Below are 55,484 nucleotides of genomic sequence, written 5' to 3' on the forward strand. Positions count from 1 at the left end.
CGGGCGAGGTCGGCGGGCGTGATGAGCATCTCGCGCGCTTTCGTGACGAGGAGCCACGCCGGCAGCACGATGATGCACAGCATCGGCAGCACGGTCACGTCGTCCACCAGGGCCACGGCGACGAACAGCGCGACCCAGCCGTCGCGGGCGATCGCGAGCACCACGCCGAGGATGCCGCACGCGACCGCCAGCGAGAGCGGCAGCCCGGGCAGCAGCGCGCCGCCGAGCAGACCGGCCGCCACGCCGAGGAACACCGCGGGGAAGATGCGACCGCCGCGGAACCCCGCCGATGCCGCGACGACGAGCGCCGCGAGCTTCACGAGCAGGATCACGGTGAGCTCGCCGGGTGCGTAGTCGCCGGGGTCGGCGAGGAGCTGCTCGCTCTGCTCGAGCCCCTTGAAGAGGGTGATCGGGCCGCCGATCGCGCCGAGCGCGCCGAGCACGACGCCGCCGAGGGCGGTGAAGAGGAGCGGATGCCGCAACGCGTGGAACGCGCGGTGCACGAGCGGGAAGAGATAGATGCCGATCAGGCCGAAGGCCGCGGCGGCGCACGCGACCACGGCGCCCAGCAGGAGGTCGAACGGCTGCGGCGCGCCGTAGGGATCGAACGGCGCGTCCGCTCCGAAGCCGCCGCCGACGAGGAACGTCGTCACCGAGCCGGCACCCGCCGCGACGAGCGGAAGGAACAGCTTGTCCCAGAGCGAGCCGCCCATCTTGAACTCGCCCACCATGCCGGTGAAGACCAGCGCCGCCGCCACGGGCGTTCCGAACAGGGCGCCGATCGTGGCAGAGATCGCCAGCGCGCCGATCAGCTGGGCGGGCACCGCCTTCGACAGGCGGGCGACGAGCGCCACGGCCAGCGAGACGTTGATCGCGATGATGGGGTTCTCCGGCCCGAGGCTGACACCGCCGGCGAGGCCGAGGATCAGGACGATCGCGAGACCGGGCAGCACCGACAGCGGCAGCGGCGTGGACGCGAGCTCCGTCGTCGCCGAGTCGGGGCCGGCGTGGCCCGGAACCAGCCACACCACGAGACCGACCGCGATGCCGGTGACCGTGAGCACCGCGAAGATCCACCACGGCGAGTCGGAGGCGATGCCGAGGGAACCGGGAAGGCTGGTCCAGAGCACGCCGTCGAGCTGATCGGCGATGAGGTCGAGCAGCCGCAGCGACAGCGCCGACAGCACGCCGATCAGGATCGCCGGGATCGACAGGAGCAGCAGCGTGCGGACGGTGAGCTGCGGACCCGGGGGAGTGGCGGGCTCGGGCGAGGCGGCGGAAGGGCCGGGCATGGCCACACGATAGCGGTGCGGACGCCCAGCCGGCGAGGATGCGCGTCGCGACCGTCACACGCCGCCCGCGTCCGCGCCCAGGGCGATGCGATCGCCGCGCGCGGGCGCGCCCCGCCGGTCGCGGCGGTGCGGATGCGCCATGATTCGCCTGTGGACGAGCACACGTGGCACAAGCGCACCGAGACGCCGCTGGTCGTCGCCGGCCTGGCGTACCTGGTGGCGTACTCGTGGCGCGTGATCGCCGATCTCGCGGGACCGGCGCGCACCGTGGCGACGATCGTGATCGCCGTGACCTGGGCGATGTTCATCGTCGACTACCTCGTGCGTCTCTTCCTCGCCCACGACCGGCGGCGCTGGTTCCGCACCCACCTGCCCGCGCTGGCCTTCGCGCTCGTGCCGGTGCTGCGACTGGTGCGCCTGCTGCGGGTGCTGACCAAGGTGCCCGGCATGAAGACGACTGCCGGCGGCGTGCTGCGCACGCAGATCCTGGTCTACGGCGTCGGCGCCTCGCTCATCCTGATCTACCTCGCATCGCTCGCCGTTCTCGAGGCGGAACGGCACGCGTCCGACGCGACGATCACGACGTTCGGCATCGCGATCTGGTGGTCGTGCGTGACGGTCACGACGACCGGATTCGGCGATTACACGCCGGTGACGGATGCCGGACGCTGGGTCGGCGTCGGCCTCATGTTCGGCGGGGTCGCACTGGCGGGCGTGATCACGGCGACGCTGGCGTCGTGGGTGCTCGAGCGCGCGGCGCGTGACCACGACGACGAGGAGCCCGCGACGCGCGCGCAGATGCGCCTGCTCATGGAAAGAGTCGATGAGCTCACGCGCGTGGCCGACGCGGCCTCTGCGGGTGCTGCTCCGGCCGGCGCGGGCGACTCCGGCGGCTCCGGGGAAACGGTGGGCTCGGGCGGCATGGCGGCCACGGGCGGTGCGAAGGGAACGGGCGATCCGCACGAGCCGGAGGCGACGACCGGTGCGTGGACCGTCGATGCGGAGGAGGTGGAAGACCTCGCGGGCGGGGAAGCGGATGCGCCCGAGCCTGAACCAAAGGGCATCCCGTCCGGGTACGAGACCGAGCACCCCCACTGGCCTGTCGGCGACGGCGGTGACGATCGACCCGGCGGCTGACTCTGCGCGGAACGCACGAACAGAGCAAGGCCGCACCCGACGGGTGCGGCCTTGCTCGTGAGGATCGCTCAGGAGAGCAGCTTGGCCTTCGCGGCGGCGAACTCGTCGTCTGACAGGATGCCCTGCGCGTGCAGCTGAGCCAGCTGGCTGAGCTTGGCCATCATGTCGTCACCTGCCGCAGGCGCCGCCGGCGCAGCCTGCGGCTGAGCGGCCTGGGCGTTGGCAACGGCCTGCGCCGCGGCCTGGTCCATGGCCGCCTGCTGCGCCTGGGCCTCGTAGGCCTGCTGCTGCGACTGGTCGTAGTACTTCTGCTGCTGGTGCCGCGCGACGCTGCCCGAGACGGCCGTCGCCGTGCCGGCGACGACAGCGGTGCGTGCGGCCATGCCGATCAGGCCGGGGCGTCCCATTCTTCCCAGTGGCATGTCTTCCTCCTTCAGTCGGCGTTCTCGGCGAGGAACGCGTTGACGATCGGTGCGGGGATGCCCTCGCGTGCGATGACGGCGCCGCCGGCGTCGTACAGCGCGGCCGCGAAGGACTTCGCCCACAGCAGCTCGACCACGAGGATCGCCGCCGAACGGCCGGGCTCGAGGTTCTCGGCGAGGAAGAGGATGTCCTCCTGGCCGGCGAGGCCCGCCAGGTCGAGCGCCGGAGCGCCGTCGTCGACGGTGTCCGACAGTTCGAGCACCTCGATCTCGCCCTCCGGCGAGCGTCGGGCGAAGACCAGGTCGAGCAGGTTGACGGTGCCCGAGGCGACGAGGTCGTCGATCGCCTGCAGCACGGCGGGACCGGGCCGGTCGCCGTCGAACGCGATCGCGTAGAACTCGATCGGACCGTAGTCGAAGGTCGTCATGTCTTCTCCTGTTCCGGTGCCGGCTTACGCCGCCAGCGCCTTGGCCTTGAGGGCGTCGAACTCGGCCTGGGTGATGGCACCCGAGTCGAGCAGCGACTTCGCCTTCGCGATGTCGTCCGCCGCGCTCGCTCCACCGGTGCCCGCCGTCTGACGGATGTACGCGTCCTGTGCGGCGCGGAGCTCCTGCGCCTGCTCGATCGACCGCTTCTGCATGCTGTTCCCGCGAGCGATGAGGTACACCAGCGCGGTGAGGAACGGGACGAAGATCAGGAACAGGATCCACACGGCCTTGAGCCAGCCGTTGAGCTCGTGGTCGCGGAAGATGTCGCCGATGATCGAGAACAGCACCATCAGGTACGCGACGAAGACGAAGATCCAGAAGAACCACAGGATGAAGTCCCAGAAGCCGCCACCCATGTCACACCAGCTTTCTCGACGGAGCAAGCCGTCGGATATCGATTTGCCGAGACCGGACGAGCAGCTCTCCCGCCCGCGGTCTTGGCAAAACCGTATCGCGTAAACACGTCGGCGCCTACGTAAAAGTCGGGCCGCGTCGGACCTTTGGTCCGGTGTTCAGAGGCTCCATTATTGGGACATGACCGACGCCGTGGAATCCTCGCCCTCCGCCGCACCCGCCGAGCAGGTCGAGGTGATCGAGCACGAGCGCCCCCGGCGCCTCGGAAGATTCGTGGCGGGGCTCGATCACCCGCTCGCGACGGGCTTCCTGGCGACGATCGGGGTGCTCGGGGCGCTGGTGCTCGGCTCGGCCATCGGGTCGATCTCGACGATCCTCGTGTACATCATCCTGGCCATGTTCCTGGCGGTGGGTCTCGACCCGATCGTGCGGATGCTCGAGCGCCATCGTGTCAAGCGCGGCGCCGGCATCGCCATCGTCTTCTGCGGGTTCGCACTCGTGATGATCGCGTTCTTCGTGTTCGTCCTGCCTCCGGTCATCGCGCAGGTCGTGCAGCTCGTGCAGGCGATCCCCGCGCTGGTCGAGGACATCCCGCAGTCCGACTGGTTCAACCAGCTGGCGCCCGACGCGCAGGCGGCCGTGCTGGCGGCGCTGGAGCAGATCGCCGAGTGGATCTCGGCTCCCTCCACCCTCGCCACCCTCGGCGGCGGCGTGCTCGCTGTCGGCGTCGGCTTCATCGCTGCGATCTCGGCGAGCTTCATCGTGATCGCTCTGACGCTCTACTTCCTCGCCGCGCTCACTGCGGCCAAGCGCGCGCTCTACGCCCTCGCTCCCGCCCGCAACCGCCCGCGGCTGGAGGATCTGACCGAGCGGATCACCGACTCGGTCGGCAGTGCGCTCATCGGCTCGGTCATCCTGTCATCGATCAACGCTGCCGTGGTCTTCGTCCTTCACGTGGTGATCCAGTTGCCGTTCCCGGCCCTCATGGCGGTGATCGCGTTCGTGGTGACGCTCATCCCGCTGTTCGGCTCGGTGATCTTCTGGATCTTCGCGTCGATCATCGCGCTGTTCACGAGTCCCACCCAGGCGCTCATCTTCTTCATCGCGTATCTGGTCTACATCCAGATCGAGTCGTACGTCGTCAGCCCGCGCGTCATGAACAAGGCGATCGAGATCCCCGCGGCCCTCGTGCTCATCGGCGCGCTCGCCGGCGGCGCGCTCGCCGGGATCGTCGGCGTCCTGGTCGCCCTGCCCGTGATGGCCTCGATCCTGCTGATCATCCGCGAGGTCGTTGTCCCCCGCCAGGACCTCAAGGTCTGACCCCCGGCCGCACGTGCTGCCCTTTCCTGCACCTGCCGCGTCGGCCGACGCAGCGGGCGCAGGAAACTGCAGCAGTCGTCCGGGATCGAGAACGAGAAGGGGACGGATGCCGGGGCCCGCGGCATCCGTCGCCGAAGGCCTCAGTTGAGGGCGGAGGTGAGCCGCATCAGGCCGTCGAGGAAGGTGGCCTTGCCGGGCTCGCGCCGCCACTCCTCGAGCGTGAGCTCGCGGCCGGCGTCGCGGTAGGCCTGCTCGACCTCGCGCATGCCGGCGACGAACGACTCGCCGCGGACCATGAGCGAGACCTCGCTGTTGAGGCTGAACGAGCGGATGTCCATGTTGCTCGAGCCGATGACGGCGATGTCGTCGTCGATCGAGAAGTGCTTCGAGTGCAGGATGAACGGCGCGGGGTAGAGGAAGATGCGTACGCCCGCCTCGAGCAGCGCGGAGTAGTACGAGCGCTGCGCGTGCCACACCATGAACTGGTCGCCGATCTCGGAGACGAACAGCTGCACCTCGAGGCCGCGCTGGCAGGCGCTCGTGATGGCGTAGACCATCGCCTCGTCGGGCACGAAGTACGGGCTCGTCAGGATGACCTTCTCGGTCGCGCCGTAGATGAGCGACAGGAACAGCCGCAGGTTGTTCTCGGTGTCGTACCCCGGTCCCGACGGCACCACCTGGCACAGCAGCGCGTCAGGCGAACTCGACACCGGCAGCTGCGCGGGGGGCACCTGAGCGATCTGCGACAGGTCCTCGCCCGTCTCGATGAGCCAGTCCGACAGGAAGACCGAGTTGACGGATGCCACGACCGGCCCGGTCAGCCGCGTCATGAGCTCCTGCCACTTGAGGCCGCGCTTGATGTTCTTGGGCGATTCGTAGTCGCGGGCGATGAGATTCTGCGAGCCCATGAAGCCCACGCGCCCGTCGACCACGACGATCTTGCGGTGGTTGCGCAGGTCGGGGCGCTGGTACTTGCCCCTGAACGGCTCGACGGGCAGCATCCACGCCCAGGTCACCCCGATGCGGTCGAGCTCGGCCAGCATCGCCTTGCACCCCGGGACCTTCTTGGTTGCGACGTAGTCGGCGAGCAGGCGCACCGTGACGCCGCGCGCGACCGCGCGCTCCATCGCGGCGAAGAACCCGCGCGTGGTGTCATCCCACCCGACGATGAAGAACTCGATGTGCACGAAGTCCTTCGCGGTGTCGAGCTCGGCGGCCATCGCGTCGATCGACTCCTGATAATGCGGCAGGAGCGTGGCCTCGTTGCCGGAAGACGCGGGCAGGGCGGTGAGCGTTTGGTTCTGCTGCACGACGCGCTGGAACCACCGCGGCCACGCGGCATCCGTCTCGGAGAGCCCTCTCTCGGAGACTCTGCTGCGGATGATCCCGTCGATCCGAGCCTGCTCCGCTCGTCGCCGCTGCGGCAGCCGGACGTTGCCGATGACGAGGTACAGCACGACGCCGACGCCCGGCAGCACGACGATGAGCAGGATCCACGCCATCGCGGCCGTGGGCTTTCGTCCGCGGGGGATCACGATGAGCGCGGTGATCACGATCGCGGCGTGCACGAGCGCCGCGAGCGACCAGGTCAGGTTGGCGAGAAAACCGGAGTCCACGGGGCAAGTGTGGCACCGTTGCGCCGTCGACACGGTGATCGCCGCCGACACGGCGATCCGCCGACACTGCGACGTATCGGCACGGCCCTGCGCCGACACGGCGACGTATCGACACGGCGATCCGCCGACACTGCGACGTATCGGCACGGCCCTGCGCCGACACGGCGACGTATCGACGCGGCGAGCCGGCGCCGACGCGGCGATCCGGTGTCGACACGGCGAGTCACCGACACGGCGATCCGCCGTCGGCCGGCCGTCGCCGGGGTGAGCCCCCGGCGACTCGAGACGAAGCGGTCAGGCGTCGGCGGCGCAGCGGAAGCCGATGTGCGACATGCCGGTGTCCTCGGCCTGGGGGGAGCGGGCGGCGGGCCGGAAGCGCAGGCAGTAGTCCGGCGAGCAGAGGTGCGACCCGCCCTTCAGCACCCGGCGCGGGATCGCGGGGAAGCCCTCCTGCGCGCTCGCCGCTGCGAGCAGGTTGGCGCGCTTGCCGGCGTCGACGGGCTTGTCCGACAGGCGCAGATGGCGGGGCGTGTAGTAGTCGGTCGTCCACTCCCACACGTTGCCGGTCATGTCGTAGAGGCCGTACCCGTTGGGGGCGTACGAGCCGACGGGTGCGGCATCCCCCACCCCCTGGTTGTCGTACGGAAAGCGCCCGAGCCACGAGTTCGCCTGCGCCGTCCCGCCCGGGTAGGGCTCGTCGCCCCACGCGAAACGCCGGCCCTCGAGGCCGCCGCGGGCCGCGTACTCGTGCTCGGTCTCGGTCGGCAGGCGCAGCCCTGCCCACTCGGCATACGCGGTCGCGTCTTCGAAGGCGATGTGGACGACCGGATGCCGCAGCCGCTCGTCGATCGACGACTCCGGTCCGAACGGCCGACGCCACGACGCCCCGGGCTGCCAGCGCCACCAGTTGCGCCAGTCGCGGAGGTCGACGGGGCCCGCCGTCGGAGTGAACACCATCGCGCCCGGCACGAGGTCGGCGGGGTCGGCGCCGGGGAAGTTCGCCGGATCGAGCTCCCGCTCGGCGACGGTCACGTACCCGGTGTCGTCGACGAACGCGGCGTACTGCTCGTTCGTCACGGCGTACCGGTCGATGCGGAACGGCGCGACCTCCCGTTCGTGCACCGGCTGCTCGTCGGGGTAGAACTCGTCCGACCCCATGCGGAACACGCCGCCCTCGAGGAGCACCAGGTCGTGGGTCGCGGCAGTCACCGATCCACCGTAGCCCGGCCTCGCCGGGGGCGCTTGGGTGAGGTCTGCGACCGGGGGTGAGCTCGGCGGCGGGGGGTGAGCTCGGCGGCCGGGAGTGGGCTCGGCGACCGGGGGGTGAGCTCAGCGGCCGGTGATCAGAACGAGCCGATGCCCTTGCCGATGAGCGAGACGCCGATCACGAGCAGCAGCACGGCCATGATGACCGCGTTCTCCTTCGCGAGCCACACGCGCAACGCCTCGAGCGGGCCGCGGAGCTTCTCGGCGGCGATGAGGTACCCGACGACCGGAACGAGGACGGTGGATGCCGCGATCAGCGTGAAGATCGCGATCACCAGCACGATCGAGCCCACGTCGAGACCTGCCGACCCGATGTCGACGCCCGCGCCGGCGGCCATGAGCAGGTTCTTCGGGTTGATGGCGGAGAGGAGGAAGCCGAGGCCGAACGCCACCGGGAAGGTGACCTTGTCGATCGCCTGCATCCACTTCGGCATCGAGGGCTCCTCGCCCGCCTTCGGGCGACCGCGCCACTGGCGGACGGCGAGGAGCAGCAGCAGCGCGCCGAGGACCAGCTGGATCACGCCCTGGACCGGCTTCGATGCGTCGGGGTCGCTCGCGGGCAGCACCGACGACAGGAGCGTGAACACCGCCACGGCGACGACGATCCCGACGACCCAGCCCAGGAGGAACCCGACGCTCGTCACCCGTGCCTTCGGCGAGAGCAGCATGAGGATCGCCGCGATGATCGGGATCGGGCTGATCGCCACGCCCAGGGCGAGGGGAAGGATCTCTCCGATGACGGCGCCCATGGGCGTGCCTCCTGGGGTTCGAGCGATACCGGCCCGGCTACCGTACCGGTCGTCGGCGGGCCGGCGGGCTCGACGCGCTCGTCGCAGACGTTGAGCTCCACAGTCGCTTTCGGTGCCCGTGCGGCGGCTCGACCCGCCGCCTCGGATGGGCGAGCGCGCGGGTCAGCCGGCGTTGATCCGGTCGCGCCACTCGAGCAGCGGCTTCAGCGGCGACAGGTCGTAGTCGGGGCCGTCGATCGCCGGGATGATGAGACGGAATCCGAGGTCGTACAGGCGGGAGGCGGCATCCGTCCCCTCCAGCAGCGGGCCGAAGCCGCGCACGGTGTAGCCCGTCGACAGCTCGATGCTCGACGGTTCGCGGCCCTCGCGCGCGCACCACTCGTGCAGCACGCCGATCTTGCGGCCGACATCGGCGAGCGGCGTGAAGGTGTGCCAGATGTCGGCATGCTGGGCGACGAGGCGGAGCGTCTTGCGCTCGCCCTGGCCCCCGATGAGGATCGGGATCCGCCGGGTCGGCGCGGGGTTGAGACGGTCCCAGCGCGCACGCACGCGGGGGAGATCCTCGGCAAGGGCGTCGAGCCGCGAGCCGACCGTGCCGAACTCGTAGCCGTAACCGTCGTAGTCGCGCTCGGCCCACCCCGAGCCGGTGCCGAAGATGAACCGGCCCGTCCCCGTCGCGCGGGCGCTGATGTGGTCGACGGTCCGGGCCATGTCGGCCTGCAGGTCGGGGTTGCGGTACGAGCTGCAGTTGACGAGCGGACCGAACTCGACCCGCTCGGTCTGCTCGGCCATCGCCGCGAGCACGGTCCACGCCTCGAAGTGCTCGGCCTCGAACGGCTCGGTGAGCGGGAAGAAGTGGTCCCAGTTGAAGATCACGTCGACGCCGAGGTCCTCGGCGCGCAGCACCGCGTCGCGGTACCGCGCGTACGACCCGTGCTGCGGCGCGAGCTGCACGCCGATTCGCAAGCGGCGATGGGCGGCGGGATGGGCGGACGGATGCCTCGAATCGGTCACGTCCGGAGTCTTTCAGTTCCGCGGCTCGATGCGGAGGACCTCGGGCGACTCGCCGACGCTGAGGTCGTCCACGACCCGGAGCGTGCGGGCGAGGTCGTCGACGCTGCCGATGACGGTGCCGAAGCGGCCGCGGTCGGAGCACACGGCGGTCACGGTGACGAAGTGCGTGCCCGTGTCCCACGTGTAGGTCGCGAACGGCGGCGTGCGCGGGTCGGCGGGGAGCGACATCTCGAGTTTCTCGCCGACGCCCAGGTAGGGGTTCCGGAACGACTCGGTGTCGTCGTACTCCATCGGCATCATGGCCCGCGCGGCGCGGAGGTCGTTCGTCGCCTGCTGGATCTGCGCCATCACGACGACGAGCTCGGCGTCGGCCTTCCACACCCACACCAGCACGCGGCCGGCGGCCTTGCGCATCAGGAGCGGTGCGGCCTGGCTCATCGCCCACGCGGCGAACGCGCTGCCACGGCGCGGCTCGGCGCCGGCGGCGCCGGTGGCGCCGGTCACGGCCGGCGTCGTCGATCCGGCCAGACCGCCCATGGCGGATCCGGCCTGGCCGAGCAGCATCCGGATCGCCGCCTTGCGGTGGCGGCGGCCGCGGAAGCCGAGCGACTCGGTCACGGGCACCCAGAGGTTGGGGTCGGCGTCGGCCTGCAGTCGGGGCATGCGACCAGCGTACGTGCCGCGTCCCGCGCGTTCCTGAGGAGGGCCCGGAAACCGCTCCGGTACAGTGGATGCCGCGCGGCGACCAGCCGCTGCCGCGCGCCCGCCGCACAGACAGGCCCCAACCCCGTGACCGATCCTGCGACGCCCGACGACACCCACGCCGACGCCGCGAGTCCTGCTCCGCTGAAGATCCTGATCGGCGCAGACACGTTCCTCCCCCATGTGAACGGCGCCGCCCGCTTCGCCGAGCGCCTCGCCGCGGGACTGGTCTCGCGCGGCCACGACGTCCATGTGATGGCTCCGAGCAAGACGCACCGCGAGCACGGCACCTTCACCGAGGTGATCGAGGGGCAGCCGATGACCATGCACCGGCTCCCGTCGTGGCGCTGGTACCCGCACGACTGGCTCACCTTCGTGATGCCGTTCCGCTCGAAGCACTACGCCCGCCGCGTGCTCGACGAGGTGAAGCCCGACGTCGTGCACATCCAGTCCCACATCGTGATCGGACGCGGACTGTCGCGCGAGGCCGCGAAGCGCGGCATCCCGATCGTCGCCACCAATCACGTCATGGCCGAGAACATCCTCGACTTCACGACGCTGCCCGAGGTTTTGAACAAGCGGTTCGTGAAGATCGCGTGGGCCGACGCCAAGCGCACGTTCGACCTCACTCGCGCCGTCACCACGCCGACGCGCAAGGCCGCGGACTTCCTCGAGGCGACCATCGACATCGAGAACGTGATCCCGGTCAGCTGCGGCATCGACGCGGCGAACTACGCGGCCGATCTCACGCCGCGCGACGCGCACCGCATCGTGTTCGTCGGTCGCCTGACGACCGAGAAGCAGATCGACGTCATCCTGCGGGCGATCGCGAAGCTCGACCCGGCGCTCGACGTGCGCTTCGACATCGTGGGCAGCGGCGATCAGCGCCGCAACCTTGAGCAGGTGACGTCCGAGCTGGGCCTGAAGGATCGCGTGCACTTCCACGGGCACACCACCGACGACGAGCTGCGGTCGTTCCTCACGAACGCGAGCGTGTTCGCGATCGCGTCGATCGCCGAGCTGCAGTCGATCGCGACGATGGAGGCGATGGCCTCGGGACTCCCGATCGTCGCCGCCGACGCCGTCGCCCTGCCGCACCTCGTGCACGACGGCGAGAACGGCTATCTGTTCCGTCCGGGCGACGTCGACGATCTGGTCGACAAGCTCACGACCGTGCTGACGCAGTCGCCCGAGGAGCGCGCCCGCATGCAGCGGGCATCGCTGGAGGGCGTCAAGGTGCACGACATGCGCCGCACGCTCGACACCTTCGAGGCGCTGTACCGCGACGAGCCGCTGCCGGTGTAGCCCGTGCACGTCGTGATGTTCGGCGACCAGCACGCCGAGTCGCTCGGCGGGGCCCAGGTCTCGATGCGGCTGCAGCGTCGGTTCCTCGAGAAGGCCGGGCACACCGTCACGATGGTCGCGCCGGCGCTGCACGGCCGTCGCGCGCGGGCCGTCGCGCCCGACGCGGCGTACGTCGACCTTCCGTCCGTGCCGGTCACGGCCGATCGCGAATACTCCATGACCTGGCCGGGACGCCGGACCGATCGACGGCTGGATGCCGCGATGGCGGCGCGCGGCCGCGTGGACGTGGTCCACATCCAGGCGGACTTCTGGGGCGCCTTCATCGGCTACCGGTTCGCTCGTCGCCACGGCATCCCGGTCGTCCACACCATGCACAACCGGCTCGATGTCGGAATCGAGGCGACCACTCCGTTCCCCAAGCTCGTGCTGCGCGCGCTGAACGCGTGGCAGCGCCGCGCGCTCGGCCGTTCGCCGCACGCGCCGGAGGAGCGGGGCCATGACGGCTGGGCGTATCAGCGCCGGTTCGCCGCGCGCGCGGCGGCCGTCACCGCCCCTTCGACCCACTTCGCCCGCCGGCTTGAGGAGCACGGGGTTCGCCCCGGCGCGGCGGCCCTCGGCGCGGCGGCTCCGGGCCGTGAGACCGGGGTCGACGTGATCTGGAACGGCATCGACGACGATGTCCTCGCCGAGGTGCTGTCGACTCTCCCCGCGGACCCCGCCGACGCCACGGCACCGAGGCGGCCCCGGTTCGTCTGGCTCGGGCGTATGAGCCCCGAGAAGCGCCTGCTGCCCTTCCTCGAGGCGCTCGCGGCGTCGGGCGTCGACGCCCACGTCGAGGTGATCGGCGGCGGGGGACAGCTCCGCGCGGCCCGACGCCTCGTCGAGAAGCTGCGGCCGCGCGCCGACGTGCACTTCGTGGGACGGATGCCGTACGCAGAGACGCTGAGGAGGATCGCGGCGTCCGACGCCGTGGTGCAGACGTCGATCGGCTTCGAGACGCAGGGCATGACCATCTTCGAGGCGGCGTCGCTCGGCACCCCCTCGATCGTCAGCGACCCCGACCTCGCCGCCGAGCTGGGCTCGGGATACTGGGCGGTCGGCGACGGCTCGACCGCTGATCCGTCGACCGCGGCGCTCGCCGCAGCGCTGCGGGCCGCGGCATCCGATATCGCCACCGGCACGCCCCGCGTGCCCGACCCGACCATCCGCGAGCGCTTCCGCCAGTCGTCACGAACCGCGGCGATGATCGAGGTCTACGGGCGCGTCACCGCCTGACGCGCTCGCGCTTTCCGTTTCGAATCGCGCACTTCGCAGTATTCGAGGGTGCCCGGCTGCAAAGTGCGCGATTCGAAAAGCGGTAGGGAAGTGGGAAGTCTCACCGGGGTCGCGACCGGCGGTGGGGTCAGGAGACCGAGGCGGTTCCCGGGTCAGAGGAGGCGGCTGCGGTCGAAGGGGATCCGACGGTAACCGTCGGAGCGGAGAGCGGCGATCGTCGAGGCGAGCGCCACGCTGGACAGTGCTGCGAGAAGAATCACCATGAACATGGCAGAAAAGCTACGCTTGCGTCAGCACTGCCACGAGTGGCAGAATAGCCACACGTCGCAGGAAAACTGCCACAACGTGCCGGTGGAGGAGAAATGATGAAGACGGTTGCGTGCATCGTGACGGACGGCTTCGCGCCGTTCGAGTTCGGCGTCGCCTGCGAGGCCTTCGGTCTCGACCGCTCGAACGACGGCATCCCGAACTTCGACTTCCGCGTGGTCACGCCCGACCCCGGCGTCGTGGAGTCCAAGATGGGCTTCTCCATCAACGTCGACGCCGACCTCTCCTTCGCGTACGAGGCAGACCTCGTGGTCGTGTCGCCGGTTCCGCACCAGTACTGGGGCCGCGTCGACGAGCGCGTGCTGGCCGTCATCCGCGACGCCGTCGCGCGCGGCGCGTGGGTGCTGAGCGTGTGCAGCGGCTCGTTCGTCGTCGCCGCGTCGGGCGTGCTCGACGGCCGCCGCGCGACGACCCATTGGATGTACGCGCAGAAGATGAAGGAGATGTACCCGTCGATCGACGTCGACCCCGACGTGCTGTACGTGCAGGACGGGCGCATCATCACGAGCGCGGGCACGGCCGCCGGCCTCGACGCCTGCCTGCACCTGCTCCGCCAGGAGCTCGGTGCCGAGCTCACCAACATCATCGCCCGCCGCATGGTCGTGCCCCCGCAGCGCGACGGCGGGCAGGCACAGTTCATCGCGAACCCGCTGCCGGCGACGACGTCGCTGTCGCTGGCGCCGGTCACCGACTGGATGCTCGACAACCTGCGCCTCGACCTCACCGTCGACCAGCTCGCGTCCAAGGCGCACATGTCGCCGCGCACCTTCGCCCGTCGATTCAAGGCCGACTACGGCGCGACGCCTGCGGCCTGGCTCGCGCGGCAGCGGATCATCCACGCCCAGCGGCTGCTCGAGAAGACCGACCTGGGCCTCGACCGCGTCGCCTACGAGAGCGGCTTCGGCTCGGCGGCGGTGCTGCGGCAGAACTTCGCGCGCGTGCTCGGCACCACGCCGACGGCGTATCGCGCGCGGTTCGCGTGCAACGTCGATGAGATGACGGATGCCTCGGCCGCCGCCGAAGCGAGGGCCGAGGCATCCGTCCTCGAATCCGTGGCGTGAGGGCCGCGACGATCGCGACCCTCTGACGGGATCAGGCGCGCTTGGCGTCGATCTCGCGGCCGTGGACGGTGAGGGCGTAGATCACGACGACGTCGATCGCGAGCAGCGCGAGCGACAGCCACGGCTGCACGGAGATCAGCGTGAGCTGACCGATCGCGTTGATCGCGACGAGGACGATCGCGGTGACGCGCGCCCAGGTCGCACCCAGCAGCAGGAAGATGCCGACCAGGATCAGCAGGGCGCCGATGATCAGGTGCCACCAGCCCCAGCCCTGCACGTCGATCGAGAAGAGCGCCTCCTGTCCGAGGAAGTAGGCGGTGTCGGGGCCGATGATGGCCTGGAGACCGTGGAAGGCGTCGATGGTGCCGCCCACGATGAGGACGACGGCGGCGAAGACGCCCCAGCCGGCCCAGCCGGAGGTGTTGACGTCGGAGTTGGTCATGGGATGGATCCCCTTCCATTCGGCGAGGTGTCGGTGCGGCCCAGACGGGTCTGCTCCGCTCCTTTCGGTGATGCTCTGCGCATCTGCGGCACACACTAGCGAACCTGGGAGAATCCTGAATAGAGGAAGTCATGCAGAGTTTCGCGACGTCACACGCGGCCTTCGCCCGGGCGTCGCCTCGCAGGCAGAGCGGCACGGCCCGCAGTGCGCTCCGTGGCCGCGGCATCCGTCCCCTTCATCGCGTCGGGTCGGCAGTGCGCCGAGGCACCCGCCTTCGTTAGCGTGTGAGCGTGGGGTGGAATCCGCGGACCTGGTTCTCGCGCAAGACGCTGCGCAAGGACGCCGTCGCGGGCCTGATCCTCGGCGTCGAGGCGGTGCCCGACGGGCTCGCGGCCGGCCTGCTCGCCGGGGTCAACCCGCTCGCGGGGCTGTACGGCTACCTGTTCGGCATGGTCGGCGCAGCGGTGCTGACCAGCAGCGCTTTCATGGCGGTGCAGGCGACGAGCGCGATGGCGCTCGTGGTGTCGGATGCCGGGCTCGACACGCTTCCCGACCCCGACCGCGGGCTCTTCACGCTCGCGATCCTCACGGGCATCATCATGGTGATCGCCGGACTGCTGCGCGGCGGGCGGTTGATCAGCTTCGTGCCGACACCCGTGATGACGGGGTTCGTCACCGCGATCGGCGTCAACATCATCCTCGGCCAGCTGTCGAACTTCACGGGCTACCAGGCCCAGGGCGCGAACCGCCTGCTCAAGACGATCGACGTGCTGGTCCACATCGGCGAGTGGAACGTCCCGTCACTGGTCGTCGGCGCCATCGCGGTGCTCATCATCGTGGTGCTCCTGCCTACCCGGGTCGCGAGCATGGGGCTGGTGATCGCCGTCGCCGTCGGCTCGGTATGCGCCGTGGCTCTCAACCTGTGGGTGCGCGATCCGGTGGTCCTCCTGCGCGACATCGTCGACGTGCCGCGAGGGCTTCCGGCGCCGGTGCTGCCGAGCATCGCCGATGCGCCGACGCTGCTCATCCCGGCGCTGTCGCTGGCCTTCATCGGCCTCGTCCAGGGCGCGGCGGTGTCGGCGGGCATCCCCACCGCCGACGGCCGGCGGGCCGATGCCAACCGCGACTTCATGGGCCAGGGGCTCGGCAACGTCGTGTCGGGGCTGTTCCAGGGCATGCCCGTGGGCGGCTCGATGTCGGGCTCGTCCCTCATCGTCCAGGCGGGCGCGAAGTCGCGACTCTCGCTGTTCATCGCCGGCGCGGTGATGGCGGTCGTCGTCTTCGTCGCTGCCGACCTCGTCGCGTTCGTCGCGATGCCGGCGCTCGCGGGCCTGCTCATCGTGGTGGGCTGGCGCGCGATCAAGCCAAGCCGCGTGTACTCCGTCGTGAAGTCTGGCCTGCTGCCGACGACCATCATGGCCGTCACCTTCGGGCTCACCCTGATCATCCCCCTGCAGTTCGCCGTGCTCGTCGGCGTGGGCCTTGGGGTCATCCTGTATGTCGCCGAGCAGTCGAACCGCGTGCGCGTGCGCGCGGTGGAGTTGGCCGACGACGGCCGCATGCGCGAGGCGGATCCTCCGGCCGTCGTGCCGCCCGGTGAGGTGCTCGTGCTGCAGCCCTACGGCAGCCTCTTCTTCGCGAGCGCACCGGTCTTCGAGCGGCAGCTGCCCGACGTCAGTCGCGAGTCCAGCGGTTCGGTCGTCATCGTGCGCCTGCGCGGCACCGACGAGATCGGTCTGTCGCACGTGGAGGTGCTGCGCCGCTTCGCGCACCAGCTGCGCGACGCGGATTCCACACTGAAGGTCGTCGCCACCGAGGATCGCGTCATCTCGCAGCTCGAAGCCGGCGGTCTCACGGCCGACATCGGCGCGGAAAACGTCTATCGCGGTTCGGAGTGGGTCGGCGAGGGCCTGCGCCGCGCGTACGCCGATGCCCGGGATGAGATCGATCGATAGGCGGCGTTGATCAGAAGCCAGGTGCGCTGGTAAACTTGAGCCAGAACGACTCAACTTTGCGAGAAGGTTGAGTTCCACAGATTTCAGGAGACACATGAACGCCACCCAGCAGCCCGGGCAGGAGGACGCGCAGAGCGCCCTCGAGCAGTTCGGGATCAACCTCACCGACCGCGCCCGACAGGGCAAGCTCGACCCCGTCATCGGGCGAGACGGCGAGATCCGCCGCGTCAGCCAGGTGCTGACCCGCCGCACCAAGAACAATCCCGTCCTCATCGGCGAACCCGGCGTCGGCAAGACCGCCGTCGTCGAGGGGCTCGCGCAGCGCATCGTCGCGGGCGACGTCGCCGAGTCGCTCAAGAACAAGGAGCTCGTCACCCTCGACATCTCCGCGCTCGTGGCCGGCGCCATGTACCGCGGCCAGTTCGAGGAGCGCCTGAAGAGCGTGCTCAAGGAGATCACCGAGTCCGACGGGCGCATCATCACGTTCATCGACGAGCTGCACGTGCTCATGGGCGCGGGCGGCGGCGAGGGGTCGGTCGCGGCCTCCAACATGCTGAAGCCCATGCTCGCCCGCGGCGAGCTGCGCCTCATCGGCGCGACCACGCTCAACGAGTACCGCGAGTTCATCGAGAAGGATGCCGCTCTCGAGCGCCGCTTCCAGCAGGTCTACGTGGGCGAACCCAGCGTCGAAGACACGGTGGCGATCCTGCGCGGGCTCAAGGAGCGGTACGAGGCCCACCACAAGGTGGCCATCGCCGACGCGGCGCTCGTGGCCGCGGCATCCCTCTCCCACCGCTACATCCCGTCGCGACAGCTGCCCGACAAGGCCATCGACCTCATCGACGAGGCCGCGTCGCGCCTGCGCATGGAGATCGACTCGGCGCCGCTCGAGATCGACGAGCTGCGTCGCCACGTCGATCGCCTCAAGCTCGAGGAGCTCGCGCTCAAGAAGGAGAAGGACGACGCCTCGAAGGAGCGCCTCGCCACGCTGCGCGAGACCCTCGCCGGCGAGCAGGCGCGACTGAGCGAGCTGCAGGCGCGATGGGAGCACGAGCGCGCGTCGCTGAACCGCGTCGGCGACCTCAAGACCAAGCTCGACGCCGCCCGCATGGAGGCCGAGCGCGCGCAGCGCGAGGGCAACCTCGAGAAGGCGTCGCGCCTGCTCTACGCCGACATCCCCGCGCTCGAGCGCCAGCTCGTCGAGGCCGAGAGGGAGGAGCCCGCGGGCGACCGCATGGTCAACGACCAGGTCACCGACGAAGACATCGCCGCGGTCATCGCGGCGTGGACCGGCATCCCGGTCGGCCGGCTGCTGCAGGGCGAGACCGAGAAGCTGCTGCACCTCGAGTCCGAGCTGGGCAAGCGCCTGATCGGGCAGAAGGACGCCGTCAAGGCGGTGTCGGATGCCGTGCGCCGATCGCGCGCGGGCATCAGCGACCCCGGTCGCCCCACCGGGTCGTTCCTGTTCCTCGGCCCCACCGGCGTCGGCAAGACCGAGCTGGCCAAGGCGCTCGCCGAGTTCCTCTTCGACGACCAGCACGCCATGGTGCGCATCGACATGTCGGAGTACGGCGAGAAGCACTCGGTCTCGCGACTGGTCGGCGCGCCTCCGGGCTACATCGGCTACGAGCAGGGCGGCCAGCTCACCGAGGCCGTGCGCCGTCGGCCCTACTCGGTCGTGCTGCTCGACGAGGTCGAGAAGGCGCACCCCGAGGTGTTCGACGTGCTGCTGCAGGTCATGGACGACGGCCGGCTCACCGACGGCCAGGGACGGACGGTCGACTTCTCGAACGTCATCCTGATCCTGACGTCCAACCTGGGCTCGCCGATCCTCATCGACCCGACCCTGTCGACGGAGCAGAAGCGCGACGCCGTCATGGGCATCGTGCGGCAGGCGTTCAAGCCCGAGTTCCTCAACCGTCTGGACGACATCGTGATGTTCGCGGCCCTGAGCGAGGACGACCTTGCGCAGATCGTCGAGCTCGCCGTCGACGCGCTGCAGCGGCGCCTCAAGGACCGGCGGCTCACGCTGGCTGTCACGCCCGACGCGCGGGCGTGGCTCGCCGAGCGCGGCTACGACCCGGTGTTCGGCGCCCGGCCGCTGCGCCGCCTCATCCAGTCCGAGATCCAGGACCGCCTCGCGATGGCGCTCCTCTCGGGACGCGTGCGCGACGGCGACGTCGTGCGGGTGGATGTCGCGGCCGACGGCTCGCAGCTCGTGCTGACGAGCGACGGCCCGGCGGCCACCGAGCCGCTCGCGGATGACGACGACGTGATCGAGGCCGAGCTCCTCGACGACTGACCCGGCGCCGGGCCACGCGGCGCGAGACCGCACGAATGCGTCGACTTCCGGCCCGCGGCGGTGCAATCGTGCGGTCTCGGCACGTAGGCGGGGTGAAACCCGAACGACGGAATGACGGATGCCTCGGCCCGCGGCGGCGGGTCGAGGCATCCGTCTCTTGCGATCGAGGCTGGATCAGTCGTTCACGAGCACCGAGTCGAGGGCGGGGCGGCGCACGCGCGGGGCGTTCTCGCGCGCCTGAAGCTCGTCGGACGCGGCGCGGATGTCGCCGAGCTCGCCGATCGCCATGACGGTGACCGGGGTGAGATCGGCGCCGAGGCCGAAGGCGGCGGTGAGGACGTCGCGGTCGAAGCCGCCCATCTGGTGAGTGGACAGGCCGTCGGCGTGGGCCTGCACGGTGAAGTGCGCGGCGACCTGACCGGTGTCGTACTCAGCCCAGCGCATGGGCTGGCCGTCGCGCGTCGTCTCGGCGACGAACACGACGAGCGCGGCGGCGTCGCCGGCCCAGGCGCTGTTGAAGCCGGCAAGTGACGAGAGCACCTTCTCGTGCGTCGCGGAGCCACGGCGTGCGACGATGACGCGCCACGCCTGCGTGTTCGCGGCGGTGGGCGTCCAGCGGGCGGCCTCGAGCGCGCTCGCGAGAGCGGCCTCGTCGAGCCTGGCGTCACGGTCGAAGATGCGCGTGCTCCAGCGCTCCGCGAGCACGTCGATGATCGGCGCGTCGGTCTCGGCGGTGCGGTCGATGAGGGTGGACATGGGGCGTCTCCTTGCGGGTCGTTCGATGAGCCGGGACGCCGTCGGCCCAGGTCCATGCAACGACATGCATCTGGGAGGCATTCCCGCGTCAACCCCCGATCGCCGGTGAGACGCCTATGAGAGCATCGAGCGTGCGCACCGTCCGTGCCCTGTGGGGTTCCTCGCATCCCGGGCCGACGCTCGTCGTGACCGCCCTCGCGTTCGCCCTGGGGATCGCGACCGGGCTCGAGCCGTGGCGCCTCGCGCTGCTGACGGCCTCGGTGTTCGTGGGGCAGCTGTCGATCGGCATCTCGAACGACGCGCTCGACGCAGAGCGCGACCGCGCGGTCGGACGCACCGACAAGCCGATCGCGCGGGGCGACGTCTCGGTTCGCGTCGCGTGGGCGGCGGCGCTGGGCCTGCTGGCCGGTGCTCTCGTGCTCTCGGCGCCGCTCGGATGGCGGATGCTGGGGGCCCACGCGCTCATGCTCGGCTCGGCGTGGTCGTACAACGCGGGGCTCAAGTCGACGCCGTGGTCGATCGTGCCGTTCCTCGTCAGCTTCGGCATCTTCCCCTCGCTCGCCACGCTGTCGGCGCCCGAGCCGGCCTTCACCGCGTGGTGGGGATGGGTCGCCGGTGCGGCGCTGGGCGCCGCGGTGCACCTGACGAACGTGCTGCCCGACCTCGACGACGACGCGCGCACCGGCGTGCGCGGGCTGCCCCACCGGCTCGGTGCACGCGTCTCCGCGATCATCGCGGCGGCCGGCGTGCTGGGCGGCGCGGTCGCGGTGCTGGTCGGAGCGGCGGGCGGCGACCTGGCGGCCGTGTCGATGGTGTCGTGGATCTTCTTCGTCGCGGTGGCGGCGGTGGCCGTGGCCACCGCGTGGCTGGCCATCGCACGCCCGCCCACTCGCACGCTCTTCCGTCTCGTGATGCTCGCCGCGCTGCTGCTGGCGGCGCAGATGGTGGTCTCGGGCAGCGCCATCGCCGCCTGACCGCGGGTCTGGCGTCGCCTGACCGCGGGTCAGGCGTCGGCGTCGAAGCCCATCGAGTACGCCCGGGCGAGCGTGCGCACGGCGGTGGTCGACAGTGCTGCCCGCACAGCCGTCCGCCGCAGCGCGTCCGAGCGGCCGAGCGGACGGCCGAGGCCGGTGTTGAGCGACGCGAGCGCCGCGGCCCGCCGTGCCGACCTGAGACGGCGCTCCTCCCACGAGCGCAGCTCTCGCTCTGGCGGCGCACCGGTCCGCACCCAGTCGGCCAGCAGCGGTGCGAGGGTCACCGCGTCGAGCAGACCCAGGTTCATCCCCTGCCCGCCGATCGGGCTCACCTCGTGCGCGGTGTCGCCGATCGCGAAGACGCGGCCGTTGCGCAGACGGGGGGCGATCACGCGGCGCACCCCGAACGACGTCGCCTCCGTCACGGCGGCCGCCGCGTGTTCCTCGCCGCGCCGGGCGAGCGCCTCGCGCAGGCGCCCGGCGCGCGCGTCGGCGGCGTCGGTCGCGCGGCCTCCGTCGTCGACGGCGTCGGCCGCGTTCGTCGTGTCGGCCGGCCTGTCCGCCCCGACGGCTCCGCCGTGGACGGTGCCCGCCGGGTCCCAGGCGACGAAGCGGCGCCGTCCGCCGGGCAGCGGGAACGACTCCAGCACGCCGTCGGGATCGAGATGGATCACCGCGACCTCGTCGTCGGCGCGGGCGGGGGTGGCGGCATCCGTCATCAGGTAGCGGTCGGGGTACCCGCGCACCTTCAAGGCGCCGTCGCGGTAGACGAGCTCGCGCCCGGCCGCGCCCCCGGCGACGACGACGATCCGGCTCTCGAACTCGATCGGGCGACCCAGGTGACCGGCACGGACGACGACGCCGCTCGGCCGGGGGATCACCGCGAGCACGCGGGCGCCGCGGAGCGGCTCGGGGGCGTCGGAGCCGAGGACCGCTTCCGTCATCGCCTGCGGCAGCGTCGCGACGAACGGGAAGCGCCGCGCGAGCACGTCGAAGTGCAGCGTGCCCAGCAGCCGCCCGCGCGAGCGCGCTTCGCCGCTGCGCACCCGGACCGCCTCGGCGAGCAGGCGATCCGTGACCCCCGGCTTCTCGAGGGCGGTGAGGACGGGGGAGTGGATGCCGATGGCCCGGGTGCCGCCGCCGGCAGCGGGCCGGCGCTCCAGCAGCTCGACGTCGACGCCGCGGCGCCCGAGCTCGCCGGCGAGCAGCAGCCCCACCGGACCGGCGCCCACGATCGTGACGTCACGCACGGCCGCGCGCCGCCGCGACGATCCGGAAGGGCACGGGCATCCGCACCGCCCAGGTTCCGGGGGCCGCGGCGTCGAGCGCGGCGGCCAGTTCCGCGCGGGTGTAGCTGCGCCGGATGGAGCGGAGGCCGTCGGTGCGCAGGAACGTGCCGGCGGCGAACGGCGTGATGGCCACCGCGTAGAGCCCGTAGGCCAGGCGCGAGCGGGCGATGTCGCTGTGCAGGACGATCCCGCGCGAGAGCGCCAGCGACTCGTCGGCGAAGGCCGCGAGGTCGTCGCCGAGGTGATGGAGGACGTGGTTCGACAGCACCGCGTCGTACGTGCGCCCCTCGTCGGCGAGGGTGGCGGCATCCGCTCTCCGGAACGTCGTCCGCGGGATGGGCGGTCGGCTCAGTGCCACCTCGTGGGCGCGCGGGTCGGGGTCGACGCCGGTCCACGTGACCTCCAGCCCGTCGCGGCGGGCGGCCGCGGCCAGCCGTGCGACCAGGTCGCCGCCGCCCGAGCCGAGGTCGAGCACGTCGGCGGGACGGCCGAGGGCGGCCAGATGCGGGCGCAGCCGCGTGCGGTACACGGCGCCCCAGCCTGAGACCACGCGGTTGACGGTGCCGAAGCGGCGCAGCGTCGCCGCCAGGCGATCGGGGTCGCACGCCGGATCGTCCATGAGCTCGGCGAGGCGGTCGTCGCGGACGGCGAGACTCACGGCGCCGCCTGCGCGGGCTGACGGCTTTGCGAGGCCTCGGGCACCGCGCTCACGCGGTGGCCGCCAGGGCGAGCGCGAGGTCGTCGTCGGTGCGCGCGGCCGGACGCCGGCGGGTCATGAGCGCGGACTCGACCGTCAGTCCCGGCCCGAAGGCGAGGCCGGCGACGCGGGCGCCGTCGGCGATTCCCTCGTCGCGCAGCATGGCCGCGAGGATGAACAGGATCGTCGCACTCGACATGTTTCCGAAGTCGCGCAGGACGCCGCGCGACGCCGCCAGCGCGTCGGGCGGGAGCTCGAGGCCGCCCTCGACGCGGTCGAGCACGCTGCGTCCGCCCGGGTGGACGGCCCACACCTCCGGCGCGCCGTCGTCGCCCAGGAACCGGCCGACCGCGCCGCGGATCTCTCGGCCGATGATGCGCGGCACCTCGGCCGAGAGGATCATCTCGAAGCCGTTGTCGCCGATGGTCCACACCATGTCGGTCTCGCCCTCCGAGGTGAGGGCCGTGCCGAACCGGTCGAGCTCCAGGCCGCCCGGCCGCCCGGCGGCGGGGTCGGCGGTCACGATCGCCGCGGCCGCGCCGTCGGCGAAGACCGACGACGCCACGATCTGCTGCGGATCGCTCGACGGCCGCAGGTGCAGCGTGCAGAGTTCGGTGCAGACCACCAGCACGACGGCGTCGGGGCGCGTGGCGGCGAGGGCCGTCGCGACGCGCAGGCCCGGCAGCGCCGCGGCGCACCCCATGAAGCCCACGTTGTACCGCTCGACCGTGGGGCTGAGGCCGAGATCGCGGACGAGCCGATAATCCGGCCCCGGTGCGAACAGGCCCGTGCACGAGACCGTCACGACATGGGTGACGGTGCTCGGGTCGATCTCGCCGTCCAGCAGCGCCCGGCGCGCGGCGGCGGCCGTCAGCTCCGGTGCGGCCGCGATGTACCGCTCGTTGCGGGCGCCGGTCGTGGGCGAGAGCAGCCGCCCGTCCGCGTCGGCGAACGCGGCGGGGTCGGCGGGATCCGCCACGGCCGCGGGTGCGAACTCCCCCAGCACGGTGTGCCGGTGTTCGATGGCCGACGCGTCGAACACCGCGTGGATGAGACGCCGCGCGAGCCGGTCGACCCCCTCCTGCGCCGCGAAGATGTCGCGCGCCACCCCCTGCCCGATCCGGGTGGGGGGAACAGCAGTGCCGATCGAGACGATGCGGGCCGTCATGGAGCAACCTAAGCACGCCGACACTCCCGATGTGCACGGGCTTGCCGGAATCCGAGCCGTGGGGTAGTTCGGGGCCCGTGCGCCGCGTGCTCACGCCTGGGCGGATGCCGCAGCCCGGCCTGGGCCGCCGAGCCAAGGTGTTTCGGCTCAAACCGGTGGCGACGTCATGGGTTTCGGCGCGAATCCCCTGTCTCGTCGGAGTCGCGGGCGGGCGCGAGGGCGGGGGCGCCGCGGCGGCCGCCGGGTGGGATCGGGCGCGAGGCGCGGGCGGGCGACCCGGCGCGCGGCGGAGGTGGCGGATGCCGCGGCCCGACCCCGCGCGGCGGAGGTGGCGGATGCCGCGAGCCCGACCCTGCACGGCGGGCCGCGGCATCCGTCGTCCTTTCGTCAGCGTTCGCGGTCGGCGGGGTCCGCGTCGGCCGGGGTCGTGTGGTCGGCTGGTTCCGCGCCGGCTGCCGCGGCGGGCGCGTCGGAGGTCGGCGGCGCGTCGTGGTCGTCGTCGTGCTCGACATGGGCGTCGGGCAGCTCGCGCATGCCCCAGAACGGCCCGATGACCACGAAGAGGCACGCGAACAGCTCGAGGCTCGCGGCGATCCAGAGCGTAGGGACGGTGCCGATCCACGTGCCGAGGGCGCCCGCGAGGAGCGCGGCGATCGGCATCACGCCCCACACCACGAAGCGCACCGAGGCGTTCATGCGGCCCAGCAGCCGGGGCGGGGTGATGCGCTGGCGGAAGGTCACCTGCGTGATGTTGTACAGCAGCACGGTGAAGCTCGAGAGGAAGAACTGGGCGACCAGCAGCGGGAACGCCAGCGCCGGCACCAGCGAGATCGCGGGCAGGAAGAACGGCGTCACCGAGAAGGCGATCGCGCTGATCGGGATCGCCCGGGCCTCGCCGATGCGGGCGACGATGCGGGGAGTCGCGATGGCGCCGAGCAGTCCGCCCACCGCCGAGAGCGAGAACACCACGCCGAGCATCTGGGGTGTGAGGCCGAGCTCGCGCAGCGCGAAGATCGGCAGCAGCGTCATCGAGAGCGTGCCGAAGAAGTTCGCGGTGCCCGTCGTCAGCACGATGCGGCGCAGCAGCGGGTTGCCGAACACCCAGCGCAGGCCCTCGCCGATCTCGTGGAGCAGCGGCTGGTGATCCTCGGGGTCGCGCAGCTTCTCGTGGTCGCGGGTGAACAGCAGCGCCACGAACGAGGCGAGGTAGGTGCCCACGGTGATGAGGATCGCGAAGGGTGCGGCGAGCACCCCGACGAGCCATCCGCCGACGGCGGGACCGGCGAGTCCCGCGAGCTGCTCGGTCGACTGCAGCTTGCCGTTGGCTTCGGCGATCTGGCTGCTGCGCACCAGCGAGGGGACGATGCTCTGGTTCGAGACGTCGAAGAACACGGTGGCGACGCCCATGATGAGGGCCACTGCGATCATGTGCCAGATCTGCAGCGCGCCCACGAGCGCCAGCACCGGCAGCATGCCGAGGGCGACGGCCCGCACGGCGTCGGCGACGATCATGACGTGCCGCTTGCGCATGCGGTCGATCCAGGCGCCGGCGGGAAGTCCGACGATGAGGAACGCCGCGACCTGCGCCGCGCCGAGCACCCCGACCTCCCACTCGGTCGCGTTGAGGGCGAGCACCGCGAGCACGGGGATCGCGAGCTCGGTGATCTGCGCGCCGAACTGGCTCAGCGCCTGACCGCTCCACAGCGTGAGGAAGTTGCGGTCGCGCCACAGCGAGCCCTTCGGCGCGGAGGCGGCCAGAGCATCCGCGCCGGTGCTGTCGGCGTCATCGGCCCTCGCGGTGCCGGCGTCGTGCGCCGCGGCCCGGTCCGCGGCATCCTGATCCGCCTCGATCGCCTCGTCCGCGCCGGCGCGGGAGGTGAGTGTCATCGACTCGGCGCGGGCTTCGGCGAGAGTCTCGGGAGTGAGCTCGTCTGGCGCGGCGGGCGATGACGGACGGCCATCTGATTGGGACATGTCAATCAGTGTCCTCGACTGATTGAGAACTGTCAATCACTCTTGTAGGGTGGACCCGTGGGGGAGAGCATGGAAGACCGGATCGAGCTCCGACGCGGCGATCCCGAGGCGGAGGCGCGGATGCGCGCGCTCAGCTCTCCGCTGCGGCTGAGGGTGCTGCGACTGTGCGCCTTCGAGGCGCGCACGAACAAGGAGCTCGCGGAGCTGCTCGGGCTGAACCCGGGCACCATGCTGCACCACGTGCGCACGCTGGTGCAGACCGGCTATCTCGCCGCCGAGCCCGAGCGCTCCGGCGCCCAGGGCGCCCGCGAGGTGCCGTACCGCGCGACCGGCCTCTCGTGGCGCACCTCGATGCCCGGCGGGTCGCCGGTGCTCATCGAGACCTTCCTGCAGCAGATCGAGGGCGTCGACCCCGAAGACCTCGACGCGACGTGGCTCGGACTCAAGCTCAACGCCGAGCACAAGACCGAGTTCCAGCAGCGCCTCTACGAGCTCGTCAACGAGTTCAAGGAGCGGGGTCCCGACGCCGACGGCGACACCTACTCGTTCTTCAGCACGCTGCACCCCGACCACAACCCGTCAACGCGATGAACCCCGGGTTCTTGCGCGCGGCAGAAGCGCCCGGGAACTTCTGTGGATGACGGATGCCGCGACCCCCGGCATCCGCCATAGCCTGACCGCATGACCATCGCGACGGCCGATCTGTACGACGAACGCGGCGACGAGCTGGACTCACTCGCGCTGCCGTTCCACGACTTCGGCGGACGCGCCGCGTTCGACGGACCCGTCCGCACGGTGCGCTGCCACCGCGACAACGCCCTCGTCAAGGCGCTGCTGGCGACACCGGGTGACGGTGCCGTGCTCGTGATCGACGGCGGCGGCTCGCTCGAGTCGGCACTGGTCGGCGACCTGATCGCCGCCGCGGCAGTCGAGAACGGGTGGGCGGGCCTGATCGTGCACGGCGCCATCCGCGACCGCGTCGCGATCGGCGGTCTCGACCTCGGTGTCAAAGCACTCGGCTCGAACCCGCGCAAGAGCGCCAAGGCCGGCATCGGCGAGATCGACGTGCCCGTGACGATCGCCGGCGTCGTCTTCGCGCCCGGGCGCCACGTCTGGGCCGACGAGGACGGCGTGCTCGTCGAACGGTGACGGATGCCGCGCCCGCGGCCCGCGACCGCGGGGGTGCCGCGGTCGGCGGGGGCGAGGCTGCGGACGGCCGATGACGGACGGATGCCGCGCCGGGGGTGGTGCGCGCGGTGCGGTGCGCTCGTATGGTGGAGGCCTGATGTCCTCCACCGACGGGACGCCCGCCCGCTTTCTGGCTCGGGCCGTCGAGATCGCCACCGAGAACGTCCGCAACGCGGGCGGACCGTTCGGTGCGGTCGTGGTGTCGGCCGACGGGCAGGTGTTCGAGGGCGTCAACCGCGTCACGGCCGATCTCGACCCGTCGGCGCACGCCGAGGTCACGGCCATCCGCCGTGCCTGCCAGGGTCTCGGCACATTCGACCTCAGCGGTGCCGCGCTTTACTCGAGCTGCGAGCCCTGCCCGATGTGTCTCGGCGCCGCCCTGTGGGCACGGGTCCAGCGCGTGTACTTCGCCGCCGACCGTGAGGACGCGGCGGCGGCCGGCTTCGACGACGCTCGCTTCTACCGCTACTTCGACGGCATCCCCGGCCACCGCGACATCATGCCGGTGGAGACGATCGCCCTGCCCGGCGACGCCCGCATCGCCCCGTTCTCCGAGTGGGCCCGCACCGCCACGCGCATCGAGTACTGACACCCGTACGCCCCCGGTGTCAAGTGTTGTTTCCTGAGTTCAGGGATCTGGCGAAGGCAGGAGGATCTGCGGCGAAGCGTCCTGTGCCGGCCAGATTCCCTGATCTGGGAGAGCGGCTCAGCCGCGGACGGGCGCGGACTCCTCGATCAGCTGCAGCAGCTGCGCCGCCACGCTGACTGCGATCGTGGCCGGCTGCTTGCCGGCCACGTCGGGCAGGCCGATCGGCGTCGTGACCCGGGCGAGGGCGGTGGCGTCGTGTCCGGCATCCGTCAGCCGTGCGCGGAAGCGCGTCCACTTCGAACGCGAGCCGATGAGGCCGATCGAGGCGACACCGTCGGTGCGCAGCGCCTGGTCGACGACCGCGAGATCTTCGGCGTGGTCGTGGGTCATCACGAGCACGTGGGTGCCCGCCGGGACCTCGCGCAGCACCGCCTCGGGCACCGGCGCGTGGTGCACCTCGAGGCGCGCCACCGCGTCGGCGAGCGGGCCCGGTGCGCCGTCCACGCCGAGCCGCGCCGGATCGAGCATCGCGGCTCGCGAGTCGACGAGATGCAGGTCGAGGTGCTGGCGGGCGAGGATCCGCGCGAGCTCGAGCCCCACGTGCCCGATGCCGAACACCGCGACCGACGGCACCACCCGCACCGGCTCCAGCAGGAGCGTGACCTCACCTCCGCAGCACTGCACGCCGTACTCGGTGGACTCCTTGTCGCTGAGGGTGAGCGTGAGCAGCTCGGGCTCGGCGGTGCCCGAGGCCAGCATTCCCCGCGCGTGGGCGACGGCGGTGGCCTCGAGGTTGCCGCCGCCGATCGTCTCAAAGACCTCGTCGGGTGCGACGACCATCTTCGCCCCGCCGTTGCGCGGCGCGTGCCCGCGCACCATCGCGAGCGTCACGATCACCGCGGGAGTGCGCGCGTCGCGCAGCCGCCTCGCCGCGTCGAGCCAGTCCATGGCCTCAGCGGTCCGTCGTGAGGATGCCGGGCTCGGTCGCGTCAGGCTCCCGCGCGCCGGTCCGCGTGGCGTCGGGCTCACCCGGGCCGGGCTCGGTCGCGCCCGGTTCGCCGGAGGGGTGGACGGATGCCGGTGGCTCGGCACCCGCCGCGTGCTCACCGCCGACCCTCCCGCCGCCGTCGGGCCCGGGCGTCTGCTCGGCGCCCGCCCCTCCGAGCGCGCCCGCACCACCGCCGATCGTCCCTCCGCCGTCGGGCCCGGGCGTCTGCTCGACGCCCGGCCCTCCCCGCGCCCCCGTGCCGATCAGCACGCCCGCGCCCGCACCACCGCCGACCGTCCCGTCGCCGTCCTGCGAGACGCCGTGCGGCGAGGTCTCGCGCTCGCCCTCCCCACCTCGCGAGCCCTCGAGACCAGCCGTGCCCTCGAGACCAGCCGTGCCCTCGAGACCAGCCGTGCCCTCGGATCCCGCGCGCCCCGCCCCCGACACCCCGTGCCCGCCCGGCGCGCCGGGCCCGGCATCCGCATCCCGCGCCGCCTCGATCGCCCAGAACACCGCCTCGGGTGTCGCCGGCGATGCGAGCTCGACGCTGCGCCCCTCCGGCCCGAACGCGCCGACCGCCTGCCGCAGCGCCTCACGGACGCTGAGCGCGAGCAGCAGCGGCGGCTCGCCGACGGCTTTCGAGCCGTACACGGCGCCGTCCTCGCGGGCGTTCGCGAACAGCCGCACGTGGAACTCCTCGGGCATCTCGGAGAAGCTCGGCAGCTTGTACGTGCTCGCCGACGGCGTCTGCAGCCGGCCGCGGGTCGGTCCGTCGCCGGTGTCCCACCGCAGCTCCTCGAGCGTCAGCCAGCCGACGCCCTGGACGAATCCGCCCTCGATCTGCCCGATGTCCAGCTGCGGCGACAGCGAATCACCGACGTCGTGAACGATGTCGACCCGGCGCAGGCGCGATGCGCCGGTGAAGCCGTCGACCTCCACCTCGGACGCCGCGGCGCCGTACGCGAAGTACTTGAACGGCGAGCCCTGCTGGGTCTCGGCGTCCCAGTGCAGCCCCTCGGTGCGGTAGTAGCCCGCCGCGAACAGCTGCACGCGCTGCAGGTACGCCTCGGCGACGACCTCGGCGAAGGCGAGCCGCGGCCCGCCGCCCCCCACCGTGAACACCTGGCCGCCCGCGAATCGCACGTCGCGGGCGTCCGCGTCGAGCAGGCGCCCGGCGACGGCCGCCAGCCGGCCCCGGATCTCCTCGCACGCGAGCTTGACCGCGCCGCCGTTGAGGTCGGCGCTCGACGATGCGGCCGTCGCGGAGGTGTTGGGCACCTTGTCGGTGCGCGTGGGCGCCAGTCTCACGCGACCCAGCTCGACGCCGAGCGCGGTCGCGGCCACCTGCAGCATCTTCGTGTGCAGGCCCTGCCCCATCTCCGTGCCGCCGTGGGTGATGAGCACCGAGCCGTCCTTGTAGACGAGCACCAGCGCCCCCGCCTGGTTGAACGACGTGAAGGTGAACGAGATGCCGAACTTCACCGGCGTCATCGCCAGTCCCCGCTTGCGGTCGCGGTGCGCGGCGTTGAACCGCTCGATCGCGCGCCGGCGCTCGTCGAACGCCGAGCCTTCCCGCACCTGAGCCCAGATCGCGGGCATCCGCTGGGCGTCCTTCACGGGCTGTCCGTAGGGCGTCGAGTGCCCTGGGCGGTAGAAGTTCCGCTCGCGCAGCTCGGCGGGGTCGATGCCGAGCAGCGGTGCCGCGCGCCCCAGGATGTCTTCGATGAGGAACGCGCCTTGCGGCCCACCGAAGCCGCGGAACGCGGTGTTCGACGGCTTGTGGGTCTTCGCGACGCGCCCGTGGGCGCGGAAGTGCGGGATCCAGTAGGCGTTGTCGACGTGGCACAGGGCGCGGCCCATCACCGGCTCGGAGAGGTCGAGGCTCCAGCCGCCGTCCGAGGTGAGCGTGGCATCGAGCGCCTGCAGCCGGCCCTCCGCGTCGAATCCGGCGAGCCACGCCATGTGGAAGGGGTGCCGCTTGCCCGTCATCGTGATGTCCTGCGTGCGGTTCAGCCGCAGGCGCACGGGTCGACCGGTGATCTTGGCGCCGAGGGCCGCGATCGCGGCGAGTCCATGGGGCTGCATCTCCTTGCCGCCGAAGCCGCCGCCCATGCGCAGGCACTCGACGGTCACCGCACTCGACGCGACGCCGAGCACGTGCGCGACGATCTCCTGCGTCTCGGAGGGGTGCTGCGTCGAGCTCTCCACGAAGTAGCGCCCGTCCGGCTCGCGCACGGCGAAGGCCGCGTGGGTCTCGAGTGAGAAGTGCTCCTGCCCGCCGACCTCGCTCACCCCCTCGAAGACGAAGGCCGAGGACGCGAGAGCGGATGCCGCATCCCCGCGCGCGATCGTGCGCGCCACGCCCTGGAACGACTCGGCGTCGATCGCCTCCTGCACCGTGAGGATCGACGGCAGCGGCTCGTAAGACACCGTGACCGCCGCAGCGCCTCGGCGTGCGGCATCCGGTGTCTCTCCCAAGACCCACGCCAGGGCGTGCCCGTGGAACATCGCCTCGGCCGGGAAGAGCGGCTCGTCGTTCTTGACGCCGGCGTCGTTGACGCCGGGCACATCGCCGGCCGTGAGCACATGGATGACTCCCGGCACGTCGTCCGCCGGCGCGACGTCGAGCGTCACGAGGGCGTGCGCGACGGTCGACTGGACCGGCCACGCCGTGAGCACGCCATGCGTCCGCGCAGCGAGGTCGTCGGTGTACATCGCGGCGCCGGTCACGTGCAGGGCGGCGCTCTCGTGCACCACCGTGCGGCCGACCACGGGGTCGTCGGGACGGTCGGCGAGAGAGCTCATGCCGTCGCCTCCGCGTCTTCGTCGCCGGCGGCGAAGAGCGCCGGCAGGGCGGTGCCGAGCATGCGCGCGCGATATGCGGCGCTCGCGCGGTGGTCGTCGAGCGGGGTTCCCTCCCGTTCGAGGACGACGGATGCCGCAGCCGCCGTCTCCGCCGTCCACGGCCGGCCCACCAGCGCTTCTTCGGTCGCGGAGGCGCGGATGGGGGTCGCGGCCACGCCGCCGAGTCCGATCCTCGCGTCGCTGATCACGCCGTCGTCGAGGTCGAGCGCGACCGCGACCGCGACCGACGAGACGTCGTCGAACCGCCGCTTGGTCGCCTTGTGGAACCCGCAGACGTCGGGCGCGCCGAGCGGGATCCGCACGGCGCGGATGAGCTCGTCGTGCCGCCGCACCGAGGCGCGATAGCCGGTGAAGTAGTCGGCGAGGTCGACCTCGCGCTCGCCGGCGTCGGCCGAGACGAGCACGACGCGCGCCCCGAGCGCGAGCAGCACCGGCGCGGCGTCGCCGATCGGCGAGGCGGTGCCGAGGCTCCCGCCGAGGGTCGCGCGGTTGCGGATGAGGCGCGAGGCGAACTGCGGCATCAGCTCCGGTAGCAGCGGCACCCGGTGATCCAGCCGCTGCTCGAGCTCGGTGAGCGTCAGACCGGCGCCGATCTCGAGTGAGCCGTCCACTTCCTCCAGCGTCCGCAGCTCGGCCAGGCGGTCGATCGCGACGACGACGGGCGCGCGGGCGGCGCGCAGGTTCACGTCGACGCCCCAGTCGGTCGAGCCGGCCACGGCGACGGCCTCGGGCTCGTCGCGCAGCAGCCGCAGCGCCTCGTCGAGCGTCTCGGGCCGCACGAACCGCGCGGTGCCGTCGTGCACGTCCGTGGCGACGGCCGGCGGCGCCGGTGCGGCCGACCGGCTCCGCAGGGGGTCGTCGTCCTGCGGCATCCCGAGCGCGTACGCCGCATCGCGGATCGGGCGGTACCCCGTGCACCGGCATAGGTTGCCGCCGATCGCGTGCAGGTCGAAGCCGTTCGGCCCGCGCTCGGGCGAGGCCTCCTGCGGCGCGCGATCGGGGCGGTAGAACTCCGCGGCCATCGCGCACGCGAAGCCGGGGGTGCAGTAGCCGCACTGCGAGCCTCCCCCTGCCGCGAGCTCCTCCTGCACGGGATGCAGCGCCTCGGGCGATCCGAGGCCCTCGGCCGTGACGACCTCCTGCCCGTCGAGCGCGTGGACCGGGACGAGGCAGGCGTTGACCGCGGTCCACGTCGTGCCGCCGCCGTCCGCCGCGGTGGACACCAGCACGGCGCACGCGCCGCACTCGCCTTCGGCGCAGCCCTCCTTCGCACCGGTGAGCCCGATGCCCCGCAGCCAGTCGAGCGCGGTGGCGTGCGCCACCGTGCCGGCGAGCGGGACGACCCGCCCGTTGACTGTCACAGCGGTGTCACGGTTGGTGCGGATGCCCGGAGTCTACGCCGCGCCCCCGCGCGTGCAAGGTGCGCCGCGACACCCCTGGACAGGCCCCGCGCACAAGAGGATCGTGAGCGTGGGGACACACACTGGGAGGCTGTCATGTTCACACCCAACCGCGCTTTCTCGAGCTTCGCCGTGCCCGACGTCGAGCAAGCCGCCACCTTCTACCGCGACACGCTGGGGCTCGACGTCACCGTCTACGACGACATGGGCGGCGGTCTCACGATCGCGTTGCCCGGAGGGGGCACCGTCTTCGTCTACCCGAAGCCGGACCATGAGCCGGCCGTCTTCACGGTCCTGCACTTCGATGTGGACGACGTCGACGCGACGGTGGACGACCTCAACGGCCGTGGCGTCGTGACGAAGATCTACACCGACCCCGACTACGGGACCGACGAGAAGGGGATCTCGCGCGGCTTCGAGGGCGGGCCCGACATCGCGTGGTTCAAGGACCCCGCCGGCAACGTCATCGCCGTGGGCCGCATGGAGCCGCAGATGATGGGCGACAGCTGACGATGAAGGAGACGGATGCCGCGGGCTGCGGCATCCGTCATCGCTGAAGTCGTCGGGTCCGCAGTCAGGGGAGCGCGGGCCAGCCGTCGGGACCGAGCGAGCCCGCCGCGTACTCCTCGAGCGGTACCTCGCCCGCACGCCACGCGGCGAGCACGGGGTCGACGATGCGCCACGACTCCTCGGCGGCGTCGCCGCGCACCGAGAGGATGGCGTCGGCGTCGAGGATGCCGGAGAGCACCTCGCCATAGGCCTTCAGAGCACCCTCGCCGAGGTCGGCCCCGATGGTGGCGCGCTCGAGCTCGAACGGGTCGTCGCCGCCGTTGACGTTCAGCTCGAGGTCCATGTGGTCGGGGCCGAGCGAGAAGCGCAGCACCGATCCCGGCGCCGGTCCGGTCAGGCCGTCGGGCACGTGGTTGACGCGGCGGAAGGTCACGACGACCTCGCCCTTCTTCTCGGGGAGGGCCTTGCCCGAGCGCAGCCGGAATGGCACGCCCGCCCAGCGGTCGGTGACGACCTCGCACACGAGCTCGGCGAGCGTCTCGGTGTCGCGCGTCGGGTCGACGCCCTCCTCGTCGGCGTAGGCGGGGAGCGCCCGCTCGCCCACCGTGCCCGCCGTGTAGCGGGCACGCCTCGACGCTCGCGCCGGGTCGTCGCCCCACACCCGCGTGGCCCGCAGCACGGCCGAGGTCGCATCGCGGAAATCGCGCTCGTGCAGGGTGGCGGGCGGTTCCATCGCGACGATCGCCATCACCTGCAGCAGGTGGCTCTGGATCATGTCGGCAAGGGCGCCCGCCTTGTCGTAGTAGCCGGCACGACCCTCGAGGCCGAGGCTCTCGTCGTACCGGATGACCACCGACTCGATGTCCTGTGCGCGCCACACCGGTGCGAAGACGCGATTCGCGAACCGCACGCCCAGCAGGTTGAGGGTCGTCGAGCGCCCGAGGAAGTGGTCGATGCGGAAGACCTGCTCCTCGGGCACCAGACGCGCCACCGTCGCGTTGAGCTCGCGCGCGGTGGCCTGGTCGATGCCGAACGGCTTCTCGAGGGCGAGCACGGTGCCCGCCGGGATCTCGAGGGTGACGAGCGCCTCGCACGCGGCCTTCGCGACGGCGGGCGGCACGGCGAAGTACAGCGCGAGGCGACCGTCGTGGTCGGCGAGAAGGCGGCGAAGATCGGCGGGGTCGGTGATGTCGGCGCGCTCGTAGGTCGTGTCGGCGACCGCCTCGAAGGCCGTGCCGTTGCCGCCGGCTTCGAAGGAGCGCCGCACCGTCTCGCGCCACCGCGCGTCGTCCCAGTCCTCCCTCCCCGCCCCGCGCAGCCGCACGCGGCGGTGCGGCTCGAGCGTGAGCAGCTGGGCCAGAGCGGGCAGCAGCAGTCTCGACGTCAGGTCGCCCGTGGCGCCGAGGATCAGAAGCGTGGTCTCCGCCGACATGGCCCCACGGTATCGGCGCGGGTCCGCCCGGGGGAGGGCCTGGCGGCGGGGCTCATCGTGTGCAAACGGGCACCCCGCCCGGGTCGGCTCCCGGCCGGGACGGGTGACTCCTGTGCCGGGCGCGACCGCTTGTCAAGGCCGGAGGCTCTCCGGGCGGCGCCACGTACGCTCGCGAGTGGTGGGGGATGACACCGAGGAGGATCGCACGATCGTGGAGGCAACTCAGCAGCGTCTCGTCGGCCGGATTCCGGAGGGCTGCTGATGCGCGGCGGTGAAGAGCACCACGACAGGTCGCTGATCACGCCGGGGGCCGCTTTCGACGAGGTCTCGGCACGGGCGCTGAAGGACGCCGCCGCGCTCGAGGGGTTCGGCATCGACATCCCGTCCACCATCGACTGGTGCGTGCGAGTCGGTCGCGGTGCGCCGCTGGCAGGTGCCGGCGACACCGCGGCGCTGTGGGATCTGCTGGCCGCGACCGCGTGCCGCGACGTCGCGGCAGCCCGCGTGCTCGAGCCTCACCTCGATGCGCTGGGCATCCTCCGGCAGGCGGGCACCGACCTCGGGGCGGGCAGCGATCCCTGGCGGGCGGCCGACATCGGCGCCGACGCGGACTCGTCGTGGGGCGTCTTCGCTGCAGAGGGTCCGGGCGTACGCGTCGACGCGCACGAGACCCCGGCCGGCTGGACGCTGAGCGGCACGAAGCCGTGGTGCTCGCTCGCCACCCACCTGTCTCACGCCCTCGTGACGGCGTTCGTGGGTGACCAGCGGCGGCTGTTCGCCGTCGCACTGCGCGGACCGGGTGTGCGCCCACACGACGGGCCCTGGGTGGCGCGCGGCCTGCCCGACATCGTCAGCGCTCCCGTCGACTTCGATGGCGCCCCAGCGGTCCCCATCGGCGACATCGGCTGGTATCTCACCCGCCCGGGCTTCGCATGGGGGGCGATGTCGGTCGCCGCGTGCTGGTGGGGCGGCGCCCGCGGGATCCGCGAAGCCCTGCGCGGCGCGGCCTCGTCGGAGCGCGCCGATCAGGTCGCGCTGGTGCATCTCGGACGGACGGATGCTGCGCTCTGGGCTGCGCGTGCGGCGCTGCGCGAGGCAGCCGAGCTCGTGGACGACGGGGCTCGCATAGATCAGAAGCTGCTGGCCGAGCGCGTGCGCGGCGCGGTGGTGCATGCGGCCGGCACGGCGCTCGCCGAGGCCGACGCGGCGCTCGGCCCCGGCCCGCTCGTGTCGGACCCGGCCTACGCGCGCCGGGTCGCCGACCTGCACCTGTACCTCCGGCAGCATCACGGCCTGCGCGACGCCGCCCGACTCGGGCGGCTCGTCGTCGAGAGCGGGGCGGACTGCTGATGGCCGGGTTCAGCCACCTCGACGCCGGAACGCCCGAGACGCTCTGGCGCGATGAACTCGCACGGCGCGAGCTCGACCCCCTCGACCCGCAGTTCGACCTTCTCGTCGTGGTGGCGGCCCACCCCGACGACGAGACCCTCGGCGCCGCCGGGCTGATGCGCCGGGCGTCGGAGACGGGTGCGCGCGTCGTCGTGATCATCGCGACCGACGGCGAGGCATCCCACCCCCGCTCGGTGACCCACGATCGGGCGACGCTCGCGCGACGGCGGCGGGACGAGGTGCGCGACGCCGTCGAAGTGCTCGCGCCCGACGCCGAGCTCCGATTCCTCGGCCTTCCTGACGGCGGTCTCGACCGCAACCGCGGCGAGCTGCGCGAGCGCCTTGGCGCGACCTTCGACCAGCACCGCTGGGTCGAGTCGTCCCGGGTGCTGGTCGCCGTTCCGTGGTCGGGCGATCGGCACCGCGATCACCGCGTCGCCGCGGAGGTGGCGAGCACGATCGCCGGTCAACGCCGGCTCGCTCTGCTGGAGTACCCGGTGTGGGGGTGGCACTGGGGCACGCCCGACGACCTGCCCTGGGAGCGGATGGTCGCGCTCGAGCTCACCGCCGAGGAGCGTCGCGCGAAGCGCGACGCCGTCGCCCGCCACCTCACCCAGATCGCCCCCCTCTCCGACCGGCCGGGCGACGAGGCGCTGCTGCATGCGGGCATGCAGGAGCACTTCGACCGCGAGGTCGAGGTCTTCGTCGCTCCTGCGCCGGACGACGACCCGGAGCAGACTCTCGACGCACGGTGGTTCGACGAGTTCTACCGTCGCAACGGCGACGACCCGTGGGGCTTCGAGACGCGCTGGTACGAGGAGCGCAAGCGGGCGCTGCTGATGGCGGCGCTGCCGTCGCGTGAGCTGGGGAGCGTGTTCGAGATCGGCTGCGCGACGGGACTGCTCACGGCGCAGCTCGCGGATCGGGCGCAGAACGTGATGGCGATGGATGCCGCGACCCCGGCGGCGACGGCGGCCCGCTCCCGTCTCGAGGGACGGCGCGACGTGGCTGTACGGCAGGGCAGCGTTCCGGGGGACTGGCCGGACGGGCGATTCGACACCATCGTCCTGTCGGAAGTCGGATACTACCTGTCGCCGGACGATCTGCAGCGCACCTGCGCCCTGATCGAGGCCTCCCTCTCCGATGACGGATGCCTCGTCGCCTGCCACTGGCGGCACCCCGTGGCTGAGCACCCGCAGACGGGCGATGCGGTGCACGAGGCCCTCCGCGGCGTCGCCGCGTGGGAGACGATCAGCCTGCACACCGAGAAGGACTTCGTGCTCGAGGTCTTCGCCCGCCGCGGTGTGCAGTCGGTGGCGGAGCGAGAGGGGCTGGTGTGAGCCCCGCGGAGGCTGAGGCCATCGTCGTCGTCGTGCCGGTCCGCGACGAGCAGCTCCTGCTCGAGAAGTGCCTGTCGGCGCTCGCGGCAGCGGTGACGGCCGCCTCGAACGCCGGCATCCGCACCGAGGTGCGCGTCGTGCTCGACAGGTGCACCGACGCGTCCGGGCAGATCGCCGCGGCCTTCCCCTTCCCCACACTCACCTCCGACGCGGGGCGGGTCGGCGTCGCGCGGGCGATCGGCGTCTCGGATGCGCTGCAGGCGCTGGCCGGGATCCCGATCGACCGCGTCTGGATCGCGAACACGGATGCCGATTCCCGCGTGCCGACCGGATGGCTCACGCACTTCCGCACGATCTCGCGGATCGCGGACGTCTGCGTGGGCACCGTGCGCCCCGACTTCGACGACCTCTCCCCGGCGCAGAGAGCGCTCTGGCTGCGCACCCACCCCTTCGGCGAGCCCAATGGGCACGTGCACGGCGCCAACCTCGGGGTGAGCGCTCGCGCGTATCTCGCCGCCGGCGGCTTCGCGGCGCTCGGTGAACACGAAGACGTCGATCTCGTCGCCCGCTGCCGCAACCACGGCGCCGTGGTGGTGGCGAGCGACGTGGCCGAGGTGCTCACGTCCGGCCGCCGTACCGGACGCACTCCCGGCGGCTATGCGCGCTACCTGCGTGAGCAGGCGGCGGATCTCGCGCTCCACGCCTCGCCCGGCGGGGTACTGACCGCGCTCGACGACAGCCGACCGTGCGGTGCCCCCGCCGCGTCGTGACCGGGGGTGCCGGAAGCCAGGCGAGCGGCGTGCTATGGTGGTATGTCCCCTCTGGGAGCGCGCGTCCGTCTCTCTGCCTCATCGTGGAGACGCAGACCTGGACGCCTGACACATCAACCGCGGCTTCTGCACGCCGCCCGTCGCGAACGCTCTCATCGCTTCGCGCACCTCGAACGAAACACATGATCATGCATCTCCCCACGCCGGCACTCGCCTGGCGCCAGGCCGACGACGACGTCTACGTCGCGACGCGTGGCGACGAGTACGCCGGCTTCATCGACGTGACGCCGCAGGGCTTCCGCGCCCACGGCGCCCGCGGCGAGGACCTCGGCCGCCACGCGACGCCGGACCTCGCCCGCGCGGCGGTCGCGGCATCCGTCATCTCATCGACGCCCGCGTCGACCCTCCACCGTCCGCACCGCACACGCAGGCGCGGCACCCCTGGTCGCTCGAGCGGCCCGAAGAATAGGAAAGACACGATGGCCACTGGCACCGTGAAATGGTTCAACTCTGAGAAGGGCTACGGCTTCATCGCACCCGATGACGGCTCGGCCGATCTCTTCGCACACTTCAGTGCGATCACCGGCGAGGGCTTCAAGGAGCTCCGCGAAGACCAGAAGGTCGAATTCGACGCCGAGCGTGGCCCCAAGGGCATGCAGGCGGCGAACATCCGCCCGCTCTGATCGCACGCACCAGCGCCCGCACCGGCTTCGGCCGGGGCGGGCGCTTCTGCTTCCTGAGCATCGCCGGAGAGTCCCGACGTATGCCGTCCGCGGGATGCGCCGACACGTAGCCTGGGGGCAGCGATGGGCAACCGCCTCTGGCTTTTCGACGGCCGAACGGTCCCCACCGGAACTGGTGCATCATCTCCTCCACCGCCCTCGAGCCGCGGCTCGGTCCCGTCCGTCAGACGTACGCCGGCACCGCGGAGTTCCCGCCCATGGCGCGCGCGTACACCGAGGTCTCGCAGGTCGTCCGCGAGAGCGGTCTGCTCCGGCGCACTCCCTGGTTCTACGGAATCGTGGGTGTCGTCCTCGCGCTGGGCTTCGGCGGCGCGATCACCGGCTTCGTGCTGCTCGGCCACAGCTGGTTCCAGCTGCTGATCGCCGGCGCGCTCGGCATCCTCTTCACGCAGGTCGCCTTCCTGGGGCATGAAGCCGCCCATCGGCAGATCCTCGCCTCGGGACCGGGGAACGACCGCCTCGCCCGCATCCTCGCCAGCGGCATCGTGGGCATCAGCTACTCGTGGTGGACGTCCAAGCACACGCGCCATCACGCCAACCCCAACCGGGTCGGCAAGGATCCCGACATCGAGGTCGACACCATCTCCTTCCTGGATGCCGACGCCGCCCAGGCCCGCGGCATCCGTCGCCTCATCACCCGGCGTCAAGGCTGGCTGTTCTTCCCGCTGCTCACGCTCGAAGGCCTGAACCTCCACTTCCTCGGCGTGCGGCATCTCGTCGGACGCGAGCCCGTCAAGGGGCGCTGGGCCGAGCTCGGGCTCATCGCCGCACGGTTCGCGGTGATCTGGGCGCCGGTCTTCGTCTTCCTCCCCCTGGGCATGGCCTTCGCGTTCCTCGGCGTGCAGCTGGCCGTCTTCGGCCTGTACATGGGGGCGTCGTTCGCGCCGAACCACAAGGGCATGCCCGTCATCGCGAAGGACGCGAAGCTCGACTTCTTCAGCAAGCAGGTGCGCACCTCCCGCAACATCAGCGGGGGCTGGTGGGCGACGTGGCTGATGGGCGGCCTCAACTACCAGGTCGAGCACCACCTCTTCCCCAACATGCCGCGACCGCACCTGGCACGCGCACGCGAGATCGTGATGGATCAGTGCCGCGCGCTCGGTGTTCCCTACACCGAGACGACGCTGTGGCGCTCGTACGGCATCGTCATCGACTACCTCAACCGCGTCGGCCTGGCCGCGCGCGACCCATTCGACTGCCCCGTCGTGGGGGCATACCGCCGGGCGTGAGCCGGTTGCCGCTCGCCGCGCCCGACGTGCTGATGCTGCGCCGGCTGTCGAGGAGCCCAGTGGTCAGGGGAGCTCCCGGCGACGCTTCCGCTCCTCCACGAGGGCATCCCGGAGCGCCCAGACATCGGCGACGGGTCCGATGTGCTCCAGCTTTTCGGGGTTCACGATGGTGCGGACGGTCTGGATCCGCCCGTCGAGGACGTCGAGGCCGATGATCGCGGCGATCTTCCCGTCAGGTGTGCGGTAGATCGCCCCCGGCTGTCCGTTCACGTCGTGCAGCTCCGCCACCACTCCGGAGTCCAGCAGCAGCGGAGAGAAGCCGCTGATCATCCGGGCGACGTTGTCGGCCCCCAGGATCGGCCGAGCGAAGGCCGGTCCCTTGCCGCCGCCATCGGCTACGGCCTGCACGTCGGCGGCGAGGAGCTCCTTGAGCCCGTGGACGTCGCCGCTCCGGAACGCGTCGAAGAAGCGGGCCGCCAGTTCCTCGCGCTCGCGGCGATCCGTGTCGAACCTCGGGCGCCCCGCCTCCATGTGCCGACGCGATCGCGCCGCGAGCTGTCGGCACGCCGCCTCCGAGCGGTTCACCGCGGCCGCGATCTCGTCGTAGTCGAATCCGAACACCTCGCGCAGCACGAACACCGCGCGCTCCAGCGGACTCAGGCGCTCCAGGAGCAGCAGGGCTGCCATCGACACGGAGTCGGCGAGCTCCGCCGCGCGCTCCGGATCCTCATAGGGGTCGGTCACGAGGGGCTCGGGGAACCACGGCCCGACGTACGACTCGCGTCGCACCCGGGCCGACCGGAGCACATCGATCGAGATCCGTGTGACCACCGCCGACAGGTACGACTTCACCGACGCCGGTTCGACGTCGGACGCCTCGTATCGCAGCCAGGTGTCCTGGACCGCATCCTCGGCCTCGCTCACGCTGCCGAGGATCCGGTAGGCGATGGCGAACAGCAGCGGCCGCAACTCCACGAAATCATCAGCGCGCGTCATCCGAGCCTCCGTCGGTGCTCACGAGCTCAGCCTGCCATCGCCGCCGCTGCGTCCGCTGTCGCGCGGTCGCTGTGCGACCACCGCACCAGCCCGGGCATGCGCCGCTCCGAGGCGATCGCCGGAAGCATCGCACCGAGCTGTACCCGCTTCATCATCACCGCCGTCCGGCCGGTGAGCGCACGGTCGCTCGCGACATCGTCCCGGTCCGTGAACTGCAGCACCGCCGCGCGGCTGCCCAGGCTCAAGCAACGTGCGACGAAGCCGAGATCGAAGGGCGCGTCGCCGCTGCCGCCCAGGATCTCGTCGCGAAGCAGGTCAGCAGCGTGCGCACCGGAAGGCAGGGCGTACTGGCACGACATGCTGTAGCGCTCGCCCCGCGGTCCCGCCGGGCGTCCGGCTGTTCGACCAGCTGCCGCAGCTCCCGCTGCGGCTCGACCCGACGCGCGTTCTGACGTCGAAGCGGATCACGCACATCCGCTACGACGTGCTGCGGTGACCACCCGTGCGCGGGAGCCTGCGGAAAGCGGCCCGATACGGTGGGGTCATGCCGGATTCGCTCGCGATGTCCGCCGCCATCCTCGTCACGGCCGTGGTGCTCGTCGGCGCCGGGGCGTTGATGCTCTGGCTCGCGCGGCGCGGCGCCGACGGAACGCTGGCGCGGAATCAGCTCGTCGGCGTGCGCACGGCGCTGACGCTGTCGTCGGATGCCGCCTGGCACGCCGGGCAGCGCGCTGCGGCGCCGAGGATCACGGTCGCGGGGTGGGGCGCGATCGGCGGCGGTGTCGCGCTGGTCGTGCTCGCGCTCGTCGCGCTGCCGTTCCAGGTCGCCATGACCGCGTACTGCCTCCTCGCCTTCGGCAGCGCCGCGTGGCTGCTGGCGTGGGTGGTGGCGGCGGCCGCACCCGCCCAGCGGGCGGCTCGGGCCGCGGTTGCGTGAGCGCGGCCGCGATGATCGGCTCAGACCGCCCTGACGAGGGGGAACCAGTGTCGATCCCGCAGGAGTGAATCCCCCCGGCCGACGTCGACCCACGTGCCGTCGACGACGGGTGGCTCGTCGGTCGACCAGACCCCGAAGTGGGCGCATGGTGCGGGCCACGGGTACGTCGCGGGCGGATCGGGAACGATGTTGCGCACCGCCCCGACGAAGACGGGCCGCACGCGAGAGCCCGTGACGGCCTCGCTCAGGGCCGCGATGGCGGCCGACCCATCGGCGGGCCCCTCCGCCGTCGCACGGGTGGGGAGGTCGAGCTTCCCGCTGTCCGCGCGCGGGACGCAGAACACGTCATCGCCGAGACGGAGCAGCAGGCGCACGAGGCTCATCGGCTGCGGCGGCTCTCGGCGCTGAACGATCTCGACGCGACTCCCGCTCGGCAGCCACGCAGGGTGCGCCGATTCCGCGAGGATCCGCTCGACATCGACCACCTGGTCGGCCGCGGGATCCGGCATCGGCCGGCCTACCAGATGGTGCCGCCTCCGACCGAGATGCCGGCCCACGTCAGCGCGATGAAGATGCCGGCGAAGACGACCGGCGCGATGCCCTTGCCGCTGCGGGCGAGGCCCTTCAGCAGGGCGATCACCGCGAGCACCGCGGCGACGATCGAGAGCCCACCGCCGAGGATGAGCCCGATGAACAGCGGGATCGGCATGAGGAGGAGGCCGGCCAGCGCGCACCAGAAGGCGGCCCAGGCGGTCGGGTTGGAGCGTCGTTCGACAGGAGCAGACATGGGCCCATTATCCCGTGTCGGTGGCGCGCGCCCCTGAGACGCCGCGCAGAGGCCGGCGGGCGGCTCCTCGGGCCCGGGCGCTGACGGACGTCAGGCGCCGGTGCGGGCCTTGCGTCGCTCGATCAGACCACGGGTGATCCATGCCGCCGCGGCACCGAACACGACCACAACGGTCGCGACCGACGACCAGACCGGCTGCAGGTTGGAGAGCACCAGGAGTCCCGCCAGGAGGAACAGCAGACCGCCCAGCAGGTACCCGTGCCACGTCGTCATGCCCACACCCTAACCCGACCCGTGCGTCGCCCGGATGCGTGTGGCATGGTTATCGCGGGGAAGGTCGCACCGGTGCAAGGTGCGCTGGTCTGCGGCCATCTGGGGAGAAAAAATGAAGAAGAGAATGGGTATTCGTGGTGCCATCGCGGCCGCAGCGGCGTTGCTGCTGCTGAGCGCCGGCACCGTCGCCCACGCGAGCGATGTCACCGTTACGGCGGTGGTGGACGCCACAGCTCCGAACGGAGCTGTCATCCTCGAGCCTGGGGAGTCCACAGAAGTCACCGTCAACCTCGCCGTCACCGGCAACCAAGTCGGAACAGCGACGTTCAAGGTGTACACGAAGTGGACGCTGACGGCTGGCGGATTCGTGGGATCGGAGCCGACGCAGCGCACCGTCAGCCCGCAGAGCGGTGGAACGACCAGTTCTTACACCGTTTCCGCAGTGGTTGAGGTCGCGGAGGGCGTGGCGCCCCAGGCGTACATCCTCACGGTGGGGGTGTTCGACATCGTGAATTCCAATCAGACCGGCGCGAAGCTCGCCGCCGGTGACAAGGCGACGTACACGGTGACCGTGCCCGAGGTCGCGCCACCCACAGACAGCACGCCGCCGTCGATCGAGCCGGTGCTCGACCCGTCGGCTCCTGACGGATCGAACGACTGGTACAAGAGCGACGTCAGCCTGAGCTGGACGGTCAGCGATCCCGACAGCAGCGTCACCACCACCGGGTGCGAGCCCACCATCATCACGGTCGACCAGTTCGCCACCGACTACACCTGCACCGCCACCAGCGCAGGCGGCACCGCCTCGCAGACCGTCACGATCAAGCGCGATGGAACCGCGCCCCAGATCGAGTGGGTCGGCGGACCGAGCGAGGGCGCCGAGTACTACTTCGGCTCCGTGCCGGCTGAGCCGACGTGTGAGGCGACGGACGCCACCTCGGGCATCGACGGTGACGGCTGCGTCGTCTCGGGGTACAGCGCCGCGGTCGGACCCCATGAGCTCGCCGCGACTGCCACAGATCTCGCTGGGAACAAGGCCGGGCAGACCGTCGACTACGAGGTGCTGGCGTGGACGCTCAAGGGCTTCTACCAGCCGGTCGACCTGGGCACGCTCAATGTCGTGAAGAGCGGATCGACGGTTCCCCTCAAGTTCGAGGTCTTCGCCGGCGAGACCGAATTCACCGACGTCTCGGCGATCGACACCTTCAAGGTCGGCGTCATCGACTGCGGCAGCCTCACCGGGGTGCCCACCGACGACATCGAGCAGTACTCGACCGGTGCGACCGTCCTGCGGTACGACACCACCGGCGGACAGTTCATCCAGAACTGGCAGACGCCCAAGGGCAAGGCGGGCAGCTGCTACCAGGTGAAGCTCGTCACAGACGACGGCTCGGCGCTGACGGCCAACTTCCGACTGAAGTAGCCGCCGGTCGCGCGCGCGGCGGGTCGGGGTGGTGCCCCGCTCACCGCGTGCGTTCGCCCCGAGTCACACACCACGCAGGAAGGCGGATGCCTCGACCCGGCGCAGCGCGCGGGTCGAGGCATCCGCCATCTGCGTCAGCCGGCGAGCGCCTCGGAGAGCTTCACGCGAGCGCCCATGCGCAGCAGCGAGTTCTCGTAGATGCGCGCGCCGATGAGGATGGCCGCGACGCACGTCGCCACCAGGATCGCGAGCGACACGAGCGGCTCCCACCACTGCGCCTCGCCGAGGAAGATGCGCATCGGCATGCCGACCGGGGCCGAGAACGGCACGTACGACATGATCCCGAGGACCAGCGGATTGTCGTTGAAGAAGATCACCAGGAAGTACGGCGCCATGATGAGCATCGTGAGCGGCGTCGTGGTGGATCCGACGTCCTCCATGCGCGAGACCATCGACGCGGCTGCCGCGAACAGCGCGGCCAGCAGGATGAACCCGAAGAGGAAGAACACCGCGAACCAGGCGATCGGGCCCCCGAGCCCCTTCAGCAGCTCCGTCTGATCGGTGACGGTCAGTCCGACGATCGCGACGGCGGCGAGGATCAGGATCTGACCCATCGCCAGGACCGTGTTGCCGATCACCTTGCCGGCCAGGAGCGACCGAACCGGGATCGCCGAGATCAGCAGCTCGACGACGCGCGTCTGCTTCTCTTCGACGACGCTCTGCGCGATCGTGCCGCCGAACATGGAGGCGGCGAACAGGAAGACGATGCCGAAGCCCAAGGCGGCGATGTAGCCGAGCGCCGCGTTGACGTCGTCGGGCTCGAGCAGTTCCACCGGGGGCAGCTGCGACAGCTGCAGCAGGAGCTGCGTGGGCGCGGAGGACTCCGCGACCACGGCGAAGCCGAGCGGCGAGGAGCTGTCGCCGACGATCGCGGCATCGACGTCGCCGCTGGTGACCAGGTCTTCGGCCGCGGCGCGGTCGGGCACATCGGTGATCTCGAGACCCTCGACGCCCTCGACGTACTGCGAGGCGTCGGTCGTGACCGCGACCGGCGTGCCGCTCGTGCTGGACGCCTGGAAGCCGGCCCAGATCACCAGCGCGAGGGCGCCGAGGAAGAGGATGGCGGTCGAGATGACGAAGGCCTTGCTTCGCAGCTTCGAGCCGATCTCGCGCTCGGCGACGAGCCAGATCGCCTGCCCGCCGCTGAGGGCGGAGCCGCCCCGGCGGTTGTCGACGGTGCTCACTGGATGACCTCCTTGAAGATCTGGGCGAGGGACGGATGCTGCGGCGCGAAGCTCGCGACATCCCCTTGTGCGACGGCCCGGCGCAGCACGCGCTGGGCCGTCTCGTCGCTGTCGGCGTCGAAGACGGCGTAGCCGCCGTCGAAGTCGAGCACCTCGACGCCCTCCTCGGAGCGGAGCCATCCGGCGTCACCCGCCGACACGAGCTCGAAGCGACGTGACGAATGCTGCGCGCGCAGCGCCTCGCGGGCGCCGGCGGCGCGGATCGTGCCGCCCGCGATGATCACGAGGTCGTCGCAGAGGCGCTCGACCACGTCGAGCTGGTGCGACGAGAACAGCACGGCGGTGCCGTCGGCGGCGCGCTGCTGCAGCACGCCCGCCACGACGTCGACCGCGAGCGGGTCGAGGCCCGAGAACGGCTCGTCGAGGATGAGCACCTGCGGGTCGTGCACGAGCGCGGCGGCGATCTGGGCGCGCTGCTGGTTGCCGAGTGAGAGCGTCTCGACGTTGTCGTTCAGGCGCTCCCCGAGTCCGAGCTGCTCGAGGAGCGCGCGGGCGCGGGTCGCGGCATCCGTCTTCGAGAACCCATGCAGGCGCGCGAGGTACACGATGTGCTCGAGCACCTTCATCTTCGGGTACAGGCCGCGCTCCTCGGGCATGTAGCCGAAGCGGCGGCGATCGGCTGCCGTCACCTCGGCGCCGTCGAGCGACACCGTGCCGCCGTCCGCGGCGAGCACGCCGAGCACGATCCGCATCGTGGTGGTCTTGCCCGCGCCGTTGCCGCCCACGAACCCGGTGAGCCGGCCGGGCCGCACGTCGAACGACACGTCGTCGAGCACACGGCGCCCCCCGTAGCTCGTCTCGATACCGCGAAGCTGCAGCATCCCTGTCTCCTCTCGGCCCGGTGATCGAGCCCGTCCCCTTCGACGGTACGGACGCGGGGGCCGTGTGTCCTCCCCCTCGAGACGGACCGCGAGCGCTCCGTCGCGGAGGGGATCGCAGATGAGAGATTTTTCATGCGCCGGAATAGATCTCGGCTCGCTGTGCTTGCATGGGGTGGAACGTCCACGGTGGTCCCCACCGGGGACGCCTTTGTGTGTAGAAGGAGAATCTCAATGTCCGATCGGACCATCGGCTACATCGTCGGCAGCATCTCGTCGACCTCGATCAACCGCAAGCTCGCGAAGGCGCTCGAGCGCCTCGCGCCCGAGGGCACCACGCTCGTCGAGATCCCGATCGCCGACCTCCCCTTCTACTCGCCCGACCACGACGCCGACTTCCCGCAGGTCGCGCGTGACTTCAAGCAGGCCATCGACGACGTCGACGGCGTGATCATCGTGACGCCCGAGTACAGCCGCTCGATCCCGGGCGTGCTCAAGAACGCCCTCGACTGGTCGGCCCGCCCGTGGGGTCAGGGCTCGTTCAACGGCAAGCCGACGGCCGTCATCGGCACGTCGCAGGGCGGCATCGCCACCGCCGCCGCTCAGCAGCACCTCAAGGCGATCCTCAGCCACTACAACGCCCCGACCCTCGGCCAGCCCGAGGGCTACGTGCAGACGACCCCCGGCCTCTTCTCCGACTCGGGCGAGGTCACCAACGACCAGACCGCCGAGTTCCTCATCGGCTACCTCGAGGCGTTCGGCGCCCTGGTAGACCGCTACGCCGCCGTTCCCGTCGCGGCGTAATCCCCCCGGCCCGCCCCTCCCCGGGCGGCCCCTCGTCCGGCCCGTCGCGGGCCGGTCTGTTCCAGCCGATCGGATGCCTCGGCCCGGCGCCCCTCGCGGGCGCGGGGCCGAGGCATCCGTGGTTCTCCCCGCCCCTTCCGCAGTCGCATTCGGCGCGGGATCCCGGGTGGCAGCCGCGACGTGCGACTGCGGAGGCCAGGCACTTCGACGGCGGAGGGCCTCCGCCTTGAGGCGGAGGCGTGGGCCGGGGAGGTGCGGGAGAGTGGGCGCACGGACGTGGGAGCCGGCGACGGCCGGCGGAAGGAGCATGGTGATGGCAGACCTCGACAAGCTGCTGTGGGGAGACCGCAGCGATCCCCGGATCGAGCTGGAGAAGCTGTTCCCGTCCGGCGCCGACGGACGTCTCGCAGGCGCCCGCAGCTGGGCCGCCGGCGTGCTCGCGGCTGCGGATGTGCCGGCCGACGATGAGCTGCGGGTGATCAAGACGCTGCGCGACGCCGAGCCCCGGCTGTCGCTCAAGCCGGCGAGGTACCTCGCCGCACAGCTCGCGCGCTGAGGTGTCGCGACCAGGGTTGCTCGGATCGCGACGCGTTTCGTCTCGCTCGTTCCTCGCTCGCTCAACGGCCGGGTCCCTCGGCTCCCGGCCGTTGAGCGGAGGGCGCTCTGGCGCCCGTAGACGAAACGCCTCGGGTTTCCGGGAACGCCGGGGCGTTTCGTCTCGCTCGTTCCTCGCTCGCTCAACGGCCGGGTACCTCGGCTCCCGGCCGTTGAGCGGAGGGCGCTCTGGCGCCCGTAGACGAAACGCCTCGGGTTTCCGGGAACGCCGGGGCGTTTCGTCTCGCTCGTTCCTCGCTCGCTCAACGGCCGGGAGCCGGGAGTCGGTGGACGCGCGGGATGCGACGCGTTTCGTCTCGCTCGTTCCTCGCTCGCTCAACGGCCGGGTACCTCGGCTCCCGGCCGTTGAGCGGAGGGCGCTCTGGCGCCCGTAGACGAAACGCCTCGGGGCTCCGTGATCGCCGGGTCAGACCAGACCGTGGCGGTGGGCGTAGACCACGGCGGCGACGCGGTCGCGGGCGCCGAGCTTCTGCAGCACGTTCGACACGTGCGTCTTGACGGTCGCCTCGCCGATGTACAGGCGCTGCGCGATCTCGGCGTTGCTCATCGCCTGCGCCACGAGCTGCAGCACCTCGGCCTCGCGCTCGGTGAGGTCCACCACCGGCGCCGTCGCGAGCTCGCCATTCGTCGAGAATCCATCTGCACGACGAGACCCTGGGTGAGCCCCGAGGTCTCGTCCCGCAGATGGATTCTCGGGGGCGGCGGGGGCGGCGGACGGGGCGGGGGCGGGGGAGGCGGCGAAGCGGGCGATGACGCGGCGCGTCACCTCGGGGGCGAGCAGGGCGTCGCCGGCCGCAGCGACGCGCACGGCCGAGATGAGCTCCTCGGGGCCGGCGTTCTTGAGCAGGAAGCCGCTCGCTCCGGCGGCCAGGGCGTCGAAGAGGTAGTCATCGCGATCGAACGTCGTCACAACCACGACCGCCGCATCGATCGACGGGTCGGCGGCGATGCGCCGGGTGGCCTCGACCCCGTCCATGTCGGGCATCTGCACGTCCATGCAGATCACGTCGGGACGGAGAACGGATGCCGCGGCCACCGCCTCGACGCCGGTCGAGGCCTCGCCGACCACGGTGATGTCGCCGGCCGACTCGAGGATCATGCGGAAGCCCGCCCGCATCACGGCGTGGTCGTCGACGAGCATCACCCGGACGGAGCCGCTCATGCGCCGACCTCGGCGGCGACCGGCGAGCCGACGGCGGCGGGCAGCGGCACCCGCAGGCGCACGAGGAATCCGCCCCGGCCCCGCGGCCCGGCCTCGAGCGTTCCGCCCGAGGCTCCGGCGCGTTCGCGCATGCCGACGATGCCGAGCCCCGGTCGCATCGGAGCGGCGACCGCCCGCCCGGTGTTCGCGACCTCCAGTTCGATCGCGTCCGCGGCGTACCGCAGGCGCACGTCGGCTGCGGCATCCGCTCCGCCATGGCGGCGCGCGTTCGTGAGCGCCTCCTGAGCCACGCGGTAGACGTTCACCTGCACGAGCTCGGGGAGGTCCACCGGGTCGCCGACGATCGTCAGCGTCGTCGGCAGGCCGTTCTCGTTCGCGTGGGCGACGAGGTCGGCGAGCCCCGAGAGGTGCACGGTCGAGCCGCCGTCGCTGTCGCCCGAGGTGCGCAGCGTCTCGAGCAGCTGGCGCAGTTCGACCAGCGCCGAGCGGGCGGACGCCTCGACTCCGAGAAGAGCCGTGCGCGCGGCATCCGGATCTCGCTCCAGCACCGCTCGCGCAGCGCCCGCTTGCACGCCCATCGCCGACACGTGGTGCGCGACGACGTCGTGCAGCTCGCGCGCGATGCGCACCCGGTCCAGTGCGACCGCCTGAGCGGCGGTGACCTCGCGCTCGCGCTCGAGCTCGTGCGTGCGCTCCTCGAGCACAGCCCGCGACATCGCGGCGGCGTAGGCGCGGTCTCCCATGTAGTAGGCGCCGCCGAAGAACGCGGCGTTCACCAGGAACTGGATGAGCATGAACGCGGCGAACGGCGAGAACAGCCCGGCGCGCGAGAGCGCCTCGTCGCTCGGGTCGATCGCCGCCTGGAACGTCGTGATGATCAGCCACACGAACATCGCGACGATGACTCCGATGCGCACCCACGTGGCCCGGCGGCGGTCGTCGACCCACGCGCCGACGGTGTACATCGCGATGAAGAGGGCGATGTTCGCCACGTAGAGCTCGGGGATCCGGGCCGACACGCCGACGAAGAACACCAGCGCGATGACCACGACCACGGCCTCGGGAAAGCGGCGGCGCACGGCGAGCGGCGCGGTGAGGCCGAAGCTGTACAGCAGCGCCCACTGCAGGCCGGTCGCGCTGTCGGTGCCGTAGACGCCGGCGACGGATCCGAGCGCGGCGCTCAGCACGGCGGCGAGGAACAGGGCGCCGGCGAGCCACACGTCGGTGCGCAGTTCGCCCGGCGTCGGCCGCGGACGCCGAGGCGGGGTCGCGGCAGGCAGGTCGGACATCCCTCCACGCTACGGGGGAGGGGTGGCGGCCGGCATCCCCCGCGGGGCGGATAACGGATGCCGCATCCCTCGGCGCGTCGGCGCGCCCGCGCGCGTCCGGTGAGCGCCTGCTGGAGTCCGGCGCCCAGCCCCGGCGTCCGGCGACGCTACCGTGCGCGTGCGCGCCGCGCCCGGTGGCTCTCACCCGTGCGCATCCGCCTCTCGCCGGGTAAGTTAGCCAGCATTCACCCGGCGTCGACAGGGGTTGCCGTGACCGACCGAAATGCAGGGCTCGACCCCGAATCGGACTTCGTCGAGATCTACCGCAACCTCGGCACCTACGACTTTCCGTGGGATCTGAACCAGTCGCTGAGCTTCGCGCTGTTCCGCACCTACGCGGTGCCGTCGATCGGGCGGCTGCTCGACGCGACGGGCGAGTTCGCCCGGGCGACGCAGAAGCGCTATGACGACACCTCGCTGCTGCTGGAGGTGCCGCTGCTCGACGGGTTCGACAGTCCGCGCGGCCGTGCCGCCATCCGCCGGATCAACCAGATGCACCGCATGTACGACATCTCGAACGACGACATGCGGTACGTGCTCTCGACGTTCGTGGTGGTGCCGGCGCGGTGGGTGCACGCGTTCGGCTGGCGGCCGCTGACGCCGGACGAGCTGCTCGCGTCGGTGCGGTACTACCAGGCGCTGGGCCGCCGCATGGGCGTCACCGGCATCCCCGAGACGTATGCCGGGTTCGCCGCGCTCATGGACGACTACGAGCGCGCGCACTTCGCCTACGACCCGGCCTCGGCCCGCGTCGCCGACCAGACGCTCGCGCTGCTGGTGTCGTTCTACCCGCGGTTCCTGGCGCCGCTCATCGAGGTGTTCAGCCGCTCGCTCATGGATCCGCCGCTGCTCCGCGCGTTCGGCTTCCGCGACCCGGGCCGCGCGGCACGGCGCCTCTCGGCCGGCGCGCTCCGGCTGCGCGCCCGCGCGGTCGCGGTGCTGCCGAAGCGCCGGACGCCGCTTCACGTCTCCGACCTGCCGCGCATCCGGAGCTACCCGAACGGCTTCGAGATCGAGCGGATGGGAACCTTCGCTCCGGGATGTCCGGTGCCGCACGGCGTATCCCACGATGCGGCATCCGTCGACTGAATCACTTGCTATTGACAAGTTCGCTTGCTTTTTGCAACCATGGTGCCACGCACCCGTGGACGTGGTGCTCGGCGGCAGACCGGCCGCCCCGATCGACCAGGAGCAGAGCAATGACGCACATCTTCATCAACATCCCGGTGAGCGACCTCGAGCGCGCGAAGGCCTTCTACACCGGACTCGGCGCCGGCCTCAACCCGCAGTTCACCGATGAGAACGCCGCCTGCATCGTGTGGGACGACAACGTCTACTTCATGGTGCTGACCAAGGAGTACTACTCGACGTTCACCGACAAGGAGATCACCGACCCCCGCACCCAGTCGCAGGTGCTGATCGCCCTCAGCCGCGAGTCGCGCGAACAGGTCGACGAGATCATCGCGGCCGGCATCGCCGGCGGCGGGAGCGAGCCGACCGAGGCCAAGGACTACGGCTTCATGTACAGCCGCGACCTCGAAGACCCGGACGGCAACGGCGTGGAGTTCTTCTTCATGGAGCCGCGCGCTGCCGAGCAGGGCACCGACGCCTACGTGGCGGAGCAGGCGCAGGCGTAAGTGGCTTCCCGCAGCTACGGGCAGTACTGCGGGGTGACGACGGCCGTCGAGCTGATCGGCGAGCGGTGGGCGCTGCTCATCGTCCGCGATCTGCTCGTCGGCCCCCGCCGCTACACCGACCTCAAGCAGGGACTGCCCAAGATCCCCACCAACATCCTCTCCACGCGGCTCAAGGAGCTGCAGGAGGGCGGTGTCGTGCGCCGCGTGCCGATGCTGCACTGCGGGCTCGTGTACGAGCTGACGCCGTACGGCCGCGTGCTCGAGCCGATCGTGCTCGCGCTCGGACGGTGGGGATTCGCGCAGATGGGCGAGCCGGGCGAGGGCGATGTGGTCACGGCGGACTCGCTCACGATGGCGCTGCGGACGGCGTTCCGAACGGATGCCGCGGCCACGCTGCCGCCGGCCGACTACGAAGTGCATGTGGCCGACATCGTGCTCCGGGTGCAGGTCGCCGGGAGCGAGCTCCGCATCGCGCAGGTGCAGCCGGCGGGGCGCCCGGTGGACCCGAAGCTCGGCACGCAGGCCTCGACCGCCGGTGAGCCCGACCTGACGTTCGCGGCGGGTCCCGGCATCCGTCGCCTCATCTCGGGCGAGGTGACCCCCGCCGAGGCGATCGACCAGGAGGTGCTCGCCGTCGTCGCCGGCGACGCGACCCTGCTCGAGCGGTTCGCCTCGTCCTTTCACATCGACCCCGGCGTTACGCTCGTCGCCTGAGCCTCGCCCCATCGCAGAGGAGTTCGCATGACCGGCCGCATCTACATCGATCTGTTCACGAGCCTGGACGGCGTCGCTCAGGCTCCGGGCGGGCGCGACGAGGATCCGTCGCACGACTTCCCCTACGGCGGATGGCAGGCGCCGTTCCCCGACGAGACCATCGGCGCCTCGGTCTGGGAGGGCATCTCGGAGCTCGACGCGCTGCTGCTCGGACGGCGGACGTACGACATCTTCGCCGCGTACTGGCCGCAGCAGCGCACCCGCATCGCCGAGGTGTTCAAGCGCGTGCCCAAGTACGTGGCCTCACGCGGCCTGCCCACCCTCGAATGGGAGGGCACGTCGCAGCTCGGCATGGACCTCGTTCGCGAGGTCCAGGAGCTGCGAGAGAAGCACGACCGGATCCACGTGATCGGCAGCGTCGACTTCGTGCAGACGCTGCTGAAGGAGCAGCTGTTCGACGTGCTGACGCTGTGGGTGCACCCGGTCGTGCTCGGGCAGGGCAAGAAGGTCTTCCCCGAGGGCGCGCAGCCGGCGAACGTCACGCTGCTCGAGCCGGCCGTGACCGGCCCGCTGGGCGTCGTGCAGCTGCGCTACGGGCCGAAGCCCGGCGACGTCGTGACCGGCGAAGTCGAGGAGTGACGACGGTCACCGGTCGGTCGGCCGCTATGGGTCGCTCGGCCGCTGCCGGTCGCTGAGCCGCTGCGGCGCCGCGCCTCCACCGGTCGGTGAGCTTGTCGAAGCGCCCTTCGGCGAGCTCAGAGCCGTGTCGGCGACGAGCCCTGACGCCGCGGGGCGGCGTGGGAGAGCGGATGCCGCGGCTCCGCCCGCTAGCGTGCGGCTGTGGCCGAGGCATCCGCTGTCCCGCAACGCCGGCGCGATGTGCCGGCCGGCGTCATCATGGTCGGGATGTCGGCGATCGCCTGGTGGCCGGCGTTCAGCCTCGGTGCGTGGGGTGAGATCTTCTTCGATGACCTCCTGGCGCTCTGGGCTGCCTCGACGGCGGCGTTCGTCTTCGTGCTGGTCGAGCGCAAGCCGGTCGGCGGCCGGCTCGTCCGCGCGTTCCTCCTGCTGCTGCCGTCGCTGTGGCTCGTGCTGAACTTCGTCGTCGACGACGACACCCAGGATCTGGGGATCGCGATCCTCGACCTCATCGGCATCGCAGCGGTGCTGGTCGGCATCCCGTTCACGCTGTGGGTGCTCGTGCGGATCGTGTGGCCCGACTTCGCCGCGGAGACGCGGCGGGGGACGAAGTGGCTCATCGTGCTCGTCGTGCTCGGCGTGGCGATCGTCTCATTCGTCCTCGGCCTCAACCAGGAGCACTTCCTCACGTGCGGCGACTTCGCGATCAGCGGCAACTCCGCGCCGCCCGGCTGCACTCCCGGCGAGGGGTGACCGCGGGCGCGGGTCAGAAGATCATCGGGCGGTCGTCGTCGTCGGGGCCCTCGAGGTCGAGGTCGACGACGACCGGCACGTGGTCGCTCGGGAGCTCGCCCTTGCGCTCGTCGCGGTGGATCGTCGCGCCGGTCACCGCCTCGGCCAGCGCGTGCGAGCCGAGGATGAAGTCGATGCGCATGCCCTCGTTGCGGGGGAACTTCAGGCGCTTGTAGTCCCAGTAGGTGTACCCGGTCGGGATCAGCGGGCGCACGACATCCTGCAGTCCGGCGGCCTGGAGGGCGGCGAACGCCTCGCGCTCGGGCGGTGACACGTGGGTCGAGAAGCCCGGGACGACGGCGGGGTCGCCGTTGTCGGCATCGGTCGGCGCGATGTTGAAGTCGCCCACCAGCGCGAGGGCCAGGTCGGGGTTCGCGGTCAGCGACTCGGAGGTGTACTGCTGCAGCGCCGCCAGCCAGTCGAGCTTGTAGAAGTAGTGCGGGTCGCCGAGCGAGCGGCCGTTGGGGACGTAGAGGCTCCACACCTCGACTCCGCTGACCGTCGCGCCGATCGCGCGGGCCTCCTGCGGGGCATCCGGTCCGTTGTGCCCCTTCTCGAAGCCGGGCATTCCGGGGAATGCCGTGCGCACGTCGGTGACGGGCTCGCGGCTGGCGATGGCCACGCCGTTCCACTGCGAGAAGCCGTGCGCCTCGACGTGGAAACCGGCCTCTTCGAACCGCTCGAACGGGAACTGCTCCGCCTTGCACTTGATCTCCTGCATCGCGAGCACGTCGATGTGCTCGCGCACCGCGAAGTCGACGATGCGGTCGACCCGCGCGCGGATCGAGTTGACGTTCCAGGTGGCCAGGCGCATGGGATCCAGCCTATTCGCGCGCACCGACGTGCCAGGGCCGCTCGTGACGATGGGCGCCGGGGCGCGGCATCCGTAAAATCGATCGCATGACCGTCGCCTCCACGCCCGAGCT

Annotated in this window: 56 protein-coding genes (2 of these 56 cut by a window edge); 27 read left to right on the forward strand and 29 right to left on the reverse strand. The window is 71.4% G+C overall.

Features of this window, described 5'->3' with window-relative positions:
• Nucleotides 1-1,292 carry the 5' portion of an ion channel protein gene (locus IM770_RS12310; RefSeq protein WP_203581447.1) on the reverse strand. The gene continues 52 nt to the left of window position 1, outside the view, so the window shows 1,292 of its 1,344 coding nt (coding positions 1-1,292); the start codon lies at nucleotides 1,290-1,292; the stop codon falls past the left edge of the window.
• Between the two features lie 150 nt (nucleotides 1,293-1,442).
• Here IM770_RS12310 and IM770_RS12315 point away from each other — a divergent pair, with 150 nt between their 5' ends.
• A complete protein-coding gene (locus IM770_RS12315) occupies nucleotides 1,443-2,429 on the forward strand; it encodes a potassium channel family protein (RefSeq protein ID WP_203581448.1) in 987 nt (328 codons plus the stop codon).
• A gap of 68 nt (nucleotides 2,430-2,497) precedes the next feature.
• Here IM770_RS12315 and IM770_RS12320 read toward each other — a convergent pair whose 3' ends face one another.
• From IM770_RS12320 to IM770_RS12330, 3 genes are read right to left on the reverse strand one after another with little or no spacing between them, the layout of a single operon-like run.
• Complete coding sequence (locus IM770_RS12320) at nucleotides 2,498-2,836, reverse strand: SHOCT domain-containing protein (RefSeq protein ID WP_203581639.1); 339 nt, start codon at nucleotides 2,834-2,836, stop codon at nucleotides 2,498-2,500.
• A 26-nt stretch (nucleotides 2,837-2,862) separates the two neighbouring features.
• Nucleotides 2,863-3,279: a DUF6325 family protein gene (locus IM770_RS12325; protein WP_203581449.1), complete on the reverse strand. Its 417-nt coding sequence runs from the start codon at nucleotides 3,277-3,279 to the stop codon at nucleotides 2,863-2,865.
• A 24-nt stretch (nucleotides 3,280-3,303) separates the two neighbouring features.
• Complete coding sequence (locus IM770_RS12330) at nucleotides 3,304-3,696, reverse strand: SHOCT domain-containing protein (protein WP_203581450.1); 393 nt, start codon at nucleotides 3,694-3,696, stop codon at nucleotides 3,304-3,306.
• Between the two features lie 178 nt (nucleotides 3,697-3,874).
• On the opposite strand from IM770_RS12330, the gene IM770_RS12335 reads away from it, so the two are divergent.
• Nucleotides 3,875-5,014, forward strand: a complete 1,140-nt coding sequence (locus tag IM770_RS12335; RefSeq protein WP_203581451.1) for an AI-2E family transporter — start codon at nucleotides 3,875-3,877, stop codon at nucleotides 5,012-5,014.
• Nucleotides 5,015-5,154: 140 nt separating this feature from the next.
• Here the strand turns inward: IM770_RS12335 and cls are convergent, their stop codons facing one another.
• From cls to IM770_RS12360, 5 genes are all read right to left on the reverse strand, one after another.
• Nucleotides 5,155-6,630 (reverse strand): cardiolipin synthase, encoded by a 1,476-nt coding sequence (cls, locus tag IM770_RS12340; protein WP_203581452.1) that lies wholly within the window; start codon nucleotides 6,628-6,630, stop codon nucleotides 5,155-5,157.
• Between the two features lie 294 nt (nucleotides 6,631-6,924).
• Nucleotides 6,925-7,818, reverse strand: a complete 894-nt coding sequence (locus tag IM770_RS12345; protein ID WP_203581640.1) for a formylglycine-generating enzyme family protein — start codon at nucleotides 7,816-7,818, stop codon at nucleotides 6,925-6,927.
• Between the two features lie 155 nt (nucleotides 7,819-7,973).
• Complete coding sequence (locus tag IM770_RS12350; RefSeq protein ID WP_203581453.1) at nucleotides 7,974-8,645, reverse strand: GAP family protein; 672 nt, start codon at nucleotides 8,643-8,645, stop codon at nucleotides 7,974-7,976.
• A 162-nt stretch (nucleotides 8,646-8,807) separates the two neighbouring features.
• Nucleotides 8,808-9,659: an LLM class F420-dependent oxidoreductase gene (locus IM770_RS12355; RefSeq protein ID WP_203581454.1), complete on the reverse strand. Its 852-nt coding sequence runs from the start codon at nucleotides 9,657-9,659 to the stop codon at nucleotides 8,808-8,810.
• A gap of 12 nt (nucleotides 9,660-9,671) precedes the next feature.
• The gene (locus IM770_RS12360) at nucleotides 9,672-10,322 is read right to left on the reverse strand and encodes a hypothetical protein (RefSeq protein WP_203581455.1); all 651 of its coding nucleotides are present in this window, start codon (nucleotides 10,320-10,322) and stop codon (nucleotides 9,672-9,674) included.
• A gap of 126 nt (nucleotides 10,323-10,448) precedes the next feature.
• On the opposite strand from IM770_RS12360, the gene IM770_RS12365 reads away from it, so the two are divergent.
• The 3 genes from IM770_RS12365 (at nucleotide 10,449) to IM770_RS12375 (ending at nucleotide 14,329) form a co-directional block, all read left to right on the forward strand.
• Nucleotides 10,449-11,666 (forward strand): glycosyltransferase, encoded by a 1,218-nt coding sequence (locus IM770_RS12365; protein ID WP_203581456.1) that lies wholly within the window; start codon nucleotides 10,449-10,451, stop codon nucleotides 11,664-11,666.
• Nucleotides 11,667-11,669: 3 nt separating this feature from the next.
• A complete protein-coding gene (locus IM770_RS12370) occupies nucleotides 11,670-12,941 on the forward strand; it encodes a glycosyltransferase (RefSeq protein WP_203581457.1) in 1,272 nt (423 codons plus the stop codon).
• 362 nt (nucleotides 12,942-13,303) lie between these two features.
• A complete protein-coding gene (locus IM770_RS12375) occupies nucleotides 13,304-14,329 on the forward strand; it encodes a GlxA family transcriptional regulator (protein ID WP_443673274.1) in 1,026 nt (341 codons plus the stop codon).
• Between the two features lie 31 nt (nucleotides 14,330-14,360).
• On the opposite strand, the gene IM770_RS12380 is transcribed toward IM770_RS12375, so the two are convergent.
• On the reverse strand, nucleotides 14,361-14,771 hold the full coding sequence (locus IM770_RS12380; protein WP_203581459.1) for a DUF7144 family membrane protein: 411 nt from the start codon (nucleotides 14,769-14,771) through the stop codon (nucleotides 14,361-14,363).
• A 290-nt stretch (nucleotides 14,772-15,061) separates the two neighbouring features.
• Here IM770_RS12380 and IM770_RS12385 point away from each other — a divergent pair, with 290 nt between their 5' ends.
• Together IM770_RS12385 and IM770_RS12390 are read left to right on the forward strand one after the other, a co-directional pair.
• Nucleotides 15,062-16,726, forward strand: a complete 1,665-nt coding sequence (locus IM770_RS12385) for a SulP family inorganic anion transporter (RefSeq protein WP_203581460.1) — start codon at nucleotides 15,062-15,064, stop codon at nucleotides 16,724-16,726.
• A 94-nt stretch (nucleotides 16,727-16,820) separates the two neighbouring features.
• Nucleotides 16,821-19,028 carry an ATP-dependent Clp protease ATP-binding subunit gene (locus tag IM770_RS12390; protein WP_203581461.1) on the forward strand — a complete coding sequence of 736 codons (2,208 nt, stop codon included), beginning with the start codon at nucleotides 16,821-16,823 and terminating at the stop codon, nucleotides 19,026-19,028.
• Between the two features lie 174 nt (nucleotides 19,029-19,202).
• Here the strand turns inward: IM770_RS12390 and IM770_RS12395 are convergent, their stop codons facing one another.
• Complete coding sequence (locus IM770_RS12395) at nucleotides 19,203-19,784, reverse strand: nitroreductase family protein (RefSeq protein ID WP_203581462.1); 582 nt, start codon at nucleotides 19,782-19,784, stop codon at nucleotides 19,203-19,205.
• Nucleotides 19,785-19,915: 131 nt separating this feature from the next.
• On the opposite strand from IM770_RS12395, the gene IM770_RS12400 reads away from it, so the two are divergent.
• Nucleotides 19,916-20,758, forward strand: coding sequence for a UbiA family prenyltransferase (locus tag IM770_RS12400; RefSeq protein WP_203581463.1), 843 nt, complete (start codon nucleotides 19,916-19,918; stop codon nucleotides 20,756-20,758).
• Between the two features lie 29 nt (nucleotides 20,759-20,787).
• Here IM770_RS12400 and IM770_RS18185 read toward each other — a convergent pair whose 3' ends face one another.
• From IM770_RS18185 to IM770_RS12420, 4 genes are all read right to left on the reverse strand, one after another.
• Nucleotides 20,788-22,008 carry an FAD-dependent oxidoreductase gene (locus IM770_RS18185; protein ID WP_203581464.1) on the reverse strand — a complete coding sequence of 407 codons (1,221 nt, stop codon included), beginning with the start codon at nucleotides 22,006-22,008 and terminating at the stop codon, nucleotides 20,788-20,790.
• Nucleotides 22,001-22,705: a methyltransferase domain-containing protein gene (locus tag IM770_RS12410; protein ID WP_203581465.1), complete on the reverse strand. Its 705-nt coding sequence runs from the start codon at nucleotides 22,703-22,705 to the stop codon at nucleotides 22,001-22,003. Before IM770_RS12410 ends, IM770_RS18185 begins: the two co-directional genes overlap by 8 nt.
• Nucleotides 22,706-22,754: 49 nt before the next feature.
• The gene (locus tag IM770_RS12415; RefSeq protein ID WP_203581466.1) at nucleotides 22,755-23,912 is read right to left on the reverse strand and encodes a type III polyketide synthase; all 1,158 of its coding nucleotides are present in this window, start codon (nucleotides 23,910-23,912) and stop codon (nucleotides 22,755-22,757) included.
• Nucleotides 23,913-24,299: 387 nt separating this feature from the next.
• Nucleotides 24,300-25,886 (reverse strand): MFS transporter, encoded by a 1,587-nt coding sequence (locus tag IM770_RS12420; protein ID WP_203581467.1) that lies wholly within the window; start codon nucleotides 25,884-25,886, stop codon nucleotides 24,300-24,302.
• Between the two features lie 57 nt (nucleotides 25,887-25,943).
• On the opposite strand from IM770_RS12420, the gene IM770_RS12425 reads away from it, so the two are divergent.
• The 3 genes from IM770_RS12425 to IM770_RS12435 all read left to right on the forward strand — a co-directional run bounded on the left by IM770_RS12425 (nucleotide 25,944) and on the right by IM770_RS12435 (nucleotide 27,663).
• A complete protein-coding gene (locus IM770_RS12425) occupies nucleotides 25,944-26,477 on the forward strand; it encodes a helix-turn-helix domain-containing protein (protein WP_307785450.1) in 534 nt (177 codons plus the stop codon).
• Between the two features lie 90 nt (nucleotides 26,478-26,567).
• Complete coding sequence (rraA, locus tag IM770_RS12430; RefSeq protein ID WP_203581468.1) at nucleotides 26,568-27,035, forward strand: ribonuclease E activity regulator RraA; 468 nt, start codon at nucleotides 26,568-26,570, stop codon at nucleotides 27,033-27,035.
• A 136-nt stretch (nucleotides 27,036-27,171) separates the two neighbouring features.
• Nucleotides 27,172-27,663, forward strand: a complete 492-nt coding sequence (locus IM770_RS12435; protein WP_203581469.1) for a nucleoside deaminase — start codon at nucleotides 27,172-27,174, stop codon at nucleotides 27,661-27,663.
• A gap of 117 nt (nucleotides 27,664-27,780) precedes the next feature.
• Here IM770_RS12435 and xdhC read toward each other — a convergent pair whose 3' ends face one another.
• Genes xdhC through IM770_RS12450 form a run of 3 tightly spaced genes read right to left on the reverse strand, consistent with a single transcriptional unit; the run spans nucleotide 27,781 to nucleotide 32,877 of the window.
• Entirely contained in the window at nucleotides 27,781-28,611 is an 831-nt protein-coding gene (gene xdhC, locus IM770_RS12440; protein WP_203581470.1) for a xanthine dehydrogenase accessory protein XdhC, read from the reverse strand.
• 4 nt (nucleotides 28,612-28,615) lie between these two features.
• Complete coding sequence (gene xdhB / locus IM770_RS12445; RefSeq protein WP_239066154.1) at nucleotides 28,616-31,456, reverse strand: xanthine dehydrogenase molybdopterin binding subunit; 2,841 nt, start codon at nucleotides 31,454-31,456, stop codon at nucleotides 28,616-28,618.
• Nucleotides 31,453-32,877, reverse strand: a complete 1,425-nt coding sequence (locus IM770_RS12450; protein WP_203581471.1) for a xanthine dehydrogenase small subunit — start codon at nucleotides 32,875-32,877, stop codon at nucleotides 31,453-31,455. Before IM770_RS12450 ends, xdhB begins: the two co-directional genes overlap by 4 nt.
• 135 nt (nucleotides 32,878-33,012) lie before the next feature.
• Here IM770_RS12450 and IM770_RS12455 point away from each other — a divergent pair, with 135 nt between their 5' ends.
• Nucleotides 33,013-33,426, forward strand: coding sequence for a VOC family protein (locus IM770_RS12455; RefSeq protein ID WP_203581472.1), 414 nt, complete (start codon nucleotides 33,013-33,015; stop codon nucleotides 33,424-33,426).
• Nucleotides 33,427-33,490: 64 nt separating this feature from the next.
• Here the strand turns inward: IM770_RS12455 and IM770_RS12460 are convergent, their stop codons facing one another.
• Entirely contained in the window at nucleotides 33,491-34,858 is a 1,368-nt protein-coding gene (locus tag IM770_RS12460; protein ID WP_203581473.1) for a glucose-6-phosphate dehydrogenase, read from the reverse strand.
• A 261-nt stretch (nucleotides 34,859-35,119) separates the two neighbouring features.
• Between IM770_RS12460 and IM770_RS12465 the strand changes: the two genes are divergently transcribed.
• The 5 genes from IM770_RS12465 to IM770_RS12485 all read left to right on the forward strand — a co-directional run bounded on the left by IM770_RS12465 (nucleotide 35,120) and on the right by IM770_RS12485 (nucleotide 40,329).
• Complete coding sequence (locus IM770_RS12465) at nucleotides 35,120-36,208, forward strand: acyl-CoA dehydrogenase family protein (protein WP_239066155.1); 1,089 nt, start codon at nucleotides 35,120-35,122, stop codon at nucleotides 36,206-36,208.
• Entirely contained in the window at nucleotides 36,208-37,587 is a 1,380-nt protein-coding gene (locus IM770_RS12470; protein WP_203581474.1) for a bifunctional PIG-L family deacetylase/class I SAM-dependent methyltransferase, read from the forward strand. The genes IM770_RS12465 and IM770_RS12470 overlap by 1 nt, the downstream gene beginning before the upstream one ends.
• On the forward strand, nucleotides 37,584-38,357 hold the full coding sequence (locus tag IM770_RS12475; RefSeq protein ID WP_203581475.1) for a glycosyltransferase: 774 nt from the start codon (nucleotides 37,584-37,586) through the stop codon (nucleotides 38,355-38,357). The genes IM770_RS12470 and IM770_RS12475 overlap by 4 nt, the downstream gene beginning before the upstream one ends.
• A 479-nt stretch (nucleotides 38,358-38,836) precedes the next feature.
• Nucleotides 38,837-39,040, forward strand: a complete 204-nt coding sequence (locus IM770_RS12480) for a cold-shock protein (protein WP_026059428.1) — start codon at nucleotides 38,837-38,839, stop codon at nucleotides 39,038-39,040.
• Between the two features lie 182 nt (nucleotides 39,041-39,222).
• Complete coding sequence (locus tag IM770_RS12485; RefSeq protein WP_372430675.1) at nucleotides 39,223-40,329, forward strand: fatty acid desaturase family protein; 1,107 nt, start codon at nucleotides 39,223-39,225, stop codon at nucleotides 40,327-40,329.
• 63 nt (nucleotides 40,330-40,392) lie between these two features.
• Here the strand turns inward: IM770_RS12485 and IM770_RS12490 are convergent, their stop codons facing one another.
• Nucleotides 40,393-41,325: an RNA polymerase sigma-70 factor gene (locus tag IM770_RS12490; RefSeq protein WP_203581477.1), complete on the reverse strand. Its 933-nt coding sequence runs from the start codon at nucleotides 41,323-41,325 to the stop codon at nucleotides 40,393-40,395.
• Nucleotides 41,326-41,351: 26 nt separating this feature from the next.
• On the reverse strand, nucleotides 41,352-41,684 hold the full coding sequence (locus IM770_RS12495; RefSeq protein ID WP_203581478.1) for a hypothetical protein: 333 nt from the start codon (nucleotides 41,682-41,684) through the stop codon (nucleotides 41,352-41,354).
• A 185-nt stretch (nucleotides 41,685-41,869) separates the two neighbouring features.
• Here IM770_RS12495 and IM770_RS12500 point away from each other — a divergent pair, with 185 nt between their 5' ends.
• Nucleotides 41,870-42,262 carry an SdpI family protein gene (locus IM770_RS12500; RefSeq protein ID WP_203581479.1) on the forward strand — a complete coding sequence of 131 codons (393 nt, stop codon included), beginning with the start codon at nucleotides 41,870-41,872 and terminating at the stop codon, nucleotides 42,260-42,262.
• A 20-nt stretch (nucleotides 42,263-42,282) separates the two neighbouring features.
• Here IM770_RS12500 and IM770_RS12505 read toward each other — a convergent pair whose 3' ends face one another.
• From IM770_RS12505 to IM770_RS12515, 3 genes are all read right to left on the reverse strand, one after another.
• Nucleotides 42,283-42,771, reverse strand: a complete 489-nt coding sequence (locus tag IM770_RS12505; protein ID WP_239066156.1) for an NUDIX hydrolase — start codon at nucleotides 42,769-42,771, stop codon at nucleotides 42,283-42,285.
• Between the two features lie 8 nt (nucleotides 42,772-42,779).
• On the reverse strand, nucleotides 42,780-43,049 hold the full coding sequence (locus IM770_RS12510) for a hypothetical protein (protein WP_203581480.1): 270 nt from the start codon (nucleotides 43,047-43,049) through the stop codon (nucleotides 42,780-42,782).
• Nucleotides 43,050-43,139: 90 nt separating this feature from the next.
• Nucleotides 43,140-43,322 carry a hypothetical protein gene (locus tag IM770_RS12515; protein WP_203581481.1) on the reverse strand — a complete coding sequence of 61 codons (183 nt, stop codon included), beginning with the start codon at nucleotides 43,320-43,322 and terminating at the stop codon, nucleotides 43,140-43,142.
• 112 nt (nucleotides 43,323-43,434) lie between these two features.
• Here IM770_RS12515 and IM770_RS12520 point away from each other — a divergent pair, with 112 nt between their 5' ends.
• Nucleotides 43,435-44,745: a PxKF domain-containing protein gene (locus IM770_RS12520; protein WP_203581482.1), complete on the forward strand. Its 1,311-nt coding sequence runs from the start codon at nucleotides 43,435-43,437 to the stop codon at nucleotides 44,743-44,745.
• Nucleotides 44,746-44,879: 134 nt separating this feature from the next.
• On the opposite strand, the gene IM770_RS12525 is transcribed toward IM770_RS12520, so the two are convergent.
• Nucleotides 44,880-45,989, reverse strand: coding sequence for an ABC transporter permease (locus tag IM770_RS12525; protein ID WP_203581483.1), 1,110 nt, complete (start codon nucleotides 45,987-45,989; stop codon nucleotides 44,880-44,882).
• Nucleotides 45,986-46,870 carry an ABC transporter ATP-binding protein gene (locus tag IM770_RS12530; protein WP_203581484.1) on the reverse strand — a complete coding sequence of 295 codons (885 nt, stop codon included), beginning with the start codon at nucleotides 46,868-46,870 and terminating at the stop codon, nucleotides 45,986-45,988. Before IM770_RS12530 ends, IM770_RS12525 begins: the two co-directional genes overlap by 4 nt.
• 231 nt (nucleotides 46,871-47,101) lie before the next feature.
• Here IM770_RS12530 and IM770_RS12535 point away from each other — a divergent pair, with 231 nt between their 5' ends.
• Together IM770_RS12535 and IM770_RS12540 are read left to right on the forward strand one after the other, a co-directional pair.
• Nucleotides 47,102-47,671, forward strand: coding sequence for an NADPH-dependent FMN reductase (locus tag IM770_RS12535; RefSeq protein WP_203581485.1), 570 nt, complete (start codon nucleotides 47,102-47,104; stop codon nucleotides 47,669-47,671).
• Nucleotides 47,672-47,984: 313 nt separating this feature from the next.
• Nucleotides 47,985-48,227, forward strand: coding sequence for a hypothetical protein (locus IM770_RS12540; protein WP_203581486.1), 243 nt, complete (start codon nucleotides 47,985-47,987; stop codon nucleotides 48,225-48,227).
• Between the two features lie 465 nt (nucleotides 48,228-48,692).
• Here IM770_RS12540 and IM770_RS12545 read toward each other — a convergent pair whose 3' ends face one another.
• Both IM770_RS12545 and IM770_RS12550 read right to left on the reverse strand, forming a co-directional pair.
• Nucleotides 48,693-49,448: a response regulator gene (locus tag IM770_RS12545; RefSeq protein WP_203581487.1), complete on the reverse strand. Its 756-nt coding sequence runs from the start codon at nucleotides 49,446-49,448 to the stop codon at nucleotides 48,693-48,695.
• On the reverse strand, nucleotides 49,445-50,737 hold the full coding sequence (locus IM770_RS12550; RefSeq protein WP_203581488.1) for a sensor histidine kinase: 1,293 nt from the start codon (nucleotides 50,735-50,737) through the stop codon (nucleotides 49,445-49,447). Before IM770_RS12550 ends, IM770_RS12545 begins: the two co-directional genes overlap by 4 nt.
• A gap of 249 nt (nucleotides 50,738-50,986) precedes the next feature.
• On the opposite strand from IM770_RS12550, the gene IM770_RS12555 reads away from it, so the two are divergent.
• The 5 genes from IM770_RS12555 (at nucleotide 50,987) to IM770_RS12575 (ending at nucleotide 54,519) form a co-directional block, all read left to right on the forward strand.
• Nucleotides 50,987-51,865, forward strand: coding sequence for an oxygenase MpaB family protein (locus IM770_RS12555; protein ID WP_203581489.1), 879 nt, complete (start codon nucleotides 50,987-50,989; stop codon nucleotides 51,863-51,865).
• Nucleotides 51,866-51,975: 110 nt separating this feature from the next.
• Complete coding sequence (locus tag IM770_RS12560; RefSeq protein WP_203581490.1) at nucleotides 51,976-52,413, forward strand: VOC family protein; 438 nt, start codon at nucleotides 51,976-51,978, stop codon at nucleotides 52,411-52,413.
• Nucleotides 52,414-53,127 (forward strand): winged helix-turn-helix transcriptional regulator, encoded by a 714-nt coding sequence (locus IM770_RS12565; protein ID WP_203581491.1) that lies wholly within the window; start codon nucleotides 52,414-52,416, stop codon nucleotides 53,125-53,127. It abuts the gene before it with no gap.
• 27 nt (nucleotides 53,128-53,154) lie between these two features.
• A complete protein-coding gene (locus IM770_RS12570) occupies nucleotides 53,155-53,766 on the forward strand; it encodes a dihydrofolate reductase family protein (RefSeq protein WP_203581492.1) in 612 nt (203 codons plus the stop codon).
• A 201-nt stretch (nucleotides 53,767-53,967) separates the two neighbouring features.
• Nucleotides 53,968-54,519: a hypothetical protein gene (locus IM770_RS12575; RefSeq protein ID WP_203581493.1), complete on the forward strand. Its 552-nt coding sequence runs from the start codon at nucleotides 53,968-53,970 to the stop codon at nucleotides 54,517-54,519.
• 13 nt (nucleotides 54,520-54,532) lie between these two features.
• Here the strand turns inward: IM770_RS12575 and IM770_RS12580 are convergent, their stop codons facing one another.
• The gene (locus IM770_RS12580; RefSeq protein WP_203581494.1) at nucleotides 54,533-55,372 is read right to left on the reverse strand and encodes an exodeoxyribonuclease III; all 840 of its coding nucleotides are present in this window, start codon (nucleotides 55,370-55,372) and stop codon (nucleotides 54,533-54,535) included.
• A gap of 86 nt (nucleotides 55,373-55,458) precedes the next feature.
• Between IM770_RS12580 and pyrE the strand changes: the two genes are divergently transcribed.
• Nucleotides 55,459-55,484, forward strand: the beginning of a protein-coding gene (pyrE, locus tag IM770_RS12585; protein ID WP_203581495.1) for an orotate phosphoribosyltransferase. Its footprint extends 553 nt past the window's final position; 26 of the gene's 579 nt are visible here — the first part of the coding sequence; its start codon is at nucleotides 55,459-55,461; its stop codon lies beyond the right edge, outside the window.

Source organism: Microbacterium hibisci, assembly GCF_015278255.1.
Taxonomy (GTDB): Bacteria; Actinomycetota; Actinomycetes; order Actinomycetales; family Microbacteriaceae; genus Microbacterium; species Microbacterium hibisci.

Coding starts and splice junctions, on each gene's coding strand:
- IM770_RS12320 (WP_203581639.1), bottom strand. CDS start 2,836: ATGGGACGCCCCGGCCTGATCGGCATGGCCGCACGCACCGCTGTCGTC.
- IM770_RS12325 (WP_203581449.1), bottom strand. CDS start 3,279: ATGACGACCTTCGACTACGGTCCGATCGAGTTCTACGCGATCGCGTTC.
- IM770_RS12330 (WP_203581450.1), bottom strand. CDS start 3,696: ATGGGTGGCGGCTTCTGGGACTTCATCCTGTGGTTCTTCTGGATCTTC.
- IM770_RS12335 (WP_203581451.1), top strand. CDS start 3,875: ATGACCGACGCCGTGGAATCCTCGCCCTCCGCCGCACCCGCCGAGCAG.
- IM770_RS12350 (WP_203581453.1), bottom strand. CDS start 8,645: ATGGGCGCCGTCATCGGAGAGATCCTTCCCCTCGCCCTGGGCGTGGCG.
- IM770_RS12360 (WP_203581455.1), bottom strand. CDS start 10,322: ATGCCCCGACTGCAGGCCGACGCCGACCCCAACCTCTGGGTGCCCGTG.
- IM770_RS12375 (WP_443673274.1), top strand. CDS start 13,304: ATGATGAAGACGGTTGCGTGCATCGTGACGGACGGCTTCGCGCCGTTC.
- IM770_RS12380 (WP_203581459.1), bottom strand. CDS start 14,771: ATGACCAACTCCGACGTCAACACCTCCGGCTGGGCCGGCTGGGGCGTC.
- IM770_RS12390 (WP_203581461.1), top strand. CDS start 16,821: ATGAACGCCACCCAGCAGCCCGGGCAGGAGGACGCGCAGAGCGCCCTC.
- IM770_RS12395 (WP_203581462.1), bottom strand. CDS start 19,784: ATGTCCACCCTCATCGACCGCACCGCCGAGACCGACGCGCCGATCATC.
- IM770_RS12415 (WP_203581466.1), bottom strand. CDS start 23,912: ATGACGGCCCGCATCGTCTCGATCGGCACTGCTGTTCCCCCCACCCGG.
- IM770_RS12420 (WP_203581467.1), bottom strand. CDS start 25,886: ATGTCCCAATCAGATGGCCGTCCGTCATCGCCCGCCGCGCCAGACGAG.
- rraA (WP_203581468.1), top strand. CDS start 26,568: ATGACCATCGCGACGGCCGATCTGTACGACGAACGCGGCGACGAGCTG.
- IM770_RS12435 (WP_203581469.1), top strand. CDS start 27,172: ATGTCCTCCACCGACGGGACGCCCGCCCGCTTTCTGGCTCGGGCCGTC.
- xdhC (WP_203581470.1), bottom strand. CDS start 28,611: ATGGACTGGCTCGACGCGGCGAGGCGGCTGCGCGACGCGCGCACTCCC.
- xdhB (WP_239066154.1), bottom strand. CDS start 31,456: ATGAGCTCTCTCGCCGACCGTCCCGACGACCCCGTGGTCGGCCGCACG.
- IM770_RS12455 (WP_203581472.1), top strand. CDS start 33,013: ATGTTCACACCCAACCGCGCTTTCTCGAGCTTCGCCGTGCCCGACGTC.
- IM770_RS12460 (WP_203581473.1), bottom strand. CDS start 34,858: ATGTCGGCGGAGACCACGCTTCTGATCCTCGGCGCCACGGGCGACCTG.
- IM770_RS12465 (WP_239066155.1), top strand. CDS start 35,120: ATGCGCGGCGGTGAAGAGCACCACGACAGGTCGCTGATCACGCCGGGG.
- IM770_RS12470 (WP_203581474.1), top strand. CDS start 36,208: ATGGCCGGGTTCAGCCACCTCGACGCCGGAACGCCCGAGACGCTCTGG.
- IM770_RS12480 (WP_026059428.1), top strand. CDS start 38,837: ATGGCCACTGGCACCGTGAAATGGTTCAACTCTGAGAAGGGCTACGGC.
- IM770_RS12490 (WP_203581477.1), bottom strand. CDS start 41,325: ATGACGCGCGCTGATGATTTCGTGGAGTTGCGGCCGCTGCTGTTCGCC.
- IM770_RS12495 (WP_203581478.1), bottom strand. CDS start 41,684: ATGTCGTGCCAGTACGCCCTGCCTTCCGGTGCGCACGCTGCTGACCTG.
- IM770_RS12500 (WP_203581479.1), top strand. CDS start 41,870: ATGCCGGATTCGCTCGCGATGTCCGCCGCCATCCTCGTCACGGCCGTG.
- IM770_RS12505 (WP_239066156.1), bottom strand. CDS start 42,771: ATGCCGGATCCCGCGGCCGACCAGGTGGTCGATGTCGAGCGGATCCTC.
- IM770_RS12510 (WP_203581480.1), bottom strand. CDS start 43,049: ATGTCTGCTCCTGTCGAACGACGCTCCAACCCGACCGCCTGGGCCGCC.
- IM770_RS12515 (WP_203581481.1), bottom strand. CDS start 43,322: ATGACGACGTGGCACGGGTACCTGCTGGGCGGTCTGCTGTTCCTCCTG.
- IM770_RS12520 (WP_203581482.1), top strand. CDS start 43,435: ATGAAGAAGAGAATGGGTATTCGTGGTGCCATCGCGGCCGCAGCGGCG.
- IM770_RS12530 (WP_203581484.1), bottom strand. CDS start 46,870: ATGCTGCAGCTTCGCGGTATCGAGACGAGCTACGGGGGGCGCCGTGTG.
- IM770_RS12535 (WP_203581485.1), top strand. CDS start 47,102: ATGTCCGATCGGACCATCGGCTACATCGTCGGCAGCATCTCGTCGACC.
- IM770_RS12540 (WP_203581486.1), top strand. CDS start 47,985: ATGGCAGACCTCGACAAGCTGCTGTGGGGAGACCGCAGCGATCCCCGG.
- IM770_RS12545 (WP_203581487.1), bottom strand. CDS start 49,448: ATGAGCGGCTCCGTCCGGGTGATGCTCGTCGACGACCACGCCGTGATG.
- IM770_RS12550 (WP_203581488.1), bottom strand. CDS start 50,737: ATGTCCGACCTGCCTGCCGCGACCCCGCCTCGGCGTCCGCGGCCGACG.
- IM770_RS12560 (WP_203581490.1), top strand. CDS start 51,976: ATGACGCACATCTTCATCAACATCCCGGTGAGCGACCTCGAGCGCGCG.
- IM770_RS12570 (WP_203581492.1), top strand. CDS start 53,155: ATGACCGGCCGCATCTACATCGATCTGTTCACGAGCCTGGACGGCGTC.
- IM770_RS12580 (WP_203581494.1), bottom strand. CDS start 55,372: ATGCGCCTGGCCACCTGGAACGTCAACTCGATCCGCGCGCGGGTCGAC.